This window comes from Methylocaldum sp., from assembly GCF_035627495.1.
Classification (GTDB): Bacteria; Pseudomonadota; Gammaproteobacteria; order Methylococcales; family Methylococcaceae; genus Methylocaldum.
The window spans coordinates 1-42792 of record NZ_DASPLO010000102.1 but is presented as its reverse complement, the minus strand read 5'-3'; the positions used below and the strand labels follow the sequence as shown (position 1 = coordinate 42792).

57 protein-coding genes and 1 pseudogene are annotated in these 42792 nt (G+C 62.0%); 32 read left to right on the top strand and 26 right to left on the bottom strand.

Annotated elements, in window-relative coordinates; translation table 11 throughout:
* The 3 genes and pseudogenes from VEB01_RS08910 to VEB01_RS08900 form a co-directional block, all read left to right on the top strand.
* Positions 1-137 (top strand): annotated as a pseudogene (locus tag VEB01_RS08910) (IS630 family transposase); the annotation flags it as partial.
* A 306-nt stretch (positions 138-443) separates the two neighbouring features.
* Entirely contained in the window at positions 444-665 is a 222-nt protein-coding gene (locus tag VEB01_RS08905; RefSeq protein WP_324874680.1) for a ribbon-helix-helix protein, CopG family, read from the top strand.
* The gene (locus tag VEB01_RS08900) at positions 665-973 is read left to right on the top strand and encodes a hypothetical protein (RefSeq protein ID WP_324874679.1); all 309 of its coding nucleotides are present in this window, start codon (positions 665-667) and stop codon (positions 971-973) included. The genes VEB01_RS08905 and VEB01_RS08900 overlap by 1 nt, the downstream gene beginning before the upstream one ends.
* Before the next feature lie 111 nt (positions 974-1084).
* Here the strand turns inward: VEB01_RS08900 and VEB01_RS08895 are convergent, their stop codons facing one another.
* The 12 genes from VEB01_RS08895 to VEB01_RS08840 all read right to left on the bottom strand — a co-directional run bounded on the left by VEB01_RS08895 (position 1085) and on the right by VEB01_RS08840 (position 15127).
* Entirely contained in the window at positions 1085-2632 is a 1548-nt protein-coding gene (locus VEB01_RS08895) for a SulP family inorganic anion transporter (RefSeq protein WP_324874681.1), read from the bottom strand.
* 347 nt (positions 2633-2979) lie between these two features.
* Complete coding sequence (locus VEB01_RS08890) at positions 2980-3387, bottom strand: carbonic anhydrase (protein ID WP_324874678.1); 408 nt, start codon at positions 3385-3387, stop codon at positions 2980-2982.
* Positions 3388-3515: 128 nt separating this feature from the next.
* Positions 3516-4352 carry a DNA adenine methylase gene (locus tag VEB01_RS08885; RefSeq protein ID WP_324874677.1) on the bottom strand — a complete coding sequence of 279 codons (837 nt, stop codon included), beginning with the start codon at positions 4350-4352 and terminating at the stop codon, positions 3516-3518.
* Positions 4353-4558: 206 nt separating this feature from the next.
* Positions 4559-4924, bottom strand: a complete 366-nt coding sequence (locus VEB01_RS08880) for a DUF2793 domain-containing protein (protein WP_324874676.1) — start codon at positions 4922-4924, stop codon at positions 4559-4561.
* A 27-nt stretch (positions 4925-4951) separates the two neighbouring features.
* Positions 4952-7606 carry a phage tail protein gene (locus VEB01_RS08875; RefSeq protein WP_324874675.1) on the bottom strand — a complete coding sequence of 885 codons (2655 nt, stop codon included), beginning with the start codon at positions 7604-7606 and terminating at the stop codon, positions 4952-4954.
* A gap of 3 nt (positions 7607-7609) precedes the next feature.
* Positions 7610-7798, bottom strand: a complete 189-nt coding sequence (locus VEB01_RS08870) for a hypothetical protein (RefSeq protein ID WP_324874674.1) — start codon at positions 7796-7798, stop codon at positions 7610-7612.
* Entirely contained in the window at positions 7795-8091 is a 297-nt protein-coding gene (locus VEB01_RS08865; RefSeq protein WP_324874673.1) for a hypothetical protein, read from the bottom strand. Before VEB01_RS08865 ends, VEB01_RS08870 begins: the two co-directional genes overlap by 4 nt.
* A 1-nt stretch (position 8092) precedes the next feature.
* Complete coding sequence (locus VEB01_RS08860) at positions 8093-8902, bottom strand: phage BR0599 family protein (protein ID WP_324874672.1); 810 nt, start codon at positions 8900-8902, stop codon at positions 8093-8095.
* Positions 8892-10595: a hypothetical protein gene (locus tag VEB01_RS08855; RefSeq protein WP_324874671.1), complete on the bottom strand. Its 1704-nt coding sequence runs from the start codon at positions 10593-10595 to the stop codon at positions 8892-8894. Before VEB01_RS08855 ends, VEB01_RS08860 begins: the two co-directional genes overlap by 11 nt.
* A gap of 3 nt (positions 10596-10598) precedes the next feature.
* Positions 10599-11552, bottom strand: coding sequence for a hypothetical protein (locus tag VEB01_RS08850; protein ID WP_324874670.1), 954 nt, complete (start codon positions 11550-11552; stop codon positions 10599-10601).
* 2 nt (positions 11553-11554) lie between these two features.
* Positions 11555-12457: a hypothetical protein gene (locus tag VEB01_RS08845; RefSeq protein WP_324874668.1), complete on the bottom strand. Its 903-nt coding sequence runs from the start codon at positions 12455-12457 to the stop codon at positions 11555-11557.
* Positions 12458-15127 carry a tape measure protein gene (locus VEB01_RS08840; RefSeq protein ID WP_324874666.1) on the bottom strand — a complete coding sequence of 890 codons (2670 nt, stop codon included), beginning with the start codon at positions 15125-15127 and terminating at the stop codon, positions 12458-12460.
* A gap of 11 nt (positions 15128-15138) precedes the next feature.
* On the opposite strand from VEB01_RS08840, the gene VEB01_RS08835 reads away from it, so the two are divergent.
* Positions 15139-15333: a hypothetical protein gene (locus VEB01_RS08835; protein ID WP_324874664.1), complete on the top strand. Its 195-nt coding sequence runs from the start codon at positions 15139-15141 to the stop codon at positions 15331-15333.
* 143 nt (positions 15334-15476) lie between these two features.
* On the opposite strand, the gene VEB01_RS08830 is transcribed toward VEB01_RS08835, so the two are convergent.
* From VEB01_RS08830 to VEB01_RS08770, 13 genes are all read right to left on the bottom strand, one after another.
* Positions 15477-15890 carry a hypothetical protein gene (locus VEB01_RS08830; RefSeq protein ID WP_324874663.1) on the bottom strand — a complete coding sequence of 138 codons (414 nt, stop codon included), beginning with the start codon at positions 15888-15890 and terminating at the stop codon, positions 15477-15479.
* Between the two features lie 9 nt (positions 15891-15899).
* Positions 15900-16667: a phage tail tube protein gene (locus tag VEB01_RS08825; RefSeq protein WP_324874661.1), complete on the bottom strand. Its 768-nt coding sequence runs from the start codon at positions 16665-16667 to the stop codon at positions 15900-15902.
* A 28-nt stretch (positions 16668-16695) separates the two neighbouring features.
* A complete protein-coding gene (locus VEB01_RS08820; protein ID WP_324874659.1) occupies positions 16696-16866 on the bottom strand; it encodes a DUF7210 family protein in 171 nt (56 codons plus the stop codon).
* A gap of 9 nt (positions 16867-16875) precedes the next feature.
* On the bottom strand, positions 16876-17340 hold the full coding sequence (locus tag VEB01_RS08815) for a hypothetical protein (RefSeq protein WP_324874658.1): 465 nt from the start codon (positions 17338-17340) through the stop codon (positions 16876-16878).
* A 3-nt stretch (positions 17341-17343) separates the two neighbouring features.
* Positions 17344-17868 (bottom strand): hypothetical protein, encoded by a 525-nt coding sequence (locus tag VEB01_RS08810; RefSeq protein ID WP_324874656.1) that lies wholly within the window; start codon positions 17866-17868, stop codon positions 17344-17346.
* Positions 17868-18548 (bottom strand): hypothetical protein, encoded by a 681-nt coding sequence (locus VEB01_RS08805; RefSeq protein WP_324874654.1) that lies wholly within the window; start codon positions 18546-18548, stop codon positions 17868-17870. Before VEB01_RS08805 ends, VEB01_RS08810 begins: the two co-directional genes overlap by 1 nt.
* Positions 18549-18563: 15 nt before the next feature.
* A complete protein-coding gene (locus VEB01_RS08800) occupies positions 18564-20864 on the bottom strand; it encodes a phage major capsid protein (RefSeq protein WP_324874652.1) in 2301 nt (766 codons plus the stop codon).
* Complete coding sequence (locus VEB01_RS08795; RefSeq protein ID WP_324874650.1) at positions 20864-21151, bottom strand: hypothetical protein; 288 nt, start codon at positions 21149-21151, stop codon at positions 20864-20866. The genes VEB01_RS08800 and VEB01_RS08795 overlap by 1 nt, the downstream gene beginning before the upstream one ends.
* Positions 21152-21441: 290 nt before the next feature.
* The gene (locus tag VEB01_RS08790) at positions 21442-21924 is read right to left on the bottom strand and encodes a hypothetical protein (RefSeq protein ID WP_324874648.1); all 483 of its coding nucleotides are present in this window, start codon (positions 21922-21924) and stop codon (positions 21442-21444) included.
* 289 nt (positions 21925-22213) lie between these two features.
* Positions 22214-23122, bottom strand: coding sequence for a hypothetical protein (locus VEB01_RS08785; RefSeq protein WP_324874646.1), 909 nt, complete (start codon positions 23120-23122; stop codon positions 22214-22216).
* Between the two features lie 82 nt (positions 23123-23204).
* Positions 23205-23996 (bottom strand): TIGR02391 family protein, encoded by a 792-nt coding sequence (locus VEB01_RS08780; RefSeq protein WP_324874644.1) that lies wholly within the window; start codon positions 23994-23996, stop codon positions 23205-23207.
* Between the two features lie 47 nt (positions 23997-24043).
* Positions 24044-25201 (bottom strand): type I restriction endonuclease, encoded by a 1158-nt coding sequence (locus VEB01_RS08775; protein WP_324874642.1) that lies wholly within the window; start codon positions 25199-25201, stop codon positions 24044-24046.
* Positions 25202-25349: 148 nt separating this feature from the next.
* Complete coding sequence (locus VEB01_RS08770; RefSeq protein ID WP_324874640.1) at positions 25350-25754, bottom strand: helix-turn-helix domain-containing protein; 405 nt, start codon at positions 25752-25754, stop codon at positions 25350-25352.
* Between the two features lie 78 nt (positions 25755-25832).
* Between VEB01_RS08770 and VEB01_RS08765 the strand changes: the two genes are divergently transcribed.
* A complete protein-coding gene (locus VEB01_RS08765; protein ID WP_324874638.1) occupies positions 25833-26102 on the top strand; it encodes a helix-turn-helix domain-containing protein in 270 nt (89 codons plus the stop codon).
* Between the two features lie 32 nt (positions 26103-26134).
* On the opposite strand, the gene VEB01_RS08760 is transcribed toward VEB01_RS08765, so the two are convergent.
* A complete protein-coding gene (locus VEB01_RS08760; protein ID WP_324874637.1) occupies positions 26135-26389 on the bottom strand; it encodes a hypothetical protein in 255 nt (84 codons plus the stop codon).
* Between the two features lie 117 nt (positions 26390-26506).
* Here VEB01_RS08760 and VEB01_RS08755 point away from each other — a divergent pair, with 117 nt between their 5' ends.
* The 27 genes from VEB01_RS08755 (at position 26507) to VEB01_RS08625 (ending at position 42442) form a co-directional block, all read left to right on the top strand.
* Entirely contained in the window at positions 26507-26980 is a 474-nt protein-coding gene (locus VEB01_RS08755; protein WP_324874635.1) for a hypothetical protein, read from the top strand.
* Positions 26977-27339 carry a helix-turn-helix domain-containing protein gene (locus tag VEB01_RS08750; RefSeq protein ID WP_324874633.1) on the top strand — a complete coding sequence of 121 codons (363 nt, stop codon included), beginning with the start codon at positions 26977-26979 and terminating at the stop codon, positions 27337-27339. The genes VEB01_RS08755 and VEB01_RS08750 overlap by 4 nt, the downstream gene beginning before the upstream one ends.
* A 2-nt stretch (positions 27340-27341) precedes the next feature.
* Positions 27342-28310 carry a hypothetical protein gene (locus VEB01_RS08745; protein ID WP_324874631.1) on the top strand — a complete coding sequence of 323 codons (969 nt, stop codon included), beginning with the start codon at positions 27342-27344 and terminating at the stop codon, positions 28308-28310.
* Positions 28311-28312: 2 nt separating this feature from the next.
* Entirely contained in the window at positions 28313-30091 is a 1779-nt protein-coding gene (locus tag VEB01_RS08740) for a hypothetical protein (protein WP_324874629.1), read from the top strand.
* Positions 30092-30104: 13 nt separating this feature from the next.
* Positions 30105-30485, top strand: a complete 381-nt coding sequence (locus VEB01_RS08735; protein WP_324874628.1) for an HU family DNA-binding protein — start codon at positions 30105-30107, stop codon at positions 30483-30485.
* Between the two features lie 6 nt (positions 30486-30491).
* Complete coding sequence (locus VEB01_RS08730; protein ID WP_324874627.1) at positions 30492-30710, top strand: hypothetical protein; 219 nt, start codon at positions 30492-30494, stop codon at positions 30708-30710.
* A complete protein-coding gene (locus VEB01_RS08725) occupies positions 30700-31893 on the top strand; it encodes an AAA family ATPase (RefSeq protein WP_324874625.1) in 1194 nt (397 codons plus the stop codon). The genes VEB01_RS08730 and VEB01_RS08725 overlap by 11 nt, the downstream gene beginning before the upstream one ends.
* A gap of 1 nt (position 31894) precedes the next feature.
* Complete coding sequence (locus VEB01_RS08720; RefSeq protein ID WP_324874623.1) at positions 31895-32131, top strand: hypothetical protein; 237 nt, start codon at positions 31895-31897, stop codon at positions 32129-32131.
* A gap of 10 nt (positions 32132-32141) precedes the next feature.
* Positions 32142-32468, top strand: coding sequence for a hypothetical protein (locus VEB01_RS08715; protein ID WP_324874622.1), 327 nt, complete (start codon positions 32142-32144; stop codon positions 32466-32468).
* A complete protein-coding gene (locus VEB01_RS08710) occupies positions 32465-32638 on the top strand; it encodes a hypothetical protein (protein WP_324874620.1) in 174 nt (57 codons plus the stop codon). The genes VEB01_RS08715 and VEB01_RS08710 overlap by 4 nt, the downstream gene beginning before the upstream one ends.
* Positions 32635-33147 carry a hypothetical protein gene (locus VEB01_RS08705; RefSeq protein ID WP_324874618.1) on the top strand — a complete coding sequence of 171 codons (513 nt, stop codon included), beginning with the start codon at positions 32635-32637 and terminating at the stop codon, positions 33145-33147. The genes VEB01_RS08710 and VEB01_RS08705 overlap by 4 nt, the downstream gene beginning before the upstream one ends.
* Positions 33148-33218: 71 nt before the next feature.
* Positions 33219-33872: a DUF3164 family protein gene (locus VEB01_RS08700; RefSeq protein WP_324874616.1), complete on the top strand. Its 654-nt coding sequence runs from the start codon at positions 33219-33221 to the stop codon at positions 33870-33872.
* Between the two features lie 14 nt (positions 33873-33886).
* Positions 33887-34291, top strand: coding sequence for a tropomyosin (locus VEB01_RS08695; RefSeq protein ID WP_324874614.1), 405 nt, complete (start codon positions 33887-33889; stop codon positions 34289-34291).
* Positions 34288-34746 carry a gp16 family protein gene (locus VEB01_RS08690; RefSeq protein ID WP_324874612.1) on the top strand — a complete coding sequence of 153 codons (459 nt, stop codon included), beginning with the start codon at positions 34288-34290 and terminating at the stop codon, positions 34744-34746. The genes VEB01_RS08695 and VEB01_RS08690 overlap by 4 nt, the downstream gene beginning before the upstream one ends.
* Positions 34743-34946 (top strand): hypothetical protein, encoded by a 204-nt coding sequence (locus VEB01_RS08685; protein WP_324874610.1) that lies wholly within the window; start codon positions 34743-34745, stop codon positions 34944-34946. Before VEB01_RS08690 ends, VEB01_RS08685 begins: the two co-directional genes overlap by 4 nt.
* Positions 34939-35340 (top strand): Mor transcription activator family protein, encoded by a 402-nt coding sequence (locus VEB01_RS08680; RefSeq protein WP_324874608.1) that lies wholly within the window; start codon positions 34939-34941, stop codon positions 35338-35340. The genes VEB01_RS08685 and VEB01_RS08680 overlap by 8 nt, the downstream gene beginning before the upstream one ends.
* Before the next feature lie 48 nt (positions 35341-35388).
* Positions 35389-35874 carry an N-acetylmuramoyl-L-alanine amidase gene (locus VEB01_RS08675; protein WP_324874606.1) on the top strand — a complete coding sequence of 162 codons (486 nt, stop codon included), beginning with the start codon at positions 35389-35391 and terminating at the stop codon, positions 35872-35874.
* The gene (locus VEB01_RS08670; RefSeq protein WP_324874604.1) at positions 35871-36065 is read left to right on the top strand and encodes a hypothetical protein; all 195 of its coding nucleotides are present in this window, start codon (positions 35871-35873) and stop codon (positions 36063-36065) included. Before VEB01_RS08675 ends, VEB01_RS08670 begins: the two co-directional genes overlap by 4 nt.
* 80 nt (positions 36066-36145) lie before the next feature.
* On the top strand, positions 36146-36571 hold the full coding sequence (locus VEB01_RS08665) for a hypothetical protein (RefSeq protein ID WP_324874602.1): 426 nt from the start codon (positions 36146-36148) through the stop codon (positions 36569-36571).
* A gap of 157 nt (positions 36572-36728) precedes the next feature.
* Positions 36729-37055 (top strand): hypothetical protein, encoded by a 327-nt coding sequence (locus VEB01_RS08660; protein ID WP_324874600.1) that lies wholly within the window; start codon positions 36729-36731, stop codon positions 37053-37055.
* Between the two features lie 18 nt (positions 37056-37073).
* Positions 37074-37307, top strand: a complete 234-nt coding sequence (locus tag VEB01_RS08655; protein ID WP_324874598.1) for a TraR/DksA C4-type zinc finger protein — start codon at positions 37074-37076, stop codon at positions 37305-37307.
* Positions 37304-37708, top strand: a complete 405-nt coding sequence (locus VEB01_RS08650; RefSeq protein WP_324874597.1) for a hypothetical protein — start codon at positions 37304-37306, stop codon at positions 37706-37708. The genes VEB01_RS08655 and VEB01_RS08650 overlap by 4 nt, the downstream gene beginning before the upstream one ends.
* Positions 37705-38016 carry a hypothetical protein gene (locus tag VEB01_RS08645; RefSeq protein WP_324874595.1) on the top strand — a complete coding sequence of 104 codons (312 nt, stop codon included), beginning with the start codon at positions 37705-37707 and terminating at the stop codon, positions 38014-38016. Before VEB01_RS08650 ends, VEB01_RS08645 begins: the two co-directional genes overlap by 4 nt.
* Before the next feature lie 18 nt (positions 38017-38034).
* On the top strand, positions 38035-38556 hold the full coding sequence (locus VEB01_RS08640) for a DUF3486 family protein (RefSeq protein ID WP_324874593.1): 522 nt from the start codon (positions 38035-38037) through the stop codon (positions 38554-38556).
* Positions 38553-40085 carry a hypothetical protein gene (locus VEB01_RS08635; RefSeq protein WP_324874591.1) on the top strand — a complete coding sequence of 511 codons (1533 nt, stop codon included), beginning with the start codon at positions 38553-38555 and terminating at the stop codon, positions 40083-40085. Before VEB01_RS08640 ends, VEB01_RS08635 begins: the two co-directional genes overlap by 4 nt.
* A gap of 12 nt (positions 40086-40097) precedes the next feature.
* Positions 40098-41540 (top strand): hypothetical protein, encoded by a 1443-nt coding sequence (locus VEB01_RS08630; RefSeq protein WP_324874589.1) that lies wholly within the window; start codon positions 40098-40100, stop codon positions 41538-41540.
* Positions 41537-42442, top strand: coding sequence for a phage minor head protein (locus tag VEB01_RS08625; protein WP_324874587.1), 906 nt, complete (start codon positions 41537-41539; stop codon positions 42440-42442). Before VEB01_RS08630 ends, VEB01_RS08625 begins: the two co-directional genes overlap by 4 nt.
* The last annotated feature ends 350 nt before the right edge of the window (positions 42443-42792 follow it).

The window sequence follows — 42792 nt, the reverse complement described above, 5'->3', positions numbered from 1 at the left end:
ATCTGGTCAACAAGATCGACCACTTCATCTCCCATTACAACCAGTCCTGCCGACCCTTCGTCTGGACCGCCACGGCGGATTCCATCCTGGCCAAACTTCAACGATTATGTCAGCGAATTAATGGGACAGGACACTAGGATTGTAGGATGGGCTAAGGTACGAAGCCCATCGCTCGCGAATGATGCGCCTCCAATCGCAAACGGGCCTTCAGTCGGCCCCTTCCAATCGCAAACGGCATCTCCGGGAGCGCCGGAGCCGCCCTTCCAATCGCAAACGGTTGCTTTAATCGCACCCCTTCCTTCGTCAGCGCATCCTATACGGGCTTAACCGTCTTTCCCTGAGCACCGGCCATGCGCGGCCGGCTTGTTTTCTATAGCCCCAATTCTTATTCTTACGCAAAATACATGTCTAATTAACGTACTTTCTACGCACACGAGGTCTTTATGGCTACAGAGAAGGACTCCGTTCGATTGAGCTTGGTGGTATCGCCGGAACTGAACGCGCGATTGGAACAGCTGGCGGCTATCGGTCACACGACGAAAAGCGAGATTCTGCGGAAAGCGATCGCTTTGTTCGACGTCGTGGCCGAGGCTAAGGCCGAGAAAAAACGTATCGGCATTCTCGATCAGAATAAGCATCTCGAGACCGAGATCGTAGGCATTTAATGGTCGACCCGCAGATCAATCTGGGACAGATCGTCGGCAAAGATCACAAGTACGAGTTATCGGTCAGTAACGAGTCGCCGGAGGATGCGGCGGCCCGCCGGGCAGCGGAAGCCGCCGACGCCGAGTTGAAAAGGAGGATGACATTCGGTGTCTTTCTCTTCGCGCTGGCGGTTACGGCGGTGGTTTTCAGCGGGTGCGTCTATGTATTCGCGAATGGCACCCCGGATGACAAGAAGTGGGCCTCCGCCATCGTCAGCGCCATCGCTTCCGGCCTGGTGGGTTTCCTGGTCGGACAAGGGAAGAAATAGTGCTGTATACCGCACGAATACCTTGAAGCTGCGAGGCCGGTCGCGATTTAGAGCCATAAGATGCGCTTCGTGCCTCAACGCATCTTATGGCTCTAAACCGCTGTAATCCGGTTATACGGAAGTGGAGGATAGGTTTTCCTTTTCCCCACGTGACAGCGGTCTGTCCCCCGGATGGCGGGAGCCCGCCATGAGAGCCGCATGACGCAGGGCATCCAGGCGTTTGGCATAGTGATGAGTCGGATGAATCAAGCTCAACACATCCAGCCCCTTCAATACCTTGACCAGTTGCGGCTGTATGCCCACGAAGAAGAGATATTGTCCGTGTTCCCGGGTCATGCGGATCATGTCTTCCACCGCCTTGGCTGCCGAAGTATCGATGAAGGGCACATCGGACAGGTCCAGGACCACGCTCTTGAAGGTGCTGAATTCCCGTACCCGCTCCAGGCGGCGGACCATGTTGTTGGCCGAGCCGAAACTCATGGGCCCATCAATGTGGATAAGTATGATCCGGCCGTTGTTGCGGGCTAGGATGGCTGCCTCCTCGGGGCTCAGGGGCGGTTCCTGGGCCTGATGAGTGATGATGCGAAGCCTCGATTCCTCGAATTCCCCCATGCGCTTGACGAACAGGAGGTTCGCCAGTACCACGCCCACCGCCTGGATAAGGTCCACGAACACAGTCAGGCCGAGCACCACCAGCATGATCAGCACGTCGGCCCGGGGCGCATGGACGACATGCCGCACGAACCACCAGTCGATGATGTCGATGCCCACTTTGAGCAGGATACCGGCGAGCACGGCAAGCGGAATCTTTTCCGCTAAAGGACCCAGCCCCAATAGGATTGCCAGGAGAAACAGGGGGTGGAGCATGCCCGAGATAGGCGTGCGCCCACCGGTGCGGGCATTGACCACCGAGCGCATGGTGGCCCCGGCCCCGGGCAATCCGCCGAAAAACCCGGCGACTATGTTGCCGATGCCCTGGCCGATGCACTCCCGGTTCGAATCGTGATGGGCCCGGGTGAGATTGTCGCAAATCAGCGAGGTCAACAGGCTGTCGATGGTTCCCAAAAGGGCCAGGATCGCCGCCGATTCCAGCATCACCAGCCAGAGATCGGCCTGAAAAGTGGGGATGATGAGGGTGGGAAAGCCTTCCGGCACCTCGCCGATGACCGGGGCGACCGGCAGCCAGAAATGGGCGGTGAGCGTGCCGATGAGCAGGGACAGGACCGGCGGTGGAACCCACCGGCCAATGCGGGCGGGGGTCAGGGACACGATCCCCAGCGAGAGGAGGGTGAGTCCGACCGCCTGAGGGTTGAGGCTGTCCCAGAACTCAGGGATCGCCTGTAGCGTAGCCAGCACCCCGTCCGGTTTGGGGGAGTACCCCAGCACGGCGGGGATTTGCAGGATGAGAATGATGCAGCCGATTCCACTCATAAAGCCGGAAATCACCGGAAACGGGACCAGCCGAATGTAGCGCCCCCATTTGAGGAGGCCGATTAGAATCTGGATGACGCCGCCCATGATCACGACAGTGAAGGCCAGGGCGGGCTGATGGACATAGAGCAGGAGGACTTCGGCCATGACCACGGTCATCGGACCCGTGGGGCCGGAGACCTGAGCGGGCGTCCCGCCGAACAGGGCGGCGAAAAAACCCACGAAGATGGCTCCGTAGAGTCCGGCGATGGCCCCTGCCCCGGAGGTTACGCCGAAGGCGAGCGCCCCAAAGGCAGGGCCACGACCGTGGCAACGAGGCCGCCGTAGATGTCGCCGCGAAGGTTATTGAAGTGAAGACCGTAGATCAGCGGTTTCATGGTTCGATCTCCCTTGCCACATTCCGGGCGGCGATGACCTTAGAGACAGCTGCTTACCGGCAGCCTATCTGTGAGCAAGTGTACATCTCCGGTATAGGCGAACGAAATGGCGCACCGGCGCACCCAAGAACGGAATCCACGAACCGCATGCCCGGCGGGCGGATGCTGATGCAGAAGAGCGGTATGAGCTTCAAAGTATTAGATGATTCGTGTAACGGCAAGCTGCATGGCGGACGGGACGGGTACGGACGGGTGCTCCGGCAGAGCGAGAAACTGGCCACGCTCAGGGACATAGGCGAATACTTCGCCCTTATCGATCTTGTAAACCCAGCCATAGAGCTTGATAGCCCCTCGGACGAGTCCTGCGGCAACCACGGGGTGCGTACGCAGGTTTTCCAATTGCACCAAGACATTCTCTTGCACGGCGGCCGTCAAGAGAGAATTGCCTTCCAGATGAGCGTAATTTTCCCGGGTGATCCGGCGGGTCGCCTCGGCATGGCCGAGCCAAGCGCGAGCGGCCCGGAGGTCGGCCACGCTTTCCGGGCCGCTCAGCAGCGCCTGCATGGCCCCGCAATAGGTATGGCCGCAAACGATGATTTCCTTCACTCCCAGATTGAAGCCGCGCGCGATAAATGAATCACATTTTGCGCGATAAATCGGCGTTTATCGATTTTCACACTGTGAAACATAATCGCGCACAGTAAAAATACATTCTCGGCCAGATCGAAATAGGCTTATCGTTTACGCCGCTTTTTTATCTGATCGACCCCCTGCCGAATAACCGGATCGTAGTTCGTGATCAGCAGCTCGCCCACCGCCTTGCTTTTGCCGTTGGCCACGCTGTAGCGCGTCGGGACTGCCACCATCCGAAAGCCATCAAAGATCTCCCGAATCTCGGGCGTATCGTTGATCGAGAGGCAGAACCTGCCTTGTAACCCTGAGAGCTGCTCGCGCAACCGCGCGAAATCCTCGCGGGCGAAGATTCCCTTGCCGTAGTAATCCTCGCAGCCGTAGTACGGCGGATCGACATAGAAAAACGTGTGCGGCTTGTCGAAGCGCTCGATCAGCTGCTGGTACGGGAGATTTTCCACGTACACCCGCGAGAGCCTGAGATGCGCGGCCGACAATTCCTCCTCGATCCGCAGCAGGTTGAAGTTGCTGGGCCTCGACGTACCGACCGAAAACGTCGGGTTCTTGATCCGAGAGCCGTATCCGGTTTTCACCAGGTAATAGAACCTGACCGCACGCTGGATGTCGGTCAATGTATCCGGATTCGCCGCATTGAACCGCGCGAACTCCTCCCGCGCCACGAGCATCCATTTCAGATACCGGATGAATTCCTCGAGGTGGTTTTTCACCACGCGGTACAACGTCACGAGCTCGACGTTGATATCGTTGATGATCTCGACTTCCGACTCCGGCTTCTTAAAAAGCAGCCAGGCCGCGCCGGCGAATACCTCGCAGTAGCAATGGTGTTCCGGGATCAGCGGGATAATCCTGTCGGCCAGGAGTGACTTGCCGCCGATCCAGGATAAGAAACTCCGTCCGGTTGAATAACTCTCGTTTTGCATGGTCTGTAAGCCTTTTCCACGGTTTGAAAATTTGTACTAGGCTTACCCCTGCCGCGTACGTGGCGGGGAAGCCTCGGCTTGGCTCACAGGACTGCTCTGTGGGTTGGGCGGCCTCGGCGTGTTACCGCACGCCGAAGCCGCTTCCTCTCATTTCTAATAAACGTTGGCTTTATGCCGCCCTCGTATGGGGCTAAATCGCGGATGCTCTAAATCGCAATCCCCGCGCTCCACGCGATCGACGGCGACACCTGCGTGCAGCGGACCAGCTTGGCTTCGTCCTCGACCACGCACAGCCAGTGCTTCTTCGGCACGTAGAAGGCCCAGCCGCCGTTGTAGTACAGGGCGATCTGCCCGTCCTTCCCGGCCCAGGCGCCCGTCGCCGCCGCGCCGACGAGGTAGCGGTCGCCGGCCGTCGGGCTGCCGGGCGGTGCAGTCAAATCCCGATCCAGGACGCTCAGTTGGACAATCGTATCCAGCCGGACCTGGTTGGCGTCCATGCCGGTGTGCCAGCCGCTCTCGCCGAGATTCCAGCCGTGTTTGAGCCCGAGATTCGGGCCCGTCTGTTCTGCCATATAGCCTCCTTAGGTGATGGAACGCCGCTACACCGGAATGAGCGCCGACAGCGTGTTGTGGCCGGGGTAGGTCAGCCCGCTGGGCGCGGCTTTCAGCGACCAGTTGGCATTGTCGTCGGAATACTCGAGCGTGAAGCCGGTCGGGTAGCGCGAGCCGTTGTCGAAGCCGCCGAGCTTGACCCCGTCGATAACGATGCCGGAGCCACCGAAGTCCCAGGTGATGATCGGCAAACTGACATCGGTCCAATAGCAGCGTGTGCTGGTGTTGTCGTCCAGCACATCCGCGAGTGCTCCGCCATTGGGAACCGGGTTGCTCGATACCGTCGCCGCCGCGTTCTGGTTGGCGCCCCCCGACCAAAGCTGGATTTCCGAGACCTCGAGATAGCCCGAGAGATCGGTCCACGCGCGCAGGCGCCAATAACGGTGCGAGTTCAAGTCCGGCCCGGCCACGAAGGAATCCCCATACTGGTAAGCAGTGGTCCAGCCCGCGAAGCTCAGCGCGCCGGACCCGCCCCACCACTCACCGAAGTTCATGCCGTAACCGACCCGGGCCACGGTATGGTCCTGGATCTGCCACGAGGACAGCCCCGCCCGCACCCCTTCGACCGTGGCGCGGAGATTGCCCTGGTAGCTCCCGGCATCGGTCGATTCGGTCGACCAGGCGTAGCTCGTGCCGGTCAGGCCGGCGGCGGTTTTCGCCAGAGCGCCGTCCTCTTTGTACAGCTTGACGGTATAGGTCACCGAGGCCTCGGGACCGATGTTGCCGGCGTCCTGTTTGATGAACCCGGCGGTCTGCTGCCGGCGGTCGCGGTGCGCCCAGGACACGGTCAGCGGGCCGGCGATCGCCATGGGCCAGCGAGCGGCGTTCAGCTGGAAATTTCCGGGGGGATACGGCCGCGCCGGGCGCTGGTCCAGGGTCAGGCTGTTGCTCGGGGCGGCGCCTTCCGCCAGGGCGCCGAGCCCGGTCACGGGCAGCAGCTTGGCGTCCACCACTTCGCCGTCGGCGTACTCGGTCGGATCGTAGCTGTGGCTGTGATAGGCGAAGAAGAGCCGGGCTCCGGCGCCATGTGCCACCGGCACGGTGTCCAGGACGCCCCGGTCGACGGTAATGCTGCCGGTCGAGGGATCCGCATCCGGCGCGATCGCGGTGACCGCGACGAGCTCGGTGCCGATCAGGGCGTATTCGCCCGCCGCGACGTCCTCCATGTCCACGCCATCCGTGTAGGCCACCGTGCTGCTGACGGCGGGCGGCAGATCGGCCGCGATCAGGCAGCTCGGGCAGAAATCGCCGGTGCCGGCCTCGGCGTATGCGGCGGCGCCGGTGCGGGTCAGGAGCGCGTAATTGAAGGCGTCATCGGACGGCCGAACGCCAGCGGCGATGAGATATCCGGCATCGACGGCCAAGGCTTCGGCATCGTTCTGCCCCATCAGCCGCACCAGGTCGTAGAACGGCGCTTCGTACAGCACCCGGTAGGGCGACGCCGTGGGGCTGTTGTTGGGCGAGACCCAGCCGACCGGCTGCTGCGCGGCGTAGACGTTGGTCGGAAGGCCAAAGACGTCCTCCACCGCCTCGATGGTGATCTTGCCGTCCTGGAGCGTCCCGGACTGGAACGACCCGACCCGGTAGACGACCTCACTCAACCCGAGCTTGGCCCAGGAAAACCGGAACCCGTCGCCCGGGTGGAGGTTCCAGGCCGTCCGGTTGACCGTCAGCTTGATCCTGGACAGCGGGGTGGAGCGGGCCTTCAGCTCCCGCATGGCCACCCGCTGGGCGATGGCGTCGGACCGGATGCCGGGATAGGACACGGTCTCCGACACCACCGCCCCCTGCACCTGGATGTTGCCGAGGTCCTGGACGGTGATAGCGGTTTCCTGCTCGTTGGCCTTGGTGTACTTCAGGACGATCTCGTTGACCGTTTCGCCCCAGGCGGCACGCTGATAGCTGTCCAAGGCGATGACGTTCGATTCGTCGTAGAGCGGCAGGCCCGCCGGGGTGTAATCGTCCCGGATCAGCTTGAGGGTAAAAAGGCCCGTCCGGTTGTCGAGCCGGAACACCCCGCCGATATGGTCCATGATCGTTTGAATGAACTCGTGGATCGGGCCCTGCTGGTTGAACAGGAGCGAGAGGCCGAACTCTTCCGCGTGGAGCGTATCGGCCGCCGCCCTGAACGCCGCATCGTCGAGCGCCGAGGCGGGATAGCCCATGCCCCAGTCGCGGTTGGTAAGGCACTCGTAGACGATGTGCGCCGCGTTGGCGTGGCCCGAGATATCCCGCTTTACGTCGTACCAGCCGGCCGCCGGCAGCCGCTTGACCGTGAACGCCCAGGGCTTCAGGTAGGGGTTGGTGCCGATGTAGACCTGCTTGAGGACGAAGCTCAGGATGCCGCGGAAGGCCGGCACGTTGCCGCCGAGCCGCGCGGCGAGATAGGCGTCCTGCGCCTGTCCGGAATCGCCGAACTTGAAGCCCACGGTCCCCGAGACGCCGCCCTCGCGCTTCTCGCCGCCGAACAGGCCCTCGGCGCTCACCGCGATGTCCTGGGTGGCGGTGACGTTGCCGGTCCAGGCGACCCGGTCGCCGACCGTGATCTGGGTGACCGCGTCCACCGGCCCGTGGCAGACGGCCAGGTGCATGCCGATGTAATACTTGTAGCCGACGGTCTGCTTCTTGGCGCCGAAGCCCACCGATCAGTCCTCCGCCTCGTGCGCCGCCTCGACGCAGCGTTCCGCCATGGCATCGTTGGTTTCGAGCAGCTCCTCCTCCGGCAGCCCCTCGGCCCGGAACCGTTCCCAATCGAGCCCATGGCGCTTCGCGAAGGCGCGCATGCCGCGGGCGCAGTAGCCGACCACGCGCGCGTGTTCGAGCGTGATCTTCATTTCTTCCCGCCCTTGCTCTTGATCGCCTTGGTTCTTAGGTGCCCGTACCAGATGACGTTCGGTCCCTTGACCGTGACGGTGCCGAATACTACCGGGACGGGCCTCCCCTCCTCGGCCGTCGGCACGTCGAAGTCCTGGAGCGTCGCGGCTTTCGGCTTGGGGGGCTTCGGCGCCAGGGCCAGGCTGAGCGCCGTGGTCGCCGCCAGGATGACGATGTAGATCAAATCGTCCCAGCCCATCACCAGGAGGATCATCGGCGTCTGCTCGAGGATCTGATCGGCGAAGCTTTCCATATCAGTACAGCGTGCTCAGGTTGAAGGGGTTCTTCTCGGGGATGTAGGGCATCCCGCCGTAATTGAGGTGGTTGGAAAACTTGGCCGCGCAGGTCGAAAGCGTATGGTCGCAGCCGGGATAAAGATCGACCGCGTCGCCGAGCCAAAGGCCGAGGATCGGCGCCGCCAGGGTCAGGACCGCGCCGGCGTGGTTCGTGATCAGCCGGTTTTCGGTCGCGCCCGCGCTGGCGTAGGCCGCGAAGCCCCCGGCGAAATGGCCGTCGGCGAGCGCGTCGGCCGCCAAGACGGTAATCGTGCTGCCGGAGACGCCCGACACCGCGCCGCTGATCTTGAAAGCGGCCTGGTTGACGCCGCAGGCAGAACCGTAGAGGACGTGCGGGCACTGGCGCTGGTAGTGCCGGCGGAGGGCGTTCCGGCGGATGGAGGTGTAGGCGGGCTCCGAGTGCAGCACGGCCTCCGCCCCGGCCCACTCGCAATTGAGGACCCGCCCCAGCCAAATCACGATCGCCTCGGCATCGTCCCGGTGCTTCCGCCGGATCGTCACGGTGACCACGTCACCCGGCGGGTAGAGCCGGAACAGCTCCGCCACCGGGTTGTCCCGCGAGAGGGTGATCTTGAGGTTGATCCGGTTCAGTTCGGACAATTCCTCCACGTCCGAGCGGGTCAGCGGCGTCTTGCCATAGGTCTGGCTGTTGTAGGCCTGGTCCTCGTCGGCCGAGGTGTAGCGCCAGTAATCGGCGCCCCGGCGGAACTCGTACAGCTCGGCCGGGTTGCCGGCGCAGACGGAGGCTTCGCGGGCGTCATACGTCATAATGGAGGCTCCTCACGGCATGGGCGCATTCCGCCACCCCGGCGGTGTGCCAGGCGATCTCGATTTGATCCTGGTCGAGCCTACAAAGCCCCATGAGCGACACGATCCGGATCTCCTCGGGATCGAGATTCACGCCCAGGGGGCTGTCGATCTGGAGGTGCTCCACGGTATCCGAGAACTCGGACGCATCGAGGATCCGCCGGTAGAAGACCGTGCCGTCCCTCGCCTGGAGGCGGAGGTCCTTGCGGCTGTTCTGCTGCTTGGCAAAGAGGCTGTAACCCGAATGGGTGACGGTCAGCTGGGTCGAGGCGGCGCCGATCGTTTGGATCACCGTGAAGTCGTGCGCTTGGCTCGGGTACCAGAAGGGGGTCAGCCGGCCGGCCCGGGCGTAGAGCCAGCGCCGCAGCCGGTCGATCTCGGAACGGCCTTCCAGCGTCCAGCGGAACTGCTGGATGGCATTCGGGATCTCGCCTTCGTATTCGACGAAGGTCGGGCCGGTCTGGTAATCGAATGCGGCGATCTTGTGGAGATAAGCGATTTCCAGGGGCGCGACCCAGTTCGGCCGGTCCTCGAGCACCGGGAGGCCCCGGTAAGTGGCCGCCGAATCCCCGGCCGTCAGCCAGCCGCCCGCGTCCTCCAGCCGGAAGTTGACCACCAAGGTCGCGATATCGGCCGTGATCCGGCTGAGGCTCTGCCGGTCGCCGATCCGGGCGAGCCGCGCCGGGTACACCCGGGTGTTGGCCGGCCAGTCCTGTTGCAGCGGCAGCTTCAGGGTGATCAGGCCGCCGGCGACGCTCTCGATCTCCTGCGCCTCGGCGATCGCGGTATCCTCGCCCAGGAGGACCGCGAGCCCTCCGGCCTCGAACTCCGCCCCTTCGGTATCGGCCGCCAGGGTGACGGCGCCCGCGAGCACGTTCGAGAGCAGCGGCCGCCGGTCCATCCAGACCGGCACCGCGAACACCCGGTGCTGCCAGCCCCAGAGGGTATTCTCCAGCCGCTGGCGGTCGGGCCCTTGCGCCAGCGCTTCGAACTCGAGTTCCCGGCGGGGCTTGCCGCGGAGCTTCACCCGCTGCTCCGAATTGTCGTAAGCCGTCAGGACATCGGTGAGCCAAGCCCAGCGCTCGATCACTTCGCGCCGCCAGTTGGGCCTGAATTTCCAGATGGTCACCCGGCTGCCGGTCACCCGCAGCACCGGCGTTTCGCCCGGGAACGAGAACGCATAGCTGGCGTCGACTGTCGGCGCCCCGGTGTTGGCGATCTGGAGCTCGTAAAGCCGAGATTCCAGCGGGGCGAAGGTCGTCGGCGGATCGGCGGGACCGGTGAGCGTCAGGCCGGCGGTGCCGGTCCCGTTGATGGCGGAGAGCAGTTTTCCCGAGAAATGGGCGTTCCACACCTCCACCTCGCGGGTCTGGGTGGACAGCAGGTTGCCGAGGGCGATGGCCGCCGGCACGAGGTGGACGCGGTGGTACCAATCGTCCGAGAACGAGACTGCCAGGCCGGCACCCCCCAGGGCGAACGGCGTGGCCGCGATCGGCAAGTTATCGGTCAACGTCCCGAATAAAAGCGCGGGCGCGGCGGCGCTTTCGTGCGGCGGCCAGTAATCGACCGTGAAGGTGTCCAGCGCGTCGGCTAGATGATCCTGATCGACGGTCGAGCCCGCCGAAACCGCCACCCCGCCGGAAAAATCCGCCATTCCTCAGGGCCCGTCGTATTCAATCGCCCAGCCGTAGACGCCGGTCGATTCCCAGGAATGGGTCCCGGTGCCGTTGCCGCCCGCCTCGGGGTGCGTCGCATCCTTCAAAAACCACGGGAAGACCTTCCACCGGTCCGACCCGATCGTGATGAGGTCGCCGGGGTTGTAGTTGGCCAGCCGGAGTGCCCGGCAGTGGGCGACGGCCCCGAGGTAGCTGTAGGTGGCGGGGATCGAGGGGCGCGGGAGCCAGAGGTGGAACGGCAGCAAGACCGCCTGCTGGTTCCAGGCGTTAACGCCGCGCTGCATCAAGGGCGCCGCGTGGAGCGGGAACGACGGCCTACGGCTGCCCTCGACGCCGTCGCCGGGCCACACGGCCCCGTCGATCTCGGCGTGGAGGAAGCTCGCACATGCTGCGGCATAGGTCCCACCGCTGGCACTGCGGTTGGTGTTGTTCCAAAAAAGCGCGTTGAACCCGCCCGAGAGGTCGCCGACCGAGGTTGCGGAGCCGCTCGCCAGGGGCGTGAACCCGATGCTGCCGGTCACCCCGTTGTCGCCCCAGGTCCCTGCAATGAAGTTCCCGCCGGTGTAGGCGCTGGCGTGGAGCTTGTCGATGTCGCCGAAGCCGAGGAACTGGTGGTAGTTGACGTTGTAGTTGACGATACAGAACGCGGTGTCCGGGCTCGCGTGGACAAAGAAGTGGTAGGTCAGCGGCCAGTTAACGTCGGAGACGATGAGCTTCGCCCCTTGCGTACAAACGCCGACGGTGAAGGCGGCATTGTTCGCGCCTTCGAGCCTGAGCACCTGGTTGCCGGACGCTGAAACATCGGTCAAGCGGATGTTGGAACCGCCCTTGCTCAGCACCCCGCCCGAGAGCGCCCAGCCGTTGGTGGTCAAGAAGGTTTCAAAGGCGGACTTCAGGGCCGCCGCGGTGTTCGCCGTGCCTGTTTGATAGGCCATGGTTATGCCAGCTTGATTGCGAAGAAATCCATGAACCCGGTGCGCCAGACGTCGCGCACCACGAGGTAGGTGTCGGCGCCGATCGTCACGGTGTTCTCGACCGCGTTGTCGAAGCCGGTGAGCCAATAGACGCCGTCGAGCTCGCCGTATTGGTTCGGCCCCGCGTCGTTCAGGACGATCGGGTGCAGCCCGTAGTAGCCGGGCGAGAGCGTGTAATCGGCGTTGGTGTTGCGCGGCCCGCCCTGGCCCGTCGCGAGCGGAAACTGGTTCTGGGTGTTGTTCCAGGGCCAGACCTCCGGCTCTTTCCAGACGCCGTCGACGAAGCGCATCTTCAAATTGGCCCTCGCCCCCTTGAACGGCGTCGAATAGCCCGTATTGTCATAGCGCGTCGCGGAGCCGGAGGTCAGCATCCCGGAGCAGACCACCGGATAAGGGTATTGGCCCGGGGTGGCGTAGGGGAGGCATTTCCCGAGATAAAACGCCTGGTACTGGGTCTGCACGTTGGCGACGACGATCGCCCGCTGGCCGTTGCCGACGAACCAATAGGGAATGCTGTTCTGGTACAGCGGCACCGCGAGATCGCCGGTCGGGGTGCCCGCCGTGTTCGGGGTGCCCGGCTGGTGGTAGAAATCGTTCCCCGAGACGAACCCGGTGAAGGCCGCCACCCGCCAGTTGAAGTAATCCAAGGGCACCGACTGGTAGGTCTTGATCCCGATGAAGATTTCCTCGATCCCGGAGAGCCCGGGCCCCTGAAGGATGGATTCCCGCTCGGCGCTCGCGCCGTCCCAGCGGAGCTCGGTCCATTCCTGCCCGGCCGCGACCAGCGCCGCGTTGGTTTTGAGGAACGCCCGGAGCTTGTCGAGCAAATCGTAGTGGCCCGCGGCCGTGCCGGTTTCGTATGCCATTTACTTGATCATCTGCCGGATCGCCCCGGAATTGCGCTGGATGTGGTTGACGATCACCTTCTCGCCCGCCGGGCTCGACAGGTAGTCGTGGACGAGGTTCGGGTCGATCGTGTTGATGATGCGGACTGATCCGGTCTGCGCCGGGCCCGCGGCGGCCGCGGCCATGTGGTCCACCAGCCCGCCGTTGGCGTAGCCGCCGAAGCTCGGGACGCTCGGGCCCTTGGTCATCTGGTGCAGCGCTTCGAGGAAGCCGACGCCGAGCCGGTTGACCGAGGGCGCCGAAAAGACGTATTCGTTGGCGTGCACCACGCCGGCCGGTTGCAGCCGCCCGCCGGGGCCGGTCCAGCCGCCTTCGTCGAAACCGAACGCCATCAGGAGGTTGGAGAAAAACCCCGCGATCCCGCCGCCGCCCTTGGCCAGATCGCCGAGACCGCCGAGCAGGCCGCCGGCGGCCGACGCCGCGCCGCCCGACTGGTTCCCGAAAAGCGCCCCGAGGATATCCTGCGACAGCGCCTCGGCCGCCATGCGGCGCAGCGTGTCCGAGAAGCTTTTCGCCATGCCGGACAGATCGTCCTGGAAGGGATCGAACAGAAGGTCGGCAAAGGCGTCCTGCATGTTCTCGGCCGAGCGCTGGGCAAACTGGGTCATTTGGTCGGTTTGGGTCTTAAAGCCCTCGATCGCCTCGGTATTGATCACCTGCTGCACGATCTGGACACCCTCGGTATTACCAGCGGCTTTAAGCTGCTCCAGGAAGTCCCGATATTGATTTTGAAGCACCGCTAGCCGCGCCTGGAAAAGCTCCTGCTGCTCCGGCGGGACCACGATATCGGCCAGGTTGATCTTGTCCTTTTGAAGCTCCAGCAGCTTCAGCCTGAACTGGTCAAGCTGATCGGCCAAATTGCGATCGCGGCCCGCGATCTCCGCCTGCGCCTCGGCGACGATCTCGCCCTTTTGCGCCTCAATGAGGCCGATTTCGCTCATCAGTCGTTCGATATCGCCTTGCAGCCGAGCCTGCTCGATGGACGCTTTGCCCTGGTCGGCGGGCAGGTTGGCCCGGGCCTGCTGGGCAATCTCGATCTCGCGCTGTTTGGCCTCGATCTGCGCGTCGAGGTCAGCCTGCCGGAGCTCGGCGACCTGGGTGTAATAGGTGCGGTAATCGATCAGGTTTTGATCCAACTGACGTTCGAGCGCAGCTTCACCGGCCTCGAACCCGGCTCGTTGCTCCTCCAGCTCGATCCGGGCCGCGTCCCGCTGCAGTTCCAGACGTGCCTGGATTTCCTGGCGGGCATCGTCCAGGAGCGAGGCTTTCGGCTTTTTCTCTTTCGCGGGTTTGACCGGGAGCGTACGGATGTTGGAGAGGTCGAGCGGCCCGGGTTCACCGGATGCCGTGTCGGTTTTCTGGGTTTGGGCCTTGATGCGCGCCATCAGCTCGGCCGCTTTCTGCTCGGCCTCCTTCAACTGCTTTTGCAATCCGCTGCTGGCGCCGGATAACTGAGCGCCCGGCGTCGCCGATGCTCGTTTGAGTTCGCCGATCCGCTTGATCGTCGCGGCATATTCGGTCGAGAGTTCCTTGATCCCTTTGGCCTCTTCCTTCGCCATCCGCGGTGACAGCAGCAATCCGGCCGTCCCGCCAATCAGCGCGCCGGTCGGCCCGAACCGGCTGCCCAGTTTGGCACCGGATATCGCTGCGAGGATCGCCACGACTTCTTCCCCGTGGCCCTTGAATGTCTGCAACGCCTTCGCCGCCACGCCCATCGAATCCACGATCGCTTGCGCAAAGCCGGTGATCGCCTTCAGGGTTTGAGGATCGGTGAGGATGGCCCGGAACTCGTCGATCGAGCGGGTTAGCGGCGAGGTGTCGATGTCTTTGAACGCCGCGCTCGTGTCGTTCTTCAGCTGGGTGAGCGCCGATTCCACGGTGCGCGGCAGCAGCTTGAACTGCCGGTCCCATTCGCCGGACATTTCGAGCACTGCCTTGACGATCACGTCCGATGTGATCTTGCCTTCCTCGGCAAACTTGAAGAGATCTTCCTTGGAGGCTTTGAGATGCTTCTGGAGGGCCTCGACCACCAACGGCGCGCCTTCCATCACCGAGACGAACTCGTCGCCGTTCAGCCGCCCCTTTTGCAGGGCTTGGCTGAGCTGAATGACGCCGCTCGCCGCCTCCTCCGACGTGCTGCCGTTCAGTAGGAACGATTCGTTGATCGCTTTGGTGAAGGTGAGATTCTGCTGCTGGGTCGTGTTGAGCTCTTTGGTCGAGCGGGCCACCCGCGCGTACAGCGTTACGGTCGCATCAAGGGCGCTGCGGGTATCGTCGGCCACCTGGAGCAAGCGACCCTGAACGGCCGCGAGATCGGCGTTATCCTGGGTCACCTGGCGCAGTTGCCCGGACATCTTCTTGCCGGCGTCGGTAATGCCGACGAAGTCCTTAAAAAGCTGCGCGCCCTGGCCGATCAGAAAGAAGGCGATGAGATCGCGCCGCGCGGCTGCGAGTTGCTGGCTGATCGATTGGACGCCCTGGCGGGCGGCGGAAAAGCCTTGGTTCAGCTTTTGTCCGGATTGCCGGCCTTCCTCGCCCAACCGCTTGACCGCATCGCCGACGCCGACGATTTCCGCCTTGCCGGTCTTTGCATCGACGCGTATCTTTAAACCAAGTTCGTAATCTGCCACGGCGCTTTCTAATGAAATGGGATCAGTTATTGACCTTCGTGTTCGGCTGGACGGCCCTGTTCGGCTTGCTGTGGTGTTTTGCGACGGCCGCGTCGCCCCGGAGCTATCAGCTCTTCGTCTTTTTGCCCTTCGTGCTGTGGATCGTCTTTAAACGCGTCTCGCCGGTTGCCCTGCTGCTCGGCCTGATCCACGGCCTCCGCGCCTAATCACTTCAGCCATTCGAGCATTTGCTGGAAGCCGTCTTTCGAGGCTTGCGAAGCCCGCATCAGCAATAGCCAATCCCGCCGCCGCTGCTTTTCGGCCCGATCGATCGCCGTGAGAAACGCTTCGACCTGCGGCCGGGTATAGTTCAGGATCTCGGGCCAGCGGTGTCCGTGTGCGACGAGTCGCTGAATAGCGTCGCCCCAGCCAGCTTTGTCATCATGTCGCTCACCGCAGGCAGCACGCTGCGGGTAAAAAAACCCGCGTTGACTCCGATGACGGCGGCCGTCAGTTGAATGAACTCGTCGGCCGTCAGCCCGTCGATCCATTGGCGCGGGCGGCGGACGGCGATGGCCACGGCTTCGGCGATCGCATCGCCGTGGTCGGCCACGAGGGCCAGCACGTCGAGCACATCGCCCTCCGAGCCGAATGGCACCCCGCGTAGCGCCCGGGCCATGGCCGGAATCTGCCCGATGGTGAGCGGCAATACCTCGACCGTTTCGCCGCCGGCGATGACGCGGACGGGTTCCGGCACCAGCACGTTCAATTCGTTCGAATCCATTAATCCTCCTTACGCCGGACGGCCGTTGACGTACACCTGGGCGTAACTGCCTCGCTTGCCGATCGAAACGGCGAAGGTCATTTGCTGTACGGTGTCGCGGGATTTCCAGGCCAGTTCGCCGCCGGGCGCCATCTCGCATTTCGGGATGTAAAGGTCTCGGTTCTCGCCCTGCGTGTTATCGGCGATGAAGCGCAGTGCGCCTTTCTTGGCCCCGAGATTGTTGCTGGCGATTTCTTCCCAGGTCGTCGCCACCTTCGCATAGTCCACCAGGAGGGGGGTATCGTCCGCAATCGCGCCGCCGGACTCGATGTACAGGCGCGCCAAGGTGAGGTCCACGGTGTAGTCGGTCGCGTCCACGTAGGTCGGGGTCCCGCCGGCGCCGGTCACTACCACCGTGCTGATGTCGCGCACCCCGGCCGGCCGGCTGGCGGAGGCGCCCAGTTGGTAGTAATGGCCCTTCTTGACGGTCAGCGCCTCGTCGGTCACAGAGCCGGAGGATTGGTTGACGGTGGATTTATCGCCGATCAGGAACAGTGCCAGATTGTCCCCCGAGATGTCTTTGCCCACGATCTGCGCCGATCGGTTCACGCGGGTGGCGATATCGAGGTGTTTTTCCGCGATCGGGCCGTCCGAGTCGTAGTCTTCCAGTTTGTCGGCCTGGACGTTGACCGTGAAGCCTGGGGTGTCGCCGAGATAGCGCTCGCCGGTCAGATTGCCGTTGGCATCTTCGAGGTCGAAGTAGAGCTTGCCGGCGCCGAGTACGATGTTTTGTGGCATAAAAAGCCTCGCCTGATTCGTGGAAGGGTTATTCGATGACGCCGAGCTCTTTGAGCCACGTTGCCTGTGCTTCGGTGACGTCGATCTTCTCGCCGTGCTTACGGTCCACGCCCTGATGGCTATGGGGCTTTTTAAGCGCGACCGTGACGCGCTTCGGCACGGTGGCGGTCTGGGATTCCGGTACGGTCTTGCTGGCCATTTTCAGCTCCTAAAAGTAACGTCTCGTTTTCAGAATCAGCCGCGCCGAATGGCACAGCACGTTAGCGAATAACACGGGCCCGGCGTCGTCCGATTGAATGCCGGCCTCGTCGTCGATCCAGCAGGTGGCGACGGCCCCGCCCAAGGTATCGTCTGCCCGGAAGGCCGCCCGAATCGCATCGATCAGATCGTCGAAGGCGAGCTCACTTGCCGCGGCATCGGACAGCGCCAGGTAACCGCGGATCTGCCAGGTGATGGTTTCCCGAAACGTCGGCTCGGAAGGCTTCGATTCCTGGATTCCGACCCGCCGCGCGAACCAGCCGCGGAGCTGCTTTTGTCCGCTGCCGGCATCCCAGGCATAGAGGGCCGAGAGGTCCGCCATCTGGTTGGCGTAGCGCTCGTAGGCGTGCACCCGGCCGATATCGGCGACCGAGTTGAGCTTGGCGACGATGGCGGTGCGGATGGCATCGGCCATGGCTTACTGGCCCCCCAGTTGCTGGACGATTCGCTGCACGGCTCGCCTGAAAATCTGTTGCACCTGCGCCCGCTGGGCCTTCATGGTGCGCTCGAACATGTGCGCGCCTTTCGTGCCCGTGCGGGAAATCTTCCGGGCGACGCGGAAGGCGACGCCTGGCGCTTCATCCCGATCGACGCCGAGCTTCTCGCGGACCCAATCGATCAAGGGTTCGACCGGCGGGAAGTGCGGCCGGGTGCCGAGCTCGACGGCCACGGCATAATTCAGCACCGAGCCGAACTTGCCCTGGGCGTCCTGCACATCCACCACGCCGATCAATCCGTCGGACAGCCGCTGCGGCTCGCGGGCGATGATGCTTTTCCGGAGGAGCCCATAAGCGCCGGTGGGTGTCGCCTCCACCACTTCCCGCTGAAGCAGCGCCAGCGATTCCTCCATGGCCGCGTGGAACTCCCGGTCGGCAATTTCCGGCGCCTGGCGCCAGAGTTCCTGGAACTGCCCGAAACCTTCCAACTCGATCGCGATCTCCATCAGCGGTACCGGTTCGGGTGGGTGAGCCGGTCGCGGCCCAGGCTGTTCCCCAGGTTCCAGTTCACGACTTCGCCGGCCGCTGAATTCCGTTTGTCCTCGACGCCGAGCTCCGCCAAATACCGCTGCCGGAGTTCCTTGGCTCGCCGGGTGTATTCCCGTGCCGGGCCTTGCTGGTCGGTCCGGTCGGCCTGGATGGTCGGCTCGCTGTTATTGGCGTAATAGCTCGCGATCTCTTCACAGCCGATCGCGGCCGCCCAGCTCGCCACCGGCTCGCGGTCATCGACCGGGATCGTGTCCTCCGAGGCGGACACGACGTGCCGGCGGGTATGGGTCAGCCGCAGCACCGCCCCGGCCGGCACCGCCGACAGGAGCATTAGTTTCGCCACGGACGGGCTTTGGTAGAGATCGTACTGATCGGCGCCGATGAAGGCGGGCGGCACCTGCCCGATCGGGTATTCCAGGCTGACGATGGCGCTGAACTCCGCTTCGAACCCGGCCGGCAGGTCGAGGAGGTTCCCGCCGCCCGCGACGTTGAGGTCCACGACGGTGCGCCGCGGCCGATCCTTGCTGTAGCGGGTGACCGCCAGGGCAATCGCCTGGTCGATATCGCCGCTCGCGAGCTTCCCCGCGGTATCGCGGACCAGCTTCGGCACCAGGGCTTGATAGTCGGAGAGCGCCATGCGCGGTTGCCCGGGTTACGCCACGATCGCGCCGTACAGACCCCGGTACTCCAGGACGTTGCCGCCGTAGATGTGCCGGATCTTGTAGGTGATCTTGTCGTTGCTGAACAGGCTGCCGACGGTCGGGCTGTCCTGGACGAACAGCTCCGGTTCCTCGTTGCCGTCGAGGAAGCCGATCTCGACGGTCGGCACCTCGTTGTAGTCGCAGGACAGGAACCAGTTGTTGGCGTCGCTCCAGTACCAGACCGGGAGCACGTTCATCTGCAACGACTCGACGAAATCGGTGTCGTTGTTGGTGGTGCGACGGAACAGCTCGAACGCGCCTTCCTCCAGATCGAAGGGCACCCAGAGATTCACCGGCGGAATGCCGATACGATCGGAGGAGCTCAATTCTGTCTGCTTGAGGACGGCAAGGCGCCCGGCCGCAACCGTAGTCGCGGACAGCGCCGCCGCGCCGAGGTTGCCGTGAGTGGCATGGAACAGGGCCACCGAGTCGTAAATGGTAGGATTGGTGGCCAGGAAATCGAGCACGAACTTGCTCAGCGTCCGCTTTGCCGCCCGCGACATCTTGACCGGGATCTGCCGGATCGAGCCGACGTCGTCGTTCCGGATCATCTCCAGCGTCACATCTTCCGTGCCGCCCCGTTTGGTGACCGCATAGGTTGCCTTTTCGTCAGTCGGCGAGGTGAGTGACGCGTAGGGGTCGCCCTGGGCGACAGCCGGAAGATCGCCATAGCCGCCGAAGCGGGTGCGCTCCTGGATGCGGAAATCGCCGACCGGCACCACGTTACCCAAGCGCCGCCACACGTCATAGCGACCGGTTTGCTGGTAATCGGCAATCATCCGCCGGGTGATTGAGGAGCCCAGCACGTTGGCCCAGCTCGCCGTGGTCAAGGATTCGCGGAATTCAGCGAATTCGGCTCCGATTGCCTCGCGCAGCCGCGTCGGGTTGCAATCCCCCAAACGTCCGGACACGCGGCGGTCGCCGGTGATCTCGATGTAGCACTCCTTGAAGCTCTGCGTCGCCCGATGATCCTTATGAGCGGGATCGAAGAAGGCGTCGAGCATGCCGGCCAGCTTTTCCGCCCGATCCTCGACACGAACCTCGCCGAAATGGAGCACGGGCTTCCCGGACTCGGTGAACCGGGCCAGGTACTCCCGCTCGGCGTTGATCGCGGCCGTGACGTCCGCTTCGACGAAGCGTTCGCGGGCGGCGAAATCGTTCAGCAGCTTGTCCTTCGCCGGTTGCGGCAGGTTAGAGGTGCTGATCGCGACACGGGCGCTCGCACGGGCCTCGACCATGCGGATACGTTCCTCGATCGCGCCAAGGTCGGCCGCCGCCGGTGCACCGGCGGCGGAGCCTGCTTGCGTCGTCGTGGGTTTATTCGAAGCGACGGCCTCGCGGTACGCCGTTTCCAGCGCCGCGTCGTCATTGGTATTCAGGTTGGCGGGCAGCTGCCCGTTGTGGGCGGCCTTCACCGCCTCGATCATGCGTTCGCGTAATGCCATGTCTGGCTCCTCGGGGTGGACGGATTCGACGAGACGGATCAACTGTCCGCCGGCGCCCGGCTCGACAATCAGATCCACGGAATTGACCTTGTTGATTTTCTGGGCGACCTTGACGCGCTGGCCCTCGTGCAGCTGGGCCTTGGCCGAGCCTTCGGCGTCGATCGAGAAGCCGAACAGATCGCCCATGCCGCGGCTATGCGCTTCGCGGAGCTTCACGGCCACCTCGCCCTCGGGCTCGATCAGCTCCAGTTTGGCGCGCAGCTCGCCGCAGTCGGGCATGGCCCCGGCCGAGAACTTGGCCTCGACCAGCCGTCCCAAGAGATTGCGGACGTCCTTGCCGCCGCCCTTGATGTGCTCGTCGTCGCTTTTGGCGAATACCCGCGCGCCCTCGAACAGCGGCGCCGCTTCGCGCAGCACGGCATCGGGATAGAAATTCTTATTGAGCGAGAGCCCGGCGCGGATGACCCGGATCAGCCAGCGGCCGTTCTCGGCGGCTTCGATAAAGCAGCGGGATTCGCGCAGCGTGACCGGGACGTATTGCTCGATAACTTCAAGCGGCTCGCCGATCGCGACGGTGTTGTCGTCGTTCAGCGTGTAGGGGTAGGCCCAGTAGCGGCCGTCCCGTTCGCAGATCGCCCGATCGGGGTAGATGGCCTCGATGTGGACATAGGCCCGCTCCGGGCTTTCCGAGTACACCTTCTTCGCCAGCGCCGCGCGGACCAATTCGATGATCTGCCGGAACTCGGACGTCGCCGCCTCGCGGAGCGCCGCGCCCTGGAGACCGGACTCGGGGATTCGCACGGCCATTACTTGCCGGCCTTCTTGGCTTCGGCCCCTTCGACTTTGCTCAGGGCAGGTTTCGGTTTGTCGCCGCGGAGCTTCCGGCCGTCGACCGTCACCACGACCACATGCGTGCCGTAGTCGCTGAAGGCGAACACCTCATCGGCCGTTACCCGTTTCTGGGCGACCTTGCCGGTCGGCTTTCCGTCATCGCCCAGCTCAGGGACTTCGCGGAAAACCAAGGCCGCGGCTTGAGCCTTCGTCAGTTCGACGGGCTTTTCGGATTCGTTCGGGGTGTTAGTGGCGTCGGACATCGGCTGCGCTCCAGGATGATGAACATCGATGGGAACGCAGATTAAAGGGACAGGGAAAACGGGGGCAGCTGAAACGTTTCAGCGGGGATTTATGAGGGGCGCGATATCAGCATAACCGGAATGGGTTTCCGGTGTCGACTGACGATAGCGTTACGGAGCGTTATAACGCCTCCGGGGGCCGCGCGGCGGATTCGGATAGGCGTATGCCGCGCGTAACAGGGTGTCGCGCGGCTGTGGCGGCTAGAGGGATTTTGTTCCGGTTTTGATGCAGTTTGCTTTGAGCGCCTGATTTATACGGCCGCCGCCAGCCGGCCCAGAAACCCGACCGCGTGATGCGGTTCATGGCCCTCAGCACGCAGCAGCTCGTTGTCGCAGAGGTCGACGGCAAATCGGTTTTCCGGCGGTTCGTCCGCTTCGATCGCCACGATGCGCTGCATCGCTTCGCGTAGATCCCCTTCGTCCGACAGCTCAGAACCGACCAGCCAGCGCTCCACCTCCATCCAGCGGCGGTAAAGCGCCTGATGGTCGAACGCTTGGGCGGTCCATCCGAATAAGGTATCCGCCAGGGTAAAGAGGGTAATCGCAAAGGGCAGGCCCAGCTGTAGCCAAAGCGGGGCGTCCTTCAGCACCGCGGCCACCATGCCGAGGCTCGCGGCAATGTTGAAATAAGCCGCCCACCGTGCCCGGCGCAGATACACGCGGCGGCGCTGCTGATGATAGCGCGCCGACAGGCGCACCCGGAGCAGGATTTGATGGGAGGTCAGTTCAGCCATGGTTCACCTCTTTTTCGGGGGCCGTTCGGGTGGATGAGGAATGCTCGGACTCACAGTCTTGTCGTGAACTATCGTTCGAGGATAATCCTTAATAACACGCCCGGTTGAAATAAAACGCCCAGTGGAAGAATCCCGCCGAGTGAAATTGTCAGTTCCTTTGCCGTCATGTTTCTTAGCAGGCGGCTTCTTTTCATCACCACTCATGATTGTACATTTCCCCCCAAAATAAAAACGCTGAAATCGGTGGGTTACGCCGGGGTACCGGCTAACCCACCCTACAGGCTACGGGCTATTTGACTGGCTCCCAATCGCGCAGAAACACTTCGGTCATTTGATACTGCCTTTTCTCGGGGTTGAATTTGGACGTGACGGCAATGTTCGCCATCACCGAAACCTCCCGCGCCAGCTTGGTCCGGTCTACCGTTGGATCGAGGACCATCTTGACCCGACTTTCCGACAATCCGGGGACAATGCAGCGCCAGCCCTGTTTCTCGTTATCCAAATCCGTGGCCCTGATTTGAATAAAAGCACGGCTGAACTCCTCAACCTTACTTTCTGGTTGTGGCGGATCGAAGCGCTCGGGAGCGGCTTGTATCGTTTTTGCCTCAATGATCGTCTGCTCGTTGTTATCGACGACGATGGTGGCTTCCTTGTCCGATTTTGCCGGATGTACCGCCAGCACCGCGCCCTGCGCCAACATCTTTTTGTCGCGGATTGATGTTTCCATTATTTGCCTGAAGGCATCCGGGGTGACGTTCAAGGTCTCGGCGACAAAGTGAATGACGTTATTTTGATTGCCGTTGATGGTCGCCGTGGCGGCCTCAGGGGCATCTTTGGGCAACGCCAGAGAAACACCGTAAACAAGAGCCCCCGTTAAAAGGCCGCCGATCACTACCGTGGCCACTTTGCTATTTTCCATCCCGGTTTTTTCTCGAAGTGTTGTTATCCACGCATGGAAGCCCTCTTCGTCCTTGAAGAAGAATCGCAAAATGAAATCTTCGATAAGAGATCCGGTCGCGATTTCTTGTACGTATAGCTCGACCTTGACAATAGCACCGTCCAAGACTAAGGCATTCGCCAGGTTGGGAAGCTCACGGACAACCTTGTCGAACCCCTGGAGTGACTTAATGATTTCCGTGACGGGCACCGCCTCCCGTGTCGTATATTCAATATGATGAACGGTTTCAAAGCTATACATTAACCCCCCGATAAGAAATCCACAGGCTTAGCCTGCTCTGCGGCTACGCATCATTCGAAAGCCCCAAATGTCCGCGAGGACACTACTCCTTACTTGCCCTGTCGAGCGACTTTGCTAAGAGACTAAGAAACCCAATGTATTCGAGAGCCTTTTCTGGATCATCCTGAATCAGATCGTGAGCCCGAGGATTCCGGAGAGCCAACATCGCCCCGGCATAGAGATACATCATTCCTTGTTGTTCACTACGATCGGTTTCTGTCTGCAGATCGCTGAATCGAAGCACCGGCGCTTTTGGGCTAAATACCGTCTGCATGAGTTCAGTTCCAGATAGCTCGTACCGACCGCTTCTCATCTTCACGAGATGATCGAGTACTTTGCAGGCATCCTCAACGGCATTAGCGTAATGACCGTCGTGGAACAGCTTTCCTACTGCTCGCTCGATTTCCGGATGGATATCCAATTCCTCGAAAGCTCGGACGGCACGCCCCTCTGGTGTTTCGCCGAGGTCTTGTAGCTTCTCCTTAAAGAGCTCGATTATTGTTTGGAGGTTTGAGATCGCCTCATCAATTCCGCGCCTGTAGCCCTCGCGCACCTCGGAAATAGGTGCCTTGTATCCTGCTCTCAGTGATCTTTTATCGAGCGACCATACGTAAAAACGTCTGTACTCAACCGTATCTTTTCCGAAAAGCTCCACTAAGGTGTCATCAATTTTGTCTTCCAACGCTTTAAGGAAAGGTTCACGTCCCTGAATCGTTGATATATCGACCGCCCTCAATTCGCCAATCCGTCGCTCAAGTCTCGGAATGGCTGCTTTCATTTGTTGGGGTGACAAATTTGCCGATTTTGGTTGTTCTGGAACTGATCGCTTTGCCATTGTTGATAGTATTTTTTGCGCCTTACTACATTAGCCCGGTCGTCGAGCTACGCGCTCGCTTCTATCGGACTACCTTTCTTAAGTTTGAAGTTTTCGTCGTTTTGACAATAAGCCAGAGCGTCGAATAGCAGCCCGGTGATGCGCATGAGGTTTTCCGGCTTATCGATTAGGATTTGATTTCCAGGACCGACCTCCAAGCCGGCGCGGCGGATCTCCGTCAGGTGTTGCGGTGTCAGATCCATGATGAACTGGATCGAGGGACGCTTTTTGTCTCCGCTATATCTAAGCAGCCATCGATTCGTTTTGTTTTGATAAAGCACGGTGAAATAACTTTCCGTATCCTTCCCGGATAGCGGCTCACCCGGCAGGATTTCCTGGACGATAGCGAGCAGTTTACGTTCGGCCGCCGTCGTAACGATCTTGCTGTTCAGCAAGTCGATCACATCGACTTCTTCATGGGTTTGTAAGGGGGCTTCCGGAACGGGCTCCGTCGCGGGGGGCGCCGATAGGCTGTTCACTACCATGTCACTCATGGTTTGGGCGACGGCCTGTTTGACGATCGGTGTGATGCTCTCGATAAACTTGGCCGTTAATGTTCGCTGAATCGTTGACTTACCGACGACGTAACGGACGAAATCGGCGTCACATTCCAGGATGCTCTTTTTGATAACGGTCTTGAACGCAGCCAGGTAGACACTTTCTTCCGCCAGCGTACGGAGGGCCTCCGGTTGAAAATGATCGTGCCGAAAGCGGCTCAGTTGCTCAATATCGGTCGCAGACAGGCCCAGGAAATCAACCGTGAAAAACGGCTCTTTGTCCATGACGTTTTTGTTATTCAGGTCTGTGAAAAAACGCCACTCGCGGCCGTTGGTGATCGCTACGATCGTGACCTCCGGCGTCGCATTGAAATAGCGGGCCAGCTGCGGCGCATGATTGGTGAGGTTTTCTCTGAAGCTTTTCGCCTCCACGAACATCACGGGGACGCCGTTGCAAAATAGCGCGTAGTCCACACGCTCGTTGGCCTTTACGCCAGGGACATCAGCACAGAATTCTGCTTTAACTCGGGTCGGGTCGTAGGGACTGAACCCCAGGATATCCAGTACCGGGAGAATTAGCGCCTGCTTGGTGGTTTCCTCGGAATCGCAATGACTTCCGACATTTGTGACGTGTTCGACATGCCTGGATAACCGTTCTTTAAAGTCCATACGCCCCCCACTTCTTGGAAATAATTAGAACCCCTGACGACTTCTACCGAAGTTTAGTCGTCTCATCAGTGACAAATTCACGTTACACCCGTCTCAAACGTGAATAGTTCACTGCATCATCCATGTGACAGCCTTAACTTACCTTGCCCTACTTTGCATTTTTCTTGAGGTCGGCCAGTTCTCGCTCTAGCTCCTTCATTCGTTTAATTTTTTCAAGCTTTTCCTGAATCTCTTCTTGCCCGGATTCATCGAGCATTTCGATCAGTTCGAGCAGCTTCTTTTTGCGCGGCGTCAGCTCGTATCCGCCCGGCGGCTCCGTCATGCCCACCGTCCGCACGCCGGTGAGGATGTATTGCACGTCCGCGCCCGCAGCGGCAAATGAGAACAAAACTTCTCCTCCAGGAACAACCTGCCCCCGCTCGTATTTGCCCCAGATTTCGCGGCTGACATTGCAAGCCGTACCAGCCGCTTCTTGGGTTAAACCCAAGCGTTTTCGCTCCTCCTTAAGTCGGCCTGCCGAAAGAGATAAAAACTTCTCTTCACTCGTTGACATAGAGAATTATAGTTCTCATAATTGCGGACACCCTGATAAATAACCGGATCAAGTAACCCTCTTTAGGCAAAAAAAGAGATGACCATGCATGCCATTGCTCATGCGCATGAGTTGCGCGCCAACCTCAGACAAGGAGTCGTCATGCATCCAGCCGATATCAAGGCGGCTTTGGAAAAGGCCGGTAGCAGCCAAACGAAAATTGCGCAAACCCTGGGGGTTAGCAAGACCACTGTGGGCCACGTGATCTATGGCCGTTCCTCGTCTCGCCGGATTGCGGCAGAAATTTCCCGCGTCACTGACCTGCCGCTCTCCAAACTCTGGCCCGGCCGGTATGACGACAAAAAGTAAGGAACTCGCCATGAAAGACCACATCCTCGGATTCAGGTTCGATCAACCGACGATCGGCGTTGACTACGTGCCTCGTCCATCCGCTTTGCCATCTCCCGAAGCGTGCGTTGAGTCGCCGCCAAGTGCCCCCCATCAAAGCTTAGCTTGCTTGCCATCCCCCGCATTACCTCGCAATACCGGGGGCCATTGATGACCGCTTCATGCTCCAGTTCGGCCGCCAGAAACATGACGGCAATACTCAGGCCCTCGATCCGGCCCGCCAACTCATTGAATTCCTCGGCGCTCATGAGGATATCCCCCGTTGTGTTGTTTGCGACGGGGGCATTTTTACAGGGCGAAAAGTTGTTGCATAGAGCGAAATTAGGATTTTGTTTGGAAAGGACTCCGGGAGGTCATTTCCGAACATGAGCCGGAATTGGAAACGCATCCAACCGACCAGCCTCTTGCACGCCTTGAGGCTCTCTAAAGACTACGCCCGCGAGAAACACAACCGCTCGGTGGAGCGGATCGCCGACCTGATCGGCGTCTCGCCGGATCTCCTCTACAAGTGGCTCGGCAACGGCCGCATGCCGGCGAGCCTGATCCCGGCCTACGAAATGGCCTGCGGCATCGATTACGTGAGCCACTGGCTGGCGGTCTCCGGCGGCAAGCTGGTGATCGACATCCCCACGGGCAAGGCTGCCAAACCCGGCGACATCCACGAACTGCAGGAACTGCTGAATGCCGCGACCGGCAACCTGCTCCGGTTCTACGGCGGCAAGGCCGAGGCAGCGGAGACCCTGTCCGCCATTCAGAGCGCGATGGAGGGCCTGGCCCTGCACCGCGGCAACGTGGCGAAACACGCGCAACCCGAACTCGATTTTGGAGGTGATGAATGAGCAAAACCCTAACGGTCGAGGCGGGCGAGAAGGTCCTGGACGTGCTCCGGGTCCTGGAGCGCAACTTTATCCACGGCTACAGCCCGACGGAGCTGGCCAAAGCCACCGGATTTCCGGCTAGCGCAATCACGCGCTACGTCGCGACGCTGGAGGCCAAAGGTTATGCGGAGCGGATTCCGGAGACCGGGCGAATTCGGATCAGCCACCGCCTAGCCCAGGTTTCGATTCAGATCATGAATTCGCTCGATGCGGCCGCGGCGCGGATCGAGGAATCCCGGCAACGGATTACCCGGATGACCGGTGGCATTAGCTCATTCGAGCAAGCTAAACAACGCGTGATGACCCAACTAGGAGACTGAACATGTCGAGAAAGCCCACTGAGACCGAGCTGGACGAACACGTGGTAACGGACGCCGGCAACGAGTTGGCGCACGTGTCCAGGGAATACACCGCGCTGACTCACGAGATCGACGAACGCTTTGGCGACATCATTCCGTACCAGCGCGATCGAGTCATCCAAGAGACTCGATTCTATCTCGCTCAATCCGCGGAGACCTTGCTTGAAGCCGGCAGGCGGCTCGTTCAGCTAAAAGAGCACGAGCCGCATGGGGATTGGCTCAATACGCTCGATCAGATCGGGATCCACCCAAGGGCTGCGCAGAGATTGATGGCGGCAGCGGTAAAGCTGGCAAATACGACGCTGGTGTCGCGCTTGAAATCGCCATCCAAAACCAAGCTCATCGAATTAGCGACCCTTGACGACGATGAAATCCAAGAGCTGGGCGAAGGCGGAACCGTCCGCGGCCTGAAGCTGGATGAAATAGATCGCATGTCGCCCACCGAGCTCCGCGCCGCATTGCGCAAAGCCAAGACCGATAACCAGAAGCAACTCGCTGACCTCAAAGGTGACCTCGACGCCAAAGCCAAGCTGATCGCGGCCAAGAACGAGAAGATCGACGAACTCTCCACCAAGCTGGACAAGCGCCAGTACGCCGAGCCCGAGGACCACACCTCGCGCTACGTCCTGGACCTGCAGAACGAAGCACTCGCCATCGCGGTGAAGATCCAAACCGGCCTGATGGCCCGCATCGTCGCCGTTTTGGATGTACACACGCCCGAGCAGCAAGAGCACGCCCGGCTGCTGGTCGCCCAGGCTTTAGGTCAAATCGTCTCCATGGCGCGGATGGTGGGCAAGGACGTCGACGTGCTGCCTGCCGAAGATGGTGTCTCGCTCTTCCGCGAAGCGGCCGGCGACGACGACCGCGAGATCTGGGCGAAGATCAACGCCGATCTCGCGGAACAGAACGCCCAAGCCGGTACGGTGAACTGATCATGGACCTGCACCGCCTCCGCGTCGCCGACCGTTACGCCAAGCGCCTGGCCGAGACGCCGCACAGCGAGAAGGGGCCGGTCGTCGAAGCCGGCGCCGCCGAACTCGGCCTATCGAAACCGGCGTTCTACCGGCTGCTGCAGCGGGTGACCGTGAGCGACCGAAAGAAGCGCGCGGACCGTGGCGACTACGAACTGCCGCGCGCCGAAGCGGACACGGTCAGCGCCTACCTGATGGAGGGTTACCGGCTCAACGAGAAACGCGGGCGCACCCTGGAAACGGCGGTGGACGTGTTGCGGGCCAACGGCGAGATCCGCGCGGAGCGGCTGGACGTCGTGACCGGCGAAATCCGGCCCTTATCCTATTCAGCGATCGCCCGCGCCCTTCGCGGCTACGGGGTGCACCCGGAGCAGCTCCGCCGGCCGACGCCGCACCAATCGCTCAGGAGCCTCCACCCGAACCATGTCTGGCAGGTGGACGGCTCGGTCTGCGTGCTCTATTACCTGCCGGGCGGCGGGGCGGTGATCGAGGAACTCGACCCGGCCGTGCACTACAAGAACAAGCCGCACAACCTCAAGGCGATCGAGGAAAAGCGCGTCATTCGCTACGTGCTGACCGACCACGCCACCAATGTGATCCGCTGGCGCTATTACCCGCACGCCGAGACCGCCGAGCACACCGTCCGGTTCCTGGCCTGGGCTATGGCGCCCAAGGCCAGCCCGAGCGACCCGTTCCACGGCCGGCCGGCCATTCTGATGGTCGACCCCGGCGCCACGGCCGGCGGACTGGTCAAGCGCTTCTGCACCCGGCTCGGCATCCACCTGATCGTCAACAAGCGGCGCAACGCCAGGGCCAAGGGCAGCGTCGAAGGTGCTCAGAACCGCGTCGAAATGGCCTTCGAGCACGGCCTCCGCGATCAGCGCTCCGCGATCCGGAGCTTCGAGCAGCTCAACCAGGCGGCCGAGGTGTTCCAGCTCTGGTGGAACGCCACCAAGCCCCACACCCGCCACGGCATGACCCGGTTCGACGCCTGGATGCACATCCGCCAGCACGAGCTGATCAAGACCCAGCCCGAGTCGGTGCTGCTTTCCCTGGCGACCGACGAGCCGCAGAAGCGCAAGGTGAGCGGCGACCTGACCGCCGAGTTCAAGGGCCGCACCTGGAGCGTCAAGGACGTGCCGGGCGTCATGGTCCGGGGCGACGTTTTCCTGCACTGGCACCCGTTCGAGGACTGCGCCATGGCGGTGGTGACGGACGCCGACGGGCACGAGCGGCACATCGAGCTGCTGGACGTGACCGGCACGGTCGACCCGCTCAATGGCGAATGGGGATTTAGGACCAACACCGCGACCATCGGCGAAGAGTTCAAGTCGCCCGGCGACACCGAGACCGACCAAAACCGCAAGCGCATTTCGATGCGGGCCAGCGGCGCGAAGACCCTGGAGGCCGATGAAAAGGCGCGGGACCGAAAGGATTTTCAATCTTTCGCCGGCCGGATCGACCCCTACAAGGAAGCCAAGGAAACCGAGCTCCCGGCCTACCTCGCGAAGCGCGGCACCGATTTGCAAATCGCCGCGCCCACGGTCGAGCTGATCCCGCTCAACCATGTGCAAGCGGCCAAGTGGCTGCGCGCGCGGCTGGGCGTGGAGTGGCGGCCGGAGCATCTCCAACAGATTCAACGGGAGTACCCGGAGGGTGTCCCCGAAACCGAACTGCCCGCTCTGGCCGAGCGCCTGAGCCGGGGAGAAGCCCGCCAGCCGAAGCTGGCGATCGTGAAGTAAAGGAGGTTAGACGATGACGAAAGACGAATTGGTTAAGGCCGTGGCTCACGAATTGAAGGGCAGCGTGCCGGCGGAAACCGTGGAGCAGGTCGTGAATGCCGTCGGCAAGGTGGCGTCGGAATCATTCGAGGCCGGCGAAAACATCGAGATCCTGGGGCTGGGAATGGACGCCATCGGCTGGGCGCTGCGCCAGGTTCGGACCGAACTGCAAAAGTCGATCGCCACATTTCCCGAGTTACACAGCCTGCACGAGGGCTACGCACTGATCCAGGAGGAGCTCGACGACCTCTGGGACGAAGTGAAGGTGGACGATGAGACCTCGGCCGTGGATGAAGCCCTCCAGGTCGCGGCGGTGGCCGTCCGGTTTGCAGTGGAACTGGGGCTGGAAGACTAAGCGCCCATGGACGTCATCATCAAACTGCGCGACGACCCGCTGGCGGAGAACCCGGACAACGTGGCCGTCGAGGTCGAGTTCGAGCCGGCGCTGTCGGAGCAGGACACCGTTTCGCCCGCGGCGGCGCTGGCCACCCGCTTCGTCGAGTCCATCTGGCAGATCAACGACACGGCCCGCCGGCACGTCCTCGCGACAACGCCGGGGAGGAAACGGCATGGCCATTAAGTTGAAAGCCGTCCTCGCCGAGCACGGCATTAGCCTCGCGGAGCTGGCGCGGGCGATCGACGTGAGCCGGTCGACGCTGTCGCTGATCTGCAATCACGGGCGATGGCCGAAGACGCCGGGCACGGCGGTGCTGGTGGACCGAATCATGGATGAATTGAAAGCCCGCCTGGGGCACGAGGATTGGGATGCGGGCGGGCTGTTCGAAGAGGTGGCTGACGAGCGGTGCAACGCCCGCCAGCCGGTTGACATCGCTCCGGCAAAGACCGGGGCCATATCTGAGGAAGATTCTATGTTACTGCGAAAACAAGGGCTGACACCAGCCGCGAAAAAGCACTTCGGTCTGTTCCGCGATCCCTTCGCGGACGACGTGCAGGAAACCGACGACGTGTTCGTCTCGCCCGACATCCGCTACGTGCGGGAAGCCATGTTCCAGACCGCGAAGCACGGCGGCTTTCTGGCCGTGTGCGGGGAATCGGGCGCGGGCAAATCGACCCTGGCGGACGATATCGAGGACCGGATCGTCCGGGAGGAGTTGTCGATTACCCTCATCCGCCCCTACGTGGTGGGAATGGAGGGCGACGACACCAAGGGCAAGCGCCTCAAGGCCGGGGCCATCCTCGACGCGATCCTGCGGAAGGTCGCGCCCTCGTCGCCCAGGCCCTCGGATCTCCAGAACAAGACAGCGCGTGCGCACGATGCCCTGATCGCCTCGCACCAGGCCGGGAACCGGCATTGCCTGATCCTGGATGAGGCCCACCGGCTGGCGCCGCCGACCCTGAAGCATCTGAAAGGCTTTTACGAGCTGAAGCTCGGGCACGCGAAGCTCTTATCGATCATCCTGATCGGCCAGCCGGAATTGCGCATGCGTCTGGACGAGCGCAACCCGGAGCTGCGCGAAGTCACGCAGCGCTGCGAGGTGGTGGAGCTGCCGCCCTTGGATGCCCGGCTGGAGGACTATGTCGCGTTCAAGCTCCGCCGGATCGGCAAGGACCCGGCCGAGGTGTTCGAGCCGGACGCCTTGGACGCGGTGCGCGCGCGGCTCACCCTCACCCAGCAAAACCGCAGGGACCGGCTAAGCCTCCTCTACCCACTGGCCGTCAACAACCTGATCACCGGCAGCCTCAACCTCGCCGCCGAGCTCGGCGCGCCCAAAGTCGGCGCGGACCTGGTTAAGGAGGTCTGACATGCAACTGGTATTCGACAACAAAAACATCCCGCTCGACGGTGTCCAAGTGGCGGCATCTCCCACCAGCGGGACGGTGCTGATAGTACTCATGGGGAAAACCCGCCTGCCGGTCGGCGCGATTGAGCTATTGCCGGAAAAGGCGCTGGAGATCGGGCGGCTGCTGCTTTCGGCGGCGACTATTCCGGCGGCGGTCTTGGCGCAAGCTCAGGCCGACGTTAAAGCCAAGATGAACTAAGGGGTGTGAGATGAAGAAAAACATCATCGACAAAAATAGAAATCTCGCCCGCGCCATGCGCCTTGCGGCGGATGCGGCGGAGGATCTCGCCGCGCGCGGCATCGAGGTGATGACTGTTTCGTGCCTCGGACGGCTACCGGTGCTGACGCTCAACTGGTCGCCGGCCTGCCGGAAACTCGGTGGGGAGTGGATCGGCCGCGGCGGAAACGGCGTAGAACGCTACGTCTTAAGGTCGGCGCCGTATCACGGCTGCAAGGTGCAGTGGCGCGAGCCAGACAACCGCGCTCGCCCAGCCACCGGCTTTTTAGGACTCGGCCAACTGAGGGCAAACCCATGATCGCGATCGGCATCCTGATTATTTTGAGCATTGGTATCTTCATCGGCTTTGTGTTGAGCGGGGTGTTAGGCCGGTGGCAGAACGAGCCGGAGCCGGACGAGCATGAACTGGTCGCGGACACCATCGAGGAGATTTCGGATGACGACTATTACCCTTTGGCGAAACGATGAAGCTGACCTGTCCATCCTGCGGGGCGCTGATGAGCCTGGACATCGTGGTAGCCCACGACGGCGCGCGGGAGGCGGTGCAGATTGCACTGCAGCTCCCGGCACCGCTCGGGAAACTGCTGATCCAGTACATCGCATTGTTCCGCCCGAAAACCCGCCAGCTTTCCCTGGACCGGCTGGCCACGCTGCTTGGGGAGCTGCTGCCGCAGATCAAGGACGCGCAGATCAACCGGGACGGCCGCATCTGGCCGGCCCCGCAGGAAGTGTGGGCGGCCGCCCTGGAGGAAATCCAGAACCGCCACGCCAAAAAGCCGCTCAGCCTGCCGCTCAAAAGCCACGGTTATCTCCTGGAGATCATCGTAGGGATCGGGGAGAAAGCGGTGGCCAAGGCCGAAGCTATGCGCGAGGAACAGCGCCAGCACCGGGCGGAAGGTCAACGCACCGGCGCGCCGATCTCCGCCGCGGATGCCGCCGGCAAGGTGGCCGCAGCGCGAGCGGCGCTTCGGAAATGACCTAACCCAAATGGTGGGTTACGCCTGCCGGCTAACCCACCCTACATACGAATTTAACGAGAGAGACCACCATGACCGAAAACGCCTATCCCTATCTGACCGATCCGCACCCGGCCGCGGCGATCCCGCCCGGCTACCGCGCGAACAGCGCTGGCCACCTGGTTCCGGAAGAGCAAGTCTCCGAGCTCGACAAAGTGAAGGACAGCCTGGTGAAGGAGCTGGTCAGCCGCGCCAAGCGCGTCCAGGAGCTGCTCAAGGGTTTCAAGCACGGCGCCACGGCCGATGTGGAAGCGTTCGTGCAGCTCGCCGCGGAGCAGTACAACGCGAAGATCGGCGGGACCAAGGGCAACATCCAGCTCCTCTCGTTCGACGGCCGCCACAAGGTGGAGATCAACGTCGCCGACCAGATGATTTTCGACGAGAAGATGCACGCAGCGAAGGCGCTGATCGATCAGTGCATCCACAAATGGTCTGCGGGCAGCCGCTCGGAAATCAAGGCCCTGGTGGAGCACGCCTTCCAGACCGACAAGCGCGGCCGCATCAACTACTCGCGCATCGTCACCCTGATGCGCCTGTCGATCGACGATCCCAACTGGCAGAACGCGATGCAGGCGCTGAAGGATTCGCACCAGGTGGTGGGAAGTAAAGCGTATATCCGGCTGTACGAGCGCACGGCGCCCGATCAGCCGTATAGCCAGATCGCGCTGGATATGGCGGCGCTGTGAGATCGTGAGTTCCGATGGAAATTAATTCCAACATTATCGACTTCGCCGAAGCCAAGCCGCGCCGGATGTTCCGGATGGTCGGGCTCAAGCGCGCGCTGTCCTGCGCCCATTGGCAACTAGTGATCGATGAGCGGAGCCGGACGCTGGCCTGCAAGGACTGCGGATCGATCATCGAACCGTTTAACTGGCTTTTGAATGTGGCGCGCCGGGCGGACAGCTTCGACACGCAGCACCGCGCGCTGCGTGTCGAGATCGAACGGGCGAAGAAGACGCTGGACGCCGTGCACAGGGAACTCCGCAAAGCGGAGCGCAGGCGGGACGGCTTGAAACAGGAAGTCGCGGAGCTCTCGAAGCAGCTCAGGATCGAGTTCGGGCTGCCCGAGGTGGAACTGCAACGGATTAAGGAGCGGTTGAGATGAGCGCAGACGACCGCGCTCGATTGATCCGGCTGATCCACATCGGCAAGGGCCAGCTCCGGCTGGAGGACGAGGTCTATCGCGAGATGCTCCGATCGACCACCGGCCTAACTTCTACCACCGAAATGCGCGTCCACCAGCTGGAGGACGTGCTCGCGCGGATGAAGAGCCTGGGCTTCAAGGTCCGGGTACCGAAAGCCAAGGGCGAGCAACGCCGATTGGCCCACGCGCCGCAGGACCGGAAGATCCGGGCGCTGTGGCTGGCGCTGCACGAGGCGGGCGCGGTGCGCGATCCGTCCGAAGCGGCGCTCAATGCCTGGGTCAAGCGCGAGACCGGCATCGAGGCGTTGCAGTGGGCGGACGAGAAACAGGCGGCCAAGCTGATCGATAAGCTGAAGCAGTGGGCGAAGCGCCTGGAGAAACCCGTTAACCCGCAAACCGACAGGCATCAACCATGAGATCGACCCGAGACGCCCTGCACCGAAAAATCGAACGCCTCGAGGCGGATGTAAAACGGCTGCGAGACATGGCTATCCCGGACTACTACAAGCTGTCGCCGCTAATGCTCAAAGACCGGGTTATCGCGCGCAATCAGTGGATCCACGAAGCGCTCGCCGAGACCGACGATATCGATGGAATTGACCAGGCCGATGGATAACGCTCTGCTGCCGCCGATCGTGCAGGAGTTCGTCGAAGTCGCCGGCCTGGAGGCGGCGCTCGCGCTCGTGAATGCCTACGGCGGCACGCGGCTCTGGTTTCCCTCGAATCCGGAGCCGGACCATCATTTGATCAAGACCCTCGGCGAGGCCGGCTATACCCTGTGCGCCCGGTTCGCCCTGGAGTGGCTGGATATCCCCAAATGCGAGCGGGCATTGCGCGCCGTCCGGGATGCCGCTATCGTAGAAGCGCTCCGGGAGGGCCGCACCCAAGCGGACGTCGCCCGCGAATACGGACTCACCTGGCGACAGGTGGCCAACATCGCCGCCCGGTACCGGGACGAAGAGCCCGATTCTCAACCCGATTTGTTCGGGTTGCTCGAAAATCCCCGCTGAAACGCTTCATCTGCCCCCGGCTTCCCCGTCCCCCTAATCTGTCCCTCCATGTGGCGGGACAAATCCAAAATCACACACCTCATCATCCATTGCGCGGCAACGCCCAATGGGCGGCATTTTACGGCCGAGGATATCGACCGCTGGCATAAGGAGCGCGGCTTTCGGCGCGATCCGGCCGATATCGGCCACCACGAGCCGCGGCTCCGGCATATCGGCTACCACTATGTGATCTACACCAACGGCGCGGTGCGGAACGGCCGGTCCGAATCCGAGGTGGGCGCACATTGCCAGGGGATGAACACTGTATCGATCGGCGTCTGTCTGATCGGCACCGACCGGTTTACCCGCCATCAATGGGAGTCGCTCCGCGCGCACGTCCAGGCAATCCAAAAGCGTCATCCCGGCATTCAAATCTGCGGCCACCGCCAATTCGCCAAGAAAATTTGCCCCGGCTTCGACGTACCGGCCTGGCTGGGCGGCGAAATGGAGCCTCTGGCCAATCATCTGTGTGACATCCAACTGGAGAGATCATGAGCGCAAAACAGTATGTCGTAGCTGCCGAACTCGCTACCGGCGAGCTTTTGATAACCAAGGGTGACGCTAAGCCGTTGGCCCAAGCGTTGGATACCGCACGTATTTTGAATCAGACGACGTTTTCACCTATTCCGGCCGGCGGACTGACCGAATGGTTTTGCCGCGAGGGTTGGAAGCGATATCGGCGTTAACCCGTTCTCGGCTCGATCGGGCGCTTTGGGTGCGGCGCCGTGAGATCGAGATATCAACGGCACCTAAATTCGGAGGATCTATGTCAAAACTCTCTCGTGTTCGCATCTCCCTGCTCGGGGCGATCGGCTTTTTGGTGATCGGGACGATCGGCCTGATGTCCGGCTGCAGCGCCGTCAACCAGGTGCAGGGCTATTTGGGCGAGGCGGTGACGCTGTACTGCTCGCAGCCGGCGGATCAGCGGGCCGGCATCCGCAGCGCCGTCAATGCCAAGGCGTTCCCGAACGCCGTCAAGATCGATTGCGCACAGGATCAAGCCGCGCCCGCTCCATCTACTACCCCAGCTCCAGGCGGCACGCCGCCGGATGGCCCCGCGGCGTTGCTGGATAGGCGGGCACCCAGTATACCCACCGGCGTTCACGTGGCCGACGGCAGACCGCCGGGATCTGACTGCATGGCCTGCCATCAGTCCGACCCCGGCGACGACCCTGGACCGGTGCCGGCGTAACGAATACCCGATCGGCCGATGCTCGGGTGTGGGTTAGGTCCTCGGTATCCGACTAAACCGGGGGTACGTAGCCTCTGTCGGCACCCGCGGCTAGACACTAGCGCCCCCCGCCGGGGAGTTCCCCGGCGGGCTGGGCTGAATCCAACATGAGACATCCATGATGGTTCCTCTCTCTCCGGACGAAAAGTTGGCGGCTCGAAGGCACCTCCTGAACGGCGGTGCGCTCTGCGGCAAACGCACCTATCTGCTCGGCGGCCTCACGGCCGTTTCGGCGTTGATTCTATGGCTGACCGGCGATATGGCGCTGGGTGAGGCGGCCAAGCAAATCCTCGAAGGGTTGTCGTTCATCGCACTCCGCGCGGGGATGGGTACCGCCGGCCCGCCGGCCACCCTGGAAGCGGTCGAGGTCGACGAATCGCAACTGCGCGCCGTCGTCGCCGAGACGCTGCGGCAGATTCAGGACCCGGAAAAACCCTCGCCGTGATCTGGCTGGAGCCGTTCGATGGATGACGCGGATCGCGCGCAGGCGTACGAGGAGATGGACCGGGCAATTGCTCTCCGGAATTCCCTGGCGGGCGAAGCGTCCGGAGAGGCGCAAATCGTCACGGCCGACGGCGTGGTGTGCTGCGACTGCAGCGCGCCGATCGGCGGCGACCGCCTCGGGATCGTTCCGAAGGCGGTGCGGTGCGTCGGCTGCCAGGAAGTCCGCGAGGCTGAAGAGAAGAGGTATGAATGACTTTGCATATTGAATTTTGGGCACTCCTGACCTTTCTGGCGGGGCTGCTGTTTTCGTTTTTCGCTGCCGTATTCGCAGGCGGCAAGGTACTGCTGGGCCAAGTGGAGAAACGCCTGGACGAACGGTTCAGTGCTCAGGCGCTGGCGCGCGAAGAGGGGCAAAAACATTGGGATACCAAATTTGCCGTCCTTGAAACCGCAGCGGCCAACGAAAACAGGAAGTGGCAACAGGTCGAGCGAGAGCTGCTGCAACTTAAGGCCGAACTGCCTAGGACCTATGTCCAGCGCGAAGACTGGATTCGCTTCGCCGCAGTGATCGATGCCAAGCAAGACGCCCTCAGCGAGAAACTCAACACCTTGAACGTCCGCCTGGAGCGGCTGATCGGAGAACGTGAGCGATGACAACCTTGAACGACAGACTTCAGATGGCGCGGATCAAGATGATCCGTTACCGGGTTTTGAAGACCCTCGAAGCGGGCTATCCCTATCCGGTCGGCGACGGTCTCTTGGCCGACGTATTGACCGATGCCGATTTGCAGGCGTCCCAAGGCGATGTGCGCAAGGCCCTGACCTATTTGAGCGACAAAGGCTATATCGAGCTGACGGAGGGGCGCGAGTTCTGGGAGGGCAAGCTGCTGCCGAAAGGCATCGACTATCTGGAGAACCCGACCATGGAGGATGTCGGGATTACGCGCCCGGCATGTGGGTAAAACAAGGAAAGGCCGTTTATGCCTCCACGTTCCGCCGTTTTACAGTTGCCCGATCCGGTTAAAGCGGAGCTCGACCGGCGCCTGCTCGAAGCGGGGTTTTCCGGTTATGTGGCGCTATCAGAATGGCTAGCCGATCAGGGTTACGAGATCAGCAAGTCAGCCATTCACAAGTACGGCCAGGAGTTCGAGCAGCGTATTTCCGCGCTAAAAGTCGCGACCGAGCAGGCCAAGGCCATCGCCGAGGCCGCGCCGGACGAGGGCAACGCCATGAATGAGGCGCTGATCCGGCTGGTGCAGCAAAAGGCGTTCGACGTGCTGGTCAACCTGAGCGATGAAGACAAGGAGGTCAATCTCAAGGATATCGGCATCATGGTGGCTCGGCTTTCGAATGCCTCGGTGAAGCAGAAGCAGTACCAGGCGGAGGTTCAGGCCAAGGCGAAGTCGGCCGCCGAAAAGGTCGCCTCGGTTGCAAGGCAAGGCGGTCTCTCTGCGGAGGCCGTCGACACGATCCGGCGCGAGATCCTCGGGATCGTGGCATGAGCGCTCCCGCCGTCCTCCTTCCCTATCAGCAAGCCTGGGTAGCCGATCCGAGCCCGGTGAAGCTCGCCGAGAAATCGCGGCGGGTGGGTCTCACCTGGGGCGAAGCGTCCGAAGCCGCGTTGACCGGGGCCTCCAGCCCGAATGCAGGCGGCGACGATACCTGGTACATCGGCTACAACAAAGATATGGCCATGGAGTTCATTGGCGACGTGGCGTTTTGGGCCAAGCATTACCAGCTCGCCGCGGGGGAAATGCAGGAGGAGATTTTCAAGGATGAAGACAAAGACATCCTGACCTTTGTGATTCGTTTCGCGTCCGGGTTCCGTGCAACCGCACTGTCGTCACGGCCCTCGAACCTCCGCGGCAAGCAGGGCGTGGTCATCATTGACGAGGCCGCATTCCACGACGATCTGCCCGGCTTGATGAAGGCGGCGCTGGCGCTCCTGATGTGGGGCGGCAAGGTCCGGGTCATCAGCTCCCACAACGGCGAGCAGAATCCGTTCAACGAACTGGTGCTCGATACCCGGGCGGGCAAAAAGCCGTACAGCTTGCATCGGATCGAGTTCCAGGAAGCGGTGAAACAGGGCCTCTTCAAGCGGATCTGCCTCAAGCTCGGCCGGGGATGGTCGCCCGAGGCGGAGGCGGCCTGGATCGCGGAAACCTACGCCTTTTATGGCGACGATGCCGCGGAAGAATTGGACGTGGTACCGGCGTCCGGATCGGGGGCGTTCCTGACCCGGGCGCTGATCGAAAGCTGCATGGAGGACGGCATTCCGGTGCTGCGCTTCAGCCAGCCGGATTCGTTCACGCTGCAACCCGAGCACATCCGCAAGGCCGAGACGCAGGACTGGTGCGAGGAGCATCTGGCGCCGTTGCTGGCGCAGCTCGATCCGAACGCACAGCATTATTTCGGCGAGGATTTTGGCCGCTCCGGGGATCTGACGGTGATCTGGCCGCTGGCGGAACTCGCCAATCTCAGTTATCGCACGCCATTCGTGGTAGAGCTGCGGAATATCCCGTTCGAGCAGCAAAAACAGATTCTCTTTTATATCGCCGACCGGCTTCCGCGGTTCCGCCACGGCGCGCTCGACGGCCGCGGCAACGGCGAATATCTCGCCGAAGTTGCCTTGCAACGTTATCCCGGCCGTATTACCAAAGTGATGCTGTCCCTGGAGTGGTACCGGGAGAATACGCCCAGGCTCAAGGCGCATTTCGAGGACCGCACCTGGGTGATCCCGAAGCACGCCGACATCCTGACCGATTACCGGGCATTTCGTGTGATCAAGGGCGTGGCCAAGATCGGCGACGATGTGGAGCTGCGCGGCGCCGATGGCAAGAAACGGCACGCGGACTCCGGGATTGCCGGTTTGCTGGCGACGTTCGCCACGGTTCAGGAAGGCCAACCGCCAGCCGGCGAAACGGCCGGCGATGCCGAGCAGGTAAGGGACGCTTATGTCCCCGATGCGTATCGGACCCGCAGCCCGTTGGGTCGACTGGGCCGGATGTTCGCCCGGGTAATAAGGCAGTAGACAGGGGTAACGATGGCATTCACCGATATTCTCGATCGCGTCATAAACGGGTTTTCGGCCTTCCGAGAGGCCGTTTCGACGCCGGCAAAAACCGAATTCCGCGAGGCGGTCGGGGTGACCGTCGACAATGACGAGGATCAATGGCGCCGGCTGACCGGGGACGTCGATCGGGACCTATCGCCCATGACCCAGAAGCGCATGCGGGACATGGCGCTGTATCTCTGGGAGTCCAATCTGCTGGCAAACCGGCTGATCGAGCTTCCCGTGGCCTACTTGCTGGCCGAAGGCGTGCAGCTCACGGTCAAGGATGAAGATAATCAAAAGGTTCTCGATCGGTTCTGGAAGGACCCGATCAACGAGATGGATCTAAAGCTGCCGCAGAAGGTTCGGGAGCTGGCGCTCTACGGCGAGCAGTGTTACCCGACGTTCATCAACGAGATGAACGGTCATATCCGGCTCGGCTATCTGGACCCGGCGCTGATCGAAACGGTGGTGACCGATCCGGACAACCGCTCCCAGGTGATCGGGATCGTGACGGTGAAGGACAAGAAGGGCGTGGCCCGCCGCTACCGCACCATCATCAACGGGCCGGAAGAGGTGTTCGGCGCGCGCACCCAGGAGATCCGCCAGACGTTCAGCGACGGCGAGGCGTTTTATTTTACCATCAACGATCTGTCCAACGGTCGCCGCGGGCGCTCCGACCTCCTGGCGCAAACCGACTGGCTGGACGGCTACGAGCAGTTCTTATTCGGCGAACTGGACCGCGCCAGCTTTATGCGAGCGTTTCTTTGGGATGTGACGCTCACCGGGGCGACACCGGACGAGGTAAAACAGCGGTCAAAGGAGGTTCATCCGCCGCCGCCCGGATCGGTGCGGGTGCACAATGATGCGGAGGTATGGCAAGCCGTTACGCCGGATCTGAAGGCACAGGATTCGAGCGAAAACGCCCGGCTGTTCCGCAACCATGTGCTCGGAGGAGCGACCGTGCCGGAGCATTGGTACGGCGGGGGAGGCGACGTGAACCGGGCGACCGGCGAGAGCATGGGCGAGCCGACCTTTAAGGTACTGTCCATGCGCCAGCGGATGATCAAGTACATCCTGGAATCGATCGGCCGATACGTGCTGCGCCAGAAGGCCATAGCACGCGAGGAAGGTGAGCCCGATTTTTCCGAGGAGGCATGGAACGTGGAGGCAGCCTTCCCAGAGATGACGGCGCGCGATACGACGAAATACGCGGCGGCATTGCAGCAAGTCGTGATGGCTGCTTCGCTCGCGGTCGATCGACAGTTCATCACGGTGGCCACGGCGGTTTCCCTCATTAACGCGATCGCCGGACGGCTCGGTGTCGAGATCGATGCCGAGGCGGAGCTAGAGACCGCGAAGAAGGAGGCCGCGAAAACTGCAGAGGATGATGTGTTTACCGAGCCGCCGGACGATTCAGCCGATAGCCCATGACCGGGAAGGAACGTGATCGGCGCTTCAAAAAGGCCCGGGCGCAGGTGATAAAGGCGCGTACCGGCCTGTTAAAGGGGACGCGGGATGAGATTGTCGCGCTGCTGAACGATGTCGCCGCTCAGATTAAGGCGTTGCTGGCCGGACAGCCGAGCGATTATCAGCAGTGGTATCTACCGCAGCTGCAAAAGGAGATCCAGACGGCGCTGGCGGCCCTGGGCGCGAAATCGGCCGGGGTGATCGCCACGAAATCCGGCGAGGCGTGGGCGCTGGGGCAGGCCATGATCGAAAAACCGCTGGAAGCCGGAGGCATCCGCATCATCGGCGAGCTGCCGATGCTGGATACCAGGCCGCTTGTGGCGATGCGGACGTTCATGACCGACCGGATTCAGGATGTGGCCTCGAGCGCCGCAGCCAAGATCAACGGCGAGCTCGGCTTGGTGGTGATCGGCGGACAGTCGCCCGGCGATGCGATTGCAAATATCACCAAGCTGCTGAAGGAGCAGTCCCGGAGGCGGGCGACGACGATCGTCAGAACCGAAATCGGCCGGGTTTTCGCGACGGCCGCCCACGAACGGCTACAGCAGGCCGGCGACACGGTTCCGGGACTCAAGAAACAATGGCGCCGATCGGGAAAGATTCACTCGCGGCCGCAACACGATGCCGCGGACGGGCAAATCCAGCCGCGTGATCGGCCATTTATCATCGGCGGGCATCAGCTCATGTACCCCCACGATCCCAAGGCGCCCGCCTCGGAAACCATCAATTGCGGCTGTGTGATGCTACCTTTTATGGAGAGCTGGGACGTTTCGATTCCCGGAAAGAAGCCCTTCAGCGAGGAGGAGATCGGGCTGAATCCGACAAAAGCGGATATGGCCACGAGCGGACTTTTAGTGATTGATTAATCGACTTATTGGGAGAAAGACTCCCTTATGTTGGAGCCTGCGGTGACGCCAAGCGCAAAGTATGGGAAGCGTTACAATATTGGCCAAAGTCTCAGAGTCTGAAATTGGCAACAGGAGAGAGATGTCCCGTATCAATGCGCATCTTAGATTAAGGCCCGTCCGTTTCGCATTCATAGTTCGGCCCGATGATGGGAGGCGGGTGCTGGAGATATTCCGGAGTAATGGTCAAATTTTGTGTACGGGGCGGACTCAGGCGGCGATTTTCTCGGCGTCTTCCCGAACTCCGTCCTTGAACACGACTCCCTCGATAACCTGAGCCAAGCGGGGAATGCCATTGAGTTTTCGCCAGT

Bases quoted from the DNA above. Each gene is read 5' to 3' on its own strand.
- VEB01_RS08655 (WP_324874598.1), top strand. From the start codon at position 37,074: ATGGATGACGCGGATCGCGCGCAGGCGTACGAGGAGATGGACCGGGCA.
- VEB01_RS08720 (WP_324874623.1), top strand. From the start codon at position 31,895: ATGCAACTGGTATTCGACAACAAAAACATCCCGCTCGACGGTGTCCAA.
- VEB01_RS08645 (WP_324874595.1), top strand. From the start codon at position 37,705: ATGACAACCTTGAACGACAGACTTCAGATGGCGCGGATCAAGATGATC.
- VEB01_RS08825 (WP_324874661.1), bottom strand. From the start codon at position 16,667: ATGCCACAAAACATCGTACTCGGCGCCGGCAAGCTCTACTTCGACCTC.
- VEB01_RS08630 (WP_324874589.1), top strand. From the start codon at position 40,098: ATGGCATTCACCGATATTCTCGATCGCGTCATAAACGGGTTTTCGGCC.
- VEB01_RS08715 (WP_324874622.1), top strand. From the start codon at position 32,142: ATGAAGAAAAACATCATCGACAAAAATAGAAATCTCGCCCGCGCCATG.
- VEB01_RS08745 (WP_324874631.1), top strand. From the start codon at position 27,342: ATGTCGAGAAAGCCCACTGAGACCGAGCTGGACGAACACGTGGTAACG.
- VEB01_RS08640 (WP_324874593.1), top strand. From the start codon at position 38,035: ATGCCTCCACGTTCCGCCGTTTTACAGTTGCCCGATCCGGTTAAAGCG.
- VEB01_RS08855 (WP_324874671.1), bottom strand. From the start codon at position 10,595: ATGGCGGATTTTTCCGGCGGGGTGGCGGTTTCGGCGGGCTCGACCGTC.
- VEB01_RS08690 (WP_324874612.1), top strand. From the start codon at position 34,288: ATGAGCGCAGACGACCGCGCTCGATTGATCCGGCTGATCCACATCGGC.
- VEB01_RS08730 (WP_324874627.1), top strand. From the start codon at position 30,492: ATGGACGTCATCATCAAACTGCGCGACGACCCGCTGGCGGAGAACCCG.
- VEB01_RS08815 (WP_324874658.1), bottom strand. From the start codon at position 17,340: ATGGCCGATGCCATCCGCACCGCCATCGTCGCCAAGCTCAACTCGGTC.
- VEB01_RS08685 (WP_324874610.1), top strand. From the start codon at position 34,743: ATGAGATCGACCCGAGACGCCCTGCACCGAAAAATCGAACGCCTCGAG.
- VEB01_RS08765 (WP_324874638.1), top strand. From the start codon at position 25,833: ATGACCATGCATGCCATTGCTCATGCGCATGAGTTGCGCGCCAACCTC.
- VEB01_RS08805 (WP_324874654.1), bottom strand. From the start codon at position 18,548: ATGGCGCTCTCCGACTATCAAGCCCTGGTGCCGAAGCTGGTCCGCGAT.
- VEB01_RS08665 (WP_324874602.1), top strand. From the start codon at position 36,146: ATGTCAAAACTCTCTCGTGTTCGCATCTCCCTGCTCGGGGCGATCGGC.
- VEB01_RS08780 (WP_324874644.1), bottom strand. From the start codon at position 23,996: ATGGCAAAGCGATCAGTTCCAGAACAACCAAAATCGGCAAATTTGTCA.
- VEB01_RS08800 (WP_324874652.1), bottom strand. From the start codon at position 20,864: ATGGCCGTGCGAATCCCCGAGTCCGGTCTCCAGGGCGCGGCGCTCCGC.
- VEB01_RS08735 (WP_324874628.1), top strand. From the start codon at position 30,105: ATGACGAAAGACGAATTGGTTAAGGCCGTGGCTCACGAATTGAAGGGC.
- VEB01_RS08830 (WP_324874663.1), bottom strand. From the start codon at position 15,890: ATGGATTCGAACGAATTGAACGTGCTGGTGCCGGAACCCGTCCGCGTC.
- VEB01_RS08750 (WP_324874633.1), top strand. From the start codon at position 26,977: ATGAGCAAAACCCTAACGGTCGAGGCGGGCGAGAAGGTCCTGGACGTG.
- VEB01_RS08795 (WP_324874650.1), bottom strand. From the start codon at position 21,151: ATGTCCGACGCCACTAACACCCCGAACGAATCCGAAAAGCCCGTCGAA.
- VEB01_RS08700 (WP_324874616.1), top strand. From the start codon at position 33,219: ATGACCGAAAACGCCTATCCCTATCTGACCGATCCGCACCCGGCCGCG.
- VEB01_RS08675 (WP_324874606.1), top strand. From the start codon at position 35,389: ATGTGGCGGGACAAATCCAAAATCACACACCTCATCATCCATTGCGCG.
- VEB01_RS08790 (WP_324874648.1), bottom strand. From the start codon at position 21,924: ATGGCTGAACTGACCTCCCATCAAATCCTGCTCCGGGTGCGCCTGTCG.
- VEB01_RS08635 (WP_324874591.1), top strand. From the start codon at position 38,553: ATGAGCGCTCCCGCCGTCCTCCTTCCCTATCAGCAAGCCTGGGTAGCC.
- VEB01_RS08760 (WP_324874637.1), bottom strand. From the start codon at position 26,389: ATGAGCGCCGAGGAATTCAATGAGTTGGCGGGCCGGATCGAGGGCCTG.
- VEB01_RS08625 (WP_324874587.1), top strand. From the start codon at position 41,537: ATGACCGGGAAGGAACGTGATCGGCGCTTCAAAAAGGCCCGGGCGCAG.
- VEB01_RS08755 (WP_324874635.1), top strand. From the start codon at position 26,507: ATGAGCCGGAATTGGAAACGCATCCAACCGACCAGCCTCTTGCACGCC.
- VEB01_RS08865 (WP_324874673.1), bottom strand. From the start codon at position 8,091: ATGGAAAGCTTCGCCGATCAGATCCTCGAGCAGACGCCGATGATCCTC.
- VEB01_RS08870 (WP_324874674.1), bottom strand. From the start codon at position 7,798: ATGAAGATCACGCTCGAACACGCGCGCGTGGTCGGCTACTGCGCCCGC.
- VEB01_RS08905 (WP_324874680.1), top strand. From the start codon at position 444: ATGGCTACAGAGAAGGACTCCGTTCGATTGAGCTTGGTGGTATCGCCG.
- VEB01_RS08705 (WP_324874618.1), top strand. From the start codon at position 32,635: ATGAAGCTGACCTGTCCATCCTGCGGGGCGCTGATGAGCCTGGACATC.
- VEB01_RS08820 (WP_324874659.1), bottom strand. From the start codon at position 16,866: ATGGCCAGCAAGACCGTACCGGAATCCCAGACCGCCACCGTGCCGAAG.
- VEB01_RS08885 (WP_324874677.1), bottom strand. From the start codon at position 4,352: ATGCAAAACGAGAGTTATTCAACCGGACGGAGTTTCTTATCCTGGATC.
- VEB01_RS08680 (WP_324874608.1), top strand. From the start codon at position 34,939: ATGGATAACGCTCTGCTGCCGCCGATCGTGCAGGAGTTCGTCGAAGTC.
- VEB01_RS08880 (WP_324874676.1), bottom strand. From the start codon at position 4,924: ATGGCAGAACAGACGGGCCCGAATCTCGGGCTCAAACACGGCTGGAAT.
- VEB01_RS08775 (WP_324874642.1), bottom strand. From the start codon at position 25,201: ATGGACTTTAAAGAACGGTTATCCAGGCATGTCGAACACGTCACAAAT.
- VEB01_RS08660 (WP_324874600.1), top strand. From the start codon at position 36,729: ATGATGGTTCCTCTCTCTCCGGACGAAAAGTTGGCGGCTCGAAGGCAC.
- VEB01_RS08835 (WP_324874664.1), top strand. From the start codon at position 15,139: ATGAAATGGGATCAGTTATTGACCTTCGTGTTCGGCTGGACGGCCCTG.
- VEB01_RS08740 (WP_324874629.1), top strand. From the start codon at position 28,313: ATGGACCTGCACCGCCTCCGCGTCGCCGACCGTTACGCCAAGCGCCTG.
- VEB01_RS08650 (WP_324874597.1), top strand. From the start codon at position 37,304: ATGACTTTGCATATTGAATTTTGGGCACTCCTGACCTTTCTGGCGGGG.
- VEB01_RS08785 (WP_324874646.1), bottom strand. From the start codon at position 23,122: ATGTATAGCTTTGAAACCGTTCATCATATTGAATATACGACACGGGAG.
- VEB01_RS08850 (WP_324874670.1), bottom strand. From the start codon at position 11,552: ATGGCCTATCAAACAGGCACGGCGAACACCGCGGCGGCCCTGAAGTCC.
- VEB01_RS08725 (WP_324874625.1), top strand. From the start codon at position 30,700: ATGGCCATTAAGTTGAAAGCCGTCCTCGCCGAGCACGGCATTAGCCTC.
- VEB01_RS08900 (WP_324874679.1), top strand. From the start codon at position 665: ATGGTCGACCCGCAGATCAATCTGGGACAGATCGTCGGCAAAGATCAC.
- VEB01_RS08710 (WP_324874620.1), top strand. From the start codon at position 32,465: ATGATCGCGATCGGCATCCTGATTATTTTGAGCATTGGTATCTTCATC.
- VEB01_RS08770 (WP_324874640.1), bottom strand. From the start codon at position 25,754: ATGTCAACGAGTGAAGAGAAGTTTTTATCTCTTTCGGCAGGCCGACTT.
- VEB01_RS08670 (WP_324874604.1), top strand. From the start codon at position 35,871: ATGAGCGCAAAACAGTATGTCGTAGCTGCCGAACTCGCTACCGGCGAG.
- VEB01_RS08845 (WP_324874668.1), bottom strand. From the start codon at position 12,457: ATGGCATACGAAACCGGCACGGCCGCGGGCCACTACGATTTGCTCGAC.
- VEB01_RS08810 (WP_324874656.1), bottom strand. From the start codon at position 17,868: ATGGAGATCGCGATCGAGTTGGAAGGTTTCGGGCAGTTCCAGGAACTC.
- VEB01_RS08860 (WP_324874672.1), bottom strand. From the start codon at position 8,902: ATGACGTATGACGCCCGCGAAGCCTCCGTCTGCGCCGGCAACCCGGCC.
- VEB01_RS08695 (WP_324874614.1), top strand. From the start codon at position 33,887: ATGGAAATTAATTCCAACATTATCGACTTCGCCGAAGCCAAGCCGCGC.